The 56733-nt window shown below is 65.8% G+C and carries 48 protein-coding genes and 1 tRNA gene (1 of these 49 only partly in view); 28 read left to right on the forward strand and 21 right to left on the reverse strand.

The genetic code is table 11. From position 1 onward, the window contains the following. On the forward strand, positions 1-1105 hold a 1105-nt coding region (locus Q8J98_RS04185; RefSeq protein WP_305293272.1), incomplete at its 5' end, for a helicase HerA-like domain-containing protein. On the opposite strand, the gene Q8J98_RS04190 is transcribed toward Q8J98_RS04185, so the two are convergent. After that, positions 1092-1388, reverse strand: a complete 297-nt coding sequence (locus Q8J98_RS04190) for a DUF6477 family protein (RefSeq protein ID WP_305293273.1) — start codon at positions 1386-1388, stop codon at positions 1092-1094. The genes Q8J98_RS04185 and Q8J98_RS04190 overlap by 14 nt on opposite strands. Positions 1389-1605: 217 nt before the next feature. Here Q8J98_RS04190 and Q8J98_RS04195 point away from each other — a divergent pair, with 217 nt between their 5' ends. Beyond that, positions 1606-2733: a DUF6456 domain-containing protein gene (locus Q8J98_RS04195; protein WP_305293274.1), complete on the forward strand. Its 1128-nt coding sequence runs from the start codon at positions 1606-1608 to the stop codon at positions 2731-2733. Between the two features lie 84 nt (positions 2734-2817). Here Q8J98_RS04195 and Q8J98_RS04200 read toward each other — a convergent pair whose 3' ends face one another. Continuing rightward, positions 2818-6255, reverse strand: a complete 3438-nt coding sequence (locus tag Q8J98_RS04200; protein ID WP_305293275.1) for a pyruvate carboxylase — start codon at positions 6253-6255, stop codon at positions 2818-2820. A gap of 158 nt (positions 6256-6413) precedes the next feature. Between Q8J98_RS04200 and Q8J98_RS04205 the strand changes: the two genes are divergently transcribed. Continuing rightward, complete coding sequence (locus Q8J98_RS04205) at positions 6414-7862, forward strand: TrkH family potassium uptake protein (RefSeq protein ID WP_305293276.1); 1449 nt, start codon at positions 6414-6416, stop codon at positions 7860-7862. Between the two features lie 28 nt (positions 7863-7890). Here Q8J98_RS04205 and Q8J98_RS04210 read toward each other — a convergent pair whose 3' ends face one another. After that, complete coding sequence (locus Q8J98_RS04210) at positions 7891-9597, reverse strand: serine protease (RefSeq protein ID WP_305293277.1); 1707 nt, start codon at positions 9595-9597, stop codon at positions 7891-7893. 164 nt (positions 9598-9761) lie between these two features. On the opposite strand from Q8J98_RS04210, the gene Q8J98_RS04215 reads away from it, so the two are divergent. From Q8J98_RS04215 to Q8J98_RS04260, 10 genes are all read left to right on the forward strand, one after another. Further along, on the forward strand, positions 9762-10700 hold the full coding sequence (locus Q8J98_RS04215; protein ID WP_305293278.1) for a glycine--tRNA ligase subunit alpha: 939 nt from the start codon (positions 9762-9764) through the stop codon (positions 10698-10700). Then, positions 10693-11397: an FkbM family methyltransferase gene (locus Q8J98_RS04220; RefSeq protein WP_305293279.1), complete on the forward strand. Its 705-nt coding sequence runs from the start codon at positions 10693-10695 to the stop codon at positions 11395-11397. The genes Q8J98_RS04215 and Q8J98_RS04220 overlap by 8 nt, the downstream gene beginning before the upstream one ends. Positions 11398-11410: 13 nt before the next feature. Beyond that, positions 11411-11887 carry a DUF6446 family protein gene (locus Q8J98_RS04225; protein ID WP_305293280.1) on the forward strand — a complete coding sequence of 159 codons (477 nt, stop codon included), beginning with the start codon at positions 11411-11413 and terminating at the stop codon, positions 11885-11887. A gap of 49 nt (positions 11888-11936) precedes the next feature. Further along, on the forward strand, positions 11937-13982 hold the full coding sequence (glyS, locus tag Q8J98_RS04230) for a glycine--tRNA ligase subunit beta (protein ID WP_370868056.1): 2046 nt from the start codon (positions 11937-11939) through the stop codon (positions 13980-13982). A 197-nt stretch (positions 13983-14179) separates the two neighbouring features. Further along, entirely contained in the window at positions 14180-16729 is a 2550-nt protein-coding gene (locus Q8J98_RS04235) for a putative PEP-binding protein (protein WP_370868054.1), read from the forward strand. Positions 16730-16879: 150 nt separating this feature from the next. Continuing rightward, positions 16880-17569: a cell wall hydrolase gene (locus Q8J98_RS04240; protein WP_305293283.1), complete on the forward strand. Its 690-nt coding sequence runs from the start codon at positions 16880-16882 to the stop codon at positions 17567-17569. A 90-nt stretch (positions 17570-17659) separates the two neighbouring features. Beyond that, positions 17660-18574 carry a dihydroneopterin aldolase gene (locus tag Q8J98_RS04245; protein ID WP_305293284.1) on the forward strand — a complete coding sequence of 305 codons (915 nt, stop codon included), beginning with the start codon at positions 17660-17662 and terminating at the stop codon, positions 18572-18574. A 38-nt stretch (positions 18575-18612) separates the two neighbouring features. Continuing rightward, positions 18613-19626, forward strand: coding sequence for a dihydropteroate synthase (folP, locus tag Q8J98_RS04250; protein ID WP_305293330.1), 1014 nt, complete (start codon positions 18613-18615; stop codon positions 19624-19626). A gap of 8 nt (positions 19627-19634) precedes the next feature. Next, the gene (gene glmM / locus Q8J98_RS04255) at positions 19635-20987 is read left to right on the forward strand and encodes a phosphoglucosamine mutase (protein ID WP_305293285.1); all 1353 of its coding nucleotides are present in this window, start codon (positions 19635-19637) and stop codon (positions 20985-20987) included. 84 nt (positions 20988-21071) lie between these two features. Next, complete coding sequence (locus Q8J98_RS04260) at positions 21072-21848, forward strand: gamma-glutamyl-gamma-aminobutyrate hydrolase family protein (RefSeq protein WP_305293286.1); 777 nt, start codon at positions 21072-21074, stop codon at positions 21846-21848. Positions 21849-21918: 70 nt separating this feature from the next. On the opposite strand, the gene Q8J98_RS04265 is transcribed toward Q8J98_RS04260, so the two are convergent. The 3 genes from Q8J98_RS04265 to Q8J98_RS04275 all read right to left on the reverse strand — a co-directional run bounded on the left by Q8J98_RS04265 (position 21919) and on the right by Q8J98_RS04275 (position 23060). Beyond that, positions 21919-22239, reverse strand: coding sequence for a TfoX/Sxy family DNA transformation protein (locus tag Q8J98_RS04265; protein ID WP_370868055.1), 321 nt, complete (start codon positions 22237-22239; stop codon positions 21919-21921). 78 nt (positions 22240-22317) lie between these two features. Next, the gene (locus Q8J98_RS04270; RefSeq protein ID WP_305293287.1) at positions 22318-22470 is read right to left on the reverse strand and encodes a hypothetical protein; all 153 of its coding nucleotides are present in this window, start codon (positions 22468-22470) and stop codon (positions 22318-22320) included. A 128-nt stretch (positions 22471-22598) separates the two neighbouring features. Then, positions 22599-23060 (reverse strand): Rrf2 family transcriptional regulator, encoded by a 462-nt coding sequence (locus tag Q8J98_RS04275; RefSeq protein WP_305293288.1) that lies wholly within the window; start codon positions 23058-23060, stop codon positions 22599-22601. A 250-nt stretch (positions 23061-23310) separates the two neighbouring features. Here Q8J98_RS04275 and Q8J98_RS04280 point away from each other — a divergent pair, with 250 nt between their 5' ends. From Q8J98_RS04280 to der, 5 genes are all read left to right on the forward strand, one after another. Then, on the forward strand, positions 23311-24291 hold the full coding sequence (locus Q8J98_RS04280; protein WP_305293289.1) for an SLAC1 anion channel family protein: 981 nt from the start codon (positions 23311-23313) through the stop codon (positions 24289-24291). Positions 24292-24397: 106 nt separating this feature from the next. Continuing rightward, positions 24398-26263 (forward strand): ABC transporter ATP-binding protein/permease, encoded by a 1866-nt coding sequence (locus tag Q8J98_RS04285; RefSeq protein ID WP_305293290.1) that lies wholly within the window; start codon positions 24398-24400, stop codon positions 26261-26263. Between the two features lie 100 nt (positions 26264-26363). Next, complete coding sequence (locus Q8J98_RS04290) at positions 26364-26999, forward strand: hypothetical protein (protein WP_305185026.1); 636 nt, start codon at positions 26364-26366, stop codon at positions 26997-26999. A 42-nt stretch (positions 27000-27041) separates the two neighbouring features. Continuing rightward, positions 27042-28367 (forward strand): PQQ-like beta-propeller repeat protein, encoded by a 1326-nt coding sequence (locus Q8J98_RS04295; protein WP_305293291.1) that lies wholly within the window; start codon positions 27042-27044, stop codon positions 28365-28367. 48 nt (positions 28368-28415) lie between these two features. Then, positions 28416-29873 carry a ribosome biogenesis GTPase Der gene (der, locus tag Q8J98_RS04300; RefSeq protein WP_305293292.1) on the forward strand — a complete coding sequence of 486 codons (1458 nt, stop codon included), beginning with the start codon at positions 28416-28418 and terminating at the stop codon, positions 29871-29873. 8 nt (positions 29874-29881) lie between these two features. Here der and Q8J98_RS04305 read toward each other — a convergent pair whose 3' ends face one another. Together Q8J98_RS04305 and Q8J98_RS04310 are read right to left on the reverse strand one after the other, a co-directional pair. Further along, positions 29882-30820 (reverse strand): alpha/beta hydrolase, encoded by a 939-nt coding sequence (locus Q8J98_RS04305; protein ID WP_305293293.1) that lies wholly within the window; start codon positions 30818-30820, stop codon positions 29882-29884. Continuing rightward, positions 30820-31107, reverse strand: coding sequence for an SCP2 sterol-binding domain-containing protein (locus Q8J98_RS04310; RefSeq protein ID WP_305185022.1), 288 nt, complete (start codon positions 31105-31107; stop codon positions 30820-30822). The genes Q8J98_RS04305 and Q8J98_RS04310 overlap by 1 nt, the downstream gene beginning before the upstream one ends. Positions 31108-31179: 72 nt before the next feature. On the opposite strand from Q8J98_RS04310, the gene Q8J98_RS04315 reads away from it, so the two are divergent. The 6 genes from Q8J98_RS04315 (at position 31180) to Q8J98_RS04340 (ending at position 36966) form a co-directional block, all read left to right on the forward strand. Then, positions 31180-31761: a tetratricopeptide repeat protein gene (locus Q8J98_RS04315; RefSeq protein ID WP_370868057.1), complete on the forward strand. Its 582-nt coding sequence runs from the start codon at positions 31180-31182 to the stop codon at positions 31759-31761. A gap of 16 nt (positions 31762-31777) precedes the next feature. Further along, complete coding sequence (locus tag Q8J98_RS04320) at positions 31778-34867, forward strand: helicase-related protein (protein ID WP_305293295.1); 3090 nt, start codon at positions 31778-31780, stop codon at positions 34865-34867. Further along, positions 34864-35172 carry an RNA-binding S4 domain-containing protein gene (locus Q8J98_RS04325; protein WP_305293296.1) on the forward strand — a complete coding sequence of 103 codons (309 nt, stop codon included), beginning with the start codon at positions 34864-34866 and terminating at the stop codon, positions 35170-35172. The genes Q8J98_RS04320 and Q8J98_RS04325 overlap by 4 nt, the downstream gene beginning before the upstream one ends. Positions 35173-35224: 52 nt before the next feature. Then, on the forward strand, positions 35225-35563 hold the full coding sequence (fdxA, locus tag Q8J98_RS04330) for a ferredoxin FdxA (protein ID WP_305293297.1): 339 nt from the start codon (positions 35225-35227) through the stop codon (positions 35561-35563). A 283-nt stretch (positions 35564-35846) separates the two neighbouring features. Then, positions 35847-36356, forward strand: a complete 510-nt coding sequence (locus Q8J98_RS04335) for a CarD family transcriptional regulator (RefSeq protein WP_305293298.1) — start codon at positions 35847-35849, stop codon at positions 36354-36356. A gap of 85 nt (positions 36357-36441) precedes the next feature. Then, complete coding sequence (locus Q8J98_RS04340; protein WP_305293299.1) at positions 36442-36966, forward strand: Crp/Fnr family transcriptional regulator; 525 nt, start codon at positions 36442-36444, stop codon at positions 36964-36966. A 4-nt stretch (positions 36967-36970) separates the two neighbouring features. Here Q8J98_RS04340 and Q8J98_RS04345 read toward each other — a convergent pair whose 3' ends face one another. The 3 genes from Q8J98_RS04345 to Q8J98_RS04355 all read right to left on the reverse strand — a co-directional run bounded on the left by Q8J98_RS04345 (position 36971) and on the right by Q8J98_RS04355 (position 43744). Beyond that, positions 36971-37729, reverse strand: a complete 759-nt coding sequence (locus Q8J98_RS04345; RefSeq protein WP_305293300.1) for a DUF4395 domain-containing protein — start codon at positions 37727-37729, stop codon at positions 36971-36973. 86 nt (positions 37730-37815) lie between these two features. Next, complete coding sequence (locus Q8J98_RS04350; RefSeq protein ID WP_305293301.1) at positions 37816-39684, reverse strand: cation:proton antiporter; 1869 nt, start codon at positions 39682-39684, stop codon at positions 37816-37818. A gap of 127 nt (positions 39685-39811) precedes the next feature. After that, positions 39812-43744, reverse strand: coding sequence for a hypothetical protein (locus tag Q8J98_RS04355; protein WP_305293302.1), 3933 nt, complete (start codon positions 43742-43744; stop codon positions 39812-39814). 163 nt (positions 43745-43907) lie between these two features. Between Q8J98_RS04355 and Q8J98_RS04360 the strand changes: the two genes are divergently transcribed. After that, positions 43908-44600: an SIMPL domain-containing protein gene (locus tag Q8J98_RS04360; RefSeq protein ID WP_305293303.1), complete on the forward strand. Its 693-nt coding sequence runs from the start codon at positions 43908-43910 to the stop codon at positions 44598-44600. Between the two features lie 41 nt (positions 44601-44641). On the opposite strand, the gene Q8J98_RS04365 is transcribed toward Q8J98_RS04360, so the two are convergent. Then, positions 44642-45925 (reverse strand): O-acetylhomoserine aminocarboxypropyltransferase/cysteine synthase family protein, encoded by a 1284-nt coding sequence (locus tag Q8J98_RS04365; RefSeq protein ID WP_305293304.1) that lies wholly within the window; start codon positions 45923-45925, stop codon positions 44642-44644. 268 nt (positions 45926-46193) lie between these two features. Then, positions 46194-47168, reverse strand: coding sequence for a hypothetical protein (locus Q8J98_RS04370; RefSeq protein ID WP_305293305.1), 975 nt, complete (start codon positions 47166-47168; stop codon positions 46194-46196). A 191-nt stretch (positions 47169-47359) separates the two neighbouring features. Between Q8J98_RS04370 and Q8J98_RS04375 the strand changes: the two genes are divergently transcribed. Next, complete coding sequence (locus tag Q8J98_RS04375; protein ID WP_305185006.1) at positions 47360-47680, forward strand: HPF/RaiA family ribosome-associated protein; 321 nt, start codon at positions 47360-47362, stop codon at positions 47678-47680. Positions 47681-47746: 66 nt separating this feature from the next. Here the strand turns inward: Q8J98_RS04375 and Q8J98_RS04380 are convergent. Beyond that, positions 47747-47830: transfer RNA gene (locus Q8J98_RS04380), tRNA-Tyr, on the reverse strand. A 122-nt stretch (positions 47831-47952) separates the two neighbouring features. On the opposite strand from Q8J98_RS04380, the gene rlmB reads away from it, so the two are divergent. Continuing rightward, positions 47953-48729, forward strand: a complete 777-nt coding sequence (gene rlmB / locus Q8J98_RS04385) for a 23S rRNA (guanosine(2251)-2'-O)-methyltransferase RlmB (protein ID WP_305293306.1) — start codon at positions 47953-47955, stop codon at positions 48727-48729. A gap of 172 nt (positions 48730-48901) precedes the next feature. Next, complete coding sequence (locus Q8J98_RS04390; protein ID WP_305185004.1) at positions 48902-49333, forward strand: CoA-binding protein; 432 nt, start codon at positions 48902-48904, stop codon at positions 49331-49333. 86 nt (positions 49334-49419) lie between these two features. On the opposite strand, the gene Q8J98_RS04395 is transcribed toward Q8J98_RS04390, so the two are convergent. The 7 genes from Q8J98_RS04395 to Q8J98_RS04425 form a co-directional block, all read right to left on the reverse strand. Beyond that, positions 49420-50721, reverse strand: a complete 1302-nt coding sequence (locus Q8J98_RS04395; RefSeq protein WP_305293307.1) for an FAD-binding oxidoreductase — start codon at positions 50719-50721, stop codon at positions 49420-49422. Beyond that, a complete protein-coding gene (locus tag Q8J98_RS04400) occupies positions 50718-52073 on the reverse strand; it encodes a glutamine synthetase family protein (protein WP_305293308.1) in 1356 nt (451 codons plus the stop codon). The genes Q8J98_RS04395 and Q8J98_RS04400 overlap by 4 nt, the downstream gene beginning before the upstream one ends. Positions 52074-52092: 19 nt before the next feature. After that, positions 52093-52776 carry a type 1 glutamine amidotransferase gene (locus tag Q8J98_RS04405; protein ID WP_305293309.1) on the reverse strand — a complete coding sequence of 228 codons (684 nt, stop codon included), beginning with the start codon at positions 52774-52776 and terminating at the stop codon, positions 52093-52095. A gap of 192 nt (positions 52777-52968) precedes the next feature. After that, the gene (locus Q8J98_RS04410; RefSeq protein ID WP_305184999.1) at positions 52969-54300 is read right to left on the reverse strand and encodes a glutamine synthetase family protein; all 1332 of its coding nucleotides are present in this window, start codon (positions 54298-54300) and stop codon (positions 52969-52971) included. 4 nt (positions 54301-54304) lie between these two features. Continuing rightward, a complete protein-coding gene (locus tag Q8J98_RS04415; protein ID WP_305293310.1) occupies positions 54305-55129 on the reverse strand; it encodes an ABC transporter permease in 825 nt (274 codons plus the stop codon). Continuing rightward, entirely contained in the window at positions 55126-56007 is an 882-nt protein-coding gene (locus Q8J98_RS04420; RefSeq protein ID WP_305293311.1) for an ABC transporter permease, read from the reverse strand. Before Q8J98_RS04420 ends, Q8J98_RS04415 begins: the two co-directional genes overlap by 4 nt. A 50-nt stretch (positions 56008-56057) precedes the next feature. Beyond that, a protein-coding gene (locus Q8J98_RS04425; protein ID WP_305184995.1) for a transporter substrate-binding domain-containing protein crosses the window boundary here: on the reverse strand, positions 56058-56733 show its 3' portion. It continues 44 nt past the right edge of the window; the window shows 676 of its 720 coding nt (coding positions 45-720); the start codon falls outside the window, past its right edge — the gene reads right to left on this strand; it ends in the stop codon at positions 56058-56060.

A 56733-nucleotide genomic window follows, 5' to 3' on the forward strand; every position in this document is an offset into this window, starting at 1 on the left:
CTTCCGGCTTGCGGACGAAGAGGCATTGCCGCTGCTGGACCTGAAGGATTTGCAGGCGATGCTGGTGTTCATCGGCCAGAACGCCGCCGACATCGGGCTGCGCTATGGCAATGTCGCGCCCGCCACGATCGGCGCGATTCAGCGCCAGTTGCTGGTTCTGGAGAATCAGGGCGGGGCGAAGCTGTTCGGCGAACCGGCGCTTGATCTGGCCGATATCATGACAACCGCCGCCGATGGTCGCGGCCGGATCAACATTCTTGCCGCCGACAAGCTGATGGCCTCGCCGCGGCTTTACGCGACATTCCTTTTGTGGCTGCTGTCGGAACTGTTCGAAGAACTGCCCGAAGTCGGCGACCCCGACAAGCCCCGGCTCGTCTTCTTCTTTGACGAGGCGCATCTGCTGTTCGACGACGCGCCAAAGGCGCTGGTCTCGAAGGTCGAGCAGGTGGCGCGGCTGATCCGTTCCAAGGGGGTCGGGGTCTATTTTGTCACCCAGAACCCGACCGACGTGCCGGATGCGGTGCTGGGCCAACTTGGCAACCGTGTGCAGCACGCGCTGCGGGCCTTTACCGCGCGCGACCAGAAAGATCTTCGCCGCGCCGCCGAGAATTACCGCGCCAACCCGCGCTTTGATACGGAAACGGCAATCAAGGAAGTCGGCACGGGCGAGGCGGTGACCTCGTTCCTGCAGGCCAAAGGCGCGCCGGGCATGGTCGAGCGCACGCTGGTGCGGCCTCCGGCAAGCCGCCTTGGCTCGATCACCCCTGTCGAGCGCGCCGAAATATTGCACGCCTCAGCGCTCGGGCAGAAATACGATGCCCCCATCGACCGGGATTCCGCGCATGAAAGGCTTGCGGCGCGCGCGGCCCGCGCGGCAAGCGATGCTGCCGCCGGTGCGGCACCCGAGGAAGCCTCGCGCGAATTCGCCAATGCGCGCCGCTATGGCGGTGCGGCGGGGGCCAAGACCGCGAAACCGGCGGCCCGCAGTTCGCGTTCCGATTCCATCGCGGAAACCTTTGGCAAAAGCTTCGCGCGCCAGCTTGGCACCAAGTCGGGGCAGGCGCTGGTGCGCGGGGTTCTGGGCGGGCTGTTCAAGTCGCGCTGAGCCGCAGCCCGGCAAGCAGGCGCGATTCTGCCAAGAGCGCGATCAGCACTTCGACGTGCCGCGCGAGGCTGTAATGCGCGGCCCCGGCGCAGCGGATTTCTTCCAACTCGGCCTCGGCCAGCATCAGCGCTTTCAGCGCCCGCTCTGGTGTCGGCGTATCCTGCGCATGCACAAGTCGCCTCAGGTCGCGGGTGCGGTTATAGGCACCGAGCCCCAGCCGCGCCGCGCGGATCAGAAGCCGCGGACGGCGCAGGTCGGCGAGTTGGCGAGTGAAATCGTTCATGGCGAATGGACCCCTCAAGGTGTGAGGGCGCAGAATACACAACCTATACGGGTGTTGCGCATATTCGCATTCAACCGCGCGGCGAATTGCCGATTGTTTATCATTTAGCAACAATTATCGAAATCCGGGCGTTTTGTTAACGAATGGGTAACGAATACAACCCACGGTTGAGTAATAACATTGGCTTCGGCCTGTAAACCGAGGATTTCAGGGAAAAATGTCGGATCTTGTCGTGCCTTCCGCAGGGCTTCCAGCCTGGCTTCCCGAGTTCACGCGGGCTTATTTGCGGCACACCAAGGATGGCGTGCCGATCCGGCAACTCGCGCGGGACGAGGGGCTGCATGCCTCGACCGTGCTGCGCCGTCTGCGCCGGATCGAATCTCGCCGCGATGACCCCCTGATTGACGAGGCGCTGCTCAGCTATGCCCATTCCGCCGGATGCCCCCCCCACAATGCCTGCAAACCGAAGGAATCCATTGCCATGAGTGCCCCAATCCGCAATCGCATCACCACCGAAACCGAAGAGACGCTTCAGCGCGAGGGGCGCCGGATCCTGCGCAGGCTTGCAGAGCCGGGCGCGGTGCTGGCGGTCGCCGCCGACATGAAAAACGCGGTGGTGCTGAAAGGCACCGTGCGCACCGCGGTGCTTGAGCGCGGTGTCGCGCTCGCCTTCGCGCTTCGGGACTGGATTGCGGTGTCTCATGCAGGGCGCGTCACCAGCTACGAAATCACCCCGGCCGGGCGCGCCGCGCTGCGCCGGATGCTTGAGGCCGATGAAACGCGACGCGTGCCGGGCTTTGCCGACGCGCAAGCAGGCTTCACCACACCCTATGCCGACCAGCACCGCGATTGGGGCACGCGCGATCTTCCCGATCCGGGCTCGAACGGGCCACGGCGGATGCGCCTCAACCTTGCCGAAAGCCCGCTTGGGGTTTTGGCCCGGCGGCGCGACAAGGATGGCGAACCCTTCCTGACACCAGATCTGGTGGCGGCGGGCGAGCGGCTGCGCGAAGATTTCGAGCTCGCCCAGCTTGGCCCGCGCGTGGCGCAGAACTGGGAACGTTTCCTTGCGGGCGGCGATCGCGGCCAATACCGGCCCGAAGCGACGAATTCGGGTGGCTCCGACCGCGCCCGCACCCGCGTTGCCACCGCACTGCGCGACCTCGGGCCGGGGCTTGGCGACATGGCGTTGCGCTGCTGCTGCTTTCTCGAAGGGCTTGAGGCGGCGGAAAAACGGCTGGGGTGGTCAGCGCGGTCGGGCAAGATCGTGCTGCGCATCGCGCTGATGCGGCTCAAGCGGCATTACGAAGAAACCTATGGCTGCGCGAGCCCGCTGATCGGGTAACGGGCCGGGCCCCGGGGTGAAACCGCCTCCAAGGCCGAACCCAACCAAAACGCGGCCGGTCGGGCGGTGGCAGGGCCTGCCCCGCTAGCCCTCCAGCTCCAGCAGCAGATCCTTGGCGTCGATCTGCTGGCCAGCGGTGACGTGAACTGCCTTGACCAGCGCGGCGCGGTCGGCGTGGATGCCGGTTTCCATCTTCATCGCCTCGATTGTCAGCATCAGATCGCCCGCATTCACCCGCTGCCCGGCGTGGACCGCGACCATCGCCACCACCCCCGGCATCGGCGCGCCGATCTGCATCGGGTTACCCTCGGCGGCCTTCGGGCGGGCAGCGGTGGCGGATTTGACGGCGCGGTTCGGCACCCGGATCACCCGGGGCTGGCCGTTGAGTTCGAAGAACACCTTGGCTTCGCCCTCGTCATTGGTTTCGCCCACCACCTGCAAGCGGATTTCCAGCGTCTTGCCGGGGTCGATCTCGGCGGAAAACTCTTCGCCGGGCAGCATCCCGTAAAAGAAGATCGGCGTCGGCAGCGCACGCACCGGCCCGTAAAGGCGGTGGCGGCCCATGTAGTCCAGAAATACCTTGGGATACATCAGGTACCCCGCAAGGTCTTCATCATCGACCGGAAAGCCGTCAAGCTCGGCCGAAACCCTTGCCCGCACCGCTTCCAGATCGACCGGAGCCAGCGCCGCGCCGGGGCGCGCTGTGGCAGGGCTTTCACCCTTCAGCACCTTGGCGCTGATGCCCGCAGGCCAACCGCCGGGCGGCTGGCCAAGGTTGCCGCGCAGCATGTCCACCACCGAATCGGGAAAGGCCACGTCGATTGCGGGGTCTTCCACCTCGGCCCGTGTCAGATTTTGCGCCACCATCATCAGCGCCATATCGCCCACCACCTTCGATGAGGGCGTGACCTTGACGATATCACCGAAAATCGCGTTGGCATCGGCGTATGCCTGCGCCACCTCGTGCCAGCGTTCCTCCAGCCCGAGGCTGCGCGCCTGCGCCTTGAGGTTGGTGAACTGGCCACCCGGCATTTCGTGCAGGTACACCTCGGAAGCGGGCGCGGGCAGCCCGCTTTCGAAGGCCGCATACTGGCCACGCACCGCCTCCCAATAGTTCGACATGCTGCGGATTGCGGCGATGTTCAGTCCGGTATCGCGGGGGGTGTGGCGCAGCGCCTCGACGATCGAGCCAAGGCAGGGCTGCGAGGTGCCGCCCGAAAACGCATCCATCGCGGCATCGACCGCATCGACGCCCGCGTCGGCGGCGGCAAGCACCGTGGCACCGGCAATGCCCGAAGTGTCATGCGTGTGAAAGTGGATCGGCAGCCCCACCTCGTCCTTCAATGCCTTCACCAGCACCCGCGCCGCAGCGGGCTTCAATAGCCCCGCCATATCCTTCAGCCCCAGCACATGCGCGCCCGCCGCGCGCAGATCGCGGCCCATGCGGACGTAATAGCCGAGGTCGTATTTCGCGCGGTCCGGGTTCAGGATGTCGCCGGTATAGCAGATCGTGCCCTCGCAAAGCTTGTTCGCCTCAAGCACCGCATCCATTGCCACGCGCATGTTCTCGACCCAGTTCAGGCTGTCGAACACCCGAAACACGTCAATGCCGGTTTTCGCCGCCTGGCTGACGAAAAACCGCACGACGTTGTCGGGATAGTTGGTGTAGCCCACGCCGTTCGAGGCGCGCAGCAGCATTTGTGTCATCACATTGGGCAGCCCTGTGCGGATGTCGCGCAGCCGCTGCCACGGGCATTCCTGCAAGAATCGGTAGGCCACATCGAAGGTGGCACCGCCCCAGCACTCGACCGAGAAAAGCTCTGGCAGGTTCGCCGCATAGGCGGGCGCGGCGCGCACCATGTCGATTGACCGCATCCGCGTGGCCAAAAGGCTTTGGTGGCCATCGCGCATGGTGGTGTCGGTCACCAGCACGCGGGTTTGCGATGCCATCCAGTCGGCCACCGCCTGCGGGCCTTCTGCCTCCAGCAGTTGCCGGGTGCCGGGGGCGGGGGCGGCAATGGCGGCGGGCGGTTTTGGCGGGCGCGCCTGCGCCGGGGGCTTTGGCCGACCCGCGGTTTCCGGGTGGCCGTTTACCGAAATGTCGGCGATGTAGGTGAGAATCTTCGTGGCCCGGTCAAGCCGCTTCTTGAAATCAAACAGTTCGGGGGTCGTGTCGATGAATTTGGTGGTGTAGGTGTTGTCAAGAAAAGTCCTGTGTTTCAACAGGTTGATGACAAATTCGATGTTGGTTGAAACGCCCCGCACCCGAAACTCGCGCAGCGCCCGGTCCATCCGGGCAATCGCCTGCTCGGGGGTCTGCGCCCAGGCGGTGATCTTCACCAGCAAGCTGTCGTAATAGCGGGTGATTACCCCGCCCGCATAGGCAGTGCCGCCATCAAGCCTTACGCCCATGCCGGTTGCCGACCGGTAGGCGGTGATCCGGCCGTAATCGGGTATGAAGTTGTTTTGCGGGTCTTCGGTGGTCACCCGGCATTGCAGCGCATGGCCGGACAGGCGCACCCCGGACTGCGCGGGCACGCCGGTCGCTTCGGCCAATGTCGCGCCTTCGGCAATGCGGATCTGCGCCTGCACGATGTCGATGCCGGTGACCTGTTCGGTCACCGTATGCTCGACCTGCACCCGCGGGTTCACTTCGATGAAGTAGAAGCGCCCATCGTCCATATCCATCAGGAACTCGACCGTGCCGGCGTTGCGGTAGCCAACCGCGCGGCCGATCTTCAGCGCCAGGCCGCAAACCTCGTCGCGCTGCGCTTCGCTGAGATAGGGGGCGGGCGCGCGCTCCACCACCTTCTGGTTGCGCCTTTGCACGGTGCAGTCGCGCTCATAAAGGTGGTAAAGCCCGCCATGCGCGTCGCCCAAAAGCTGCACCTCGACATGGCGCGCGCGCAGGATCATCTTTTCCAGATAGCCTTCGCCATTGCCAAAGGCGGCCTCGGCCTCGCGTCGCCCCTCGCGGATCTTCTCTTCCAGTTCAAACGGCGAATGGATGGCGCGCATGCCGCGGCCACCGCCGCCCCAGCTGGCCTTCAGCATCAGCGGGTAGCCGAGTTCCTCTGCGGCATCGCGCGCCGCACGCATGTCGTCGGTGAGCAGTTCCGAAGCGGGCACCACCGGCACACCTGCCGCCATCGCCACCCGCCGCGCGCTTGCCTTGTCGCCGAGCGCGCGCATGGTGGCGGCGGTCGGGCCGATGAAAACGATACCTGCCGCATCGCAGGCGTCAACGAACTCGGGGTTCTCCGACAACAGCCCGTAACCGGGGTGAATCGCGTCGGCACCGCAGGCGCGCGCCACGCGCAGGATTTCGGCAATGCTCAGATAGGCCGCCACCGGCCCCATTCCCTCGCCGATCCGGTAGGCCTCATCAGCCTTGAAACGGTGCAGCGAAAGCTTGTCTTCCTCAGCATAGACCGCCACCGTCTTCTTGCCGAGCTCGGTTGCTGCGCGCATGACGCGAATGGCGATTTCGCCGCGGTTGGCGATCAGGATTTTGCGAAACATCGGGGCCTCTGGCAGAGCGAGGGGGGCGGGATCAGCAAGAGGTTAACGTTGCTGCGCTGCGGCGCAAGCACAATTCGCGAACCTGTCAGAAGTTCTTACCAATTTCAGCAGATGCGCGGCGCTTGACAGCGCATTGCGGCAGCGCCAAGCAGGGGCGCATGATCGATCTGCGCCCCGTTGCCCATATCATTGGCCTGCTCGTGACGGTGCTGGGGCTGTTGATGCTCATTCCGATGGCGCTTGACTGGCAGCGGGGCGATGCCAACTGGCTCGCATTTCTTGAGGCGGCGATCATCACCACCGGGGCGGGCGGGCTTGTGGCGCTGGCCACCCACAGCGCCATCGCGCGCGGGTTGAATTTGCATGACAGCTTCTTGCTGACCTCGGGGGCCTGGCTGGTGCTGCCCGCCTTCGGCACCTTGCCATTCCTGATCGGCGCGCCCGACGTTTCCTTTACCGACGCCTATTTCGAAGCGATGTCGGGGGTGACCACCACCGGAACAACGGCGTTTCCCGCGCTTGACCGGCTGCCCTGGGGCACCAATCTCTGGCGCGCCATACTGCAATGGCTGGGCGGTCTTGGTATCGTCATCGTCGCGCTGATCTTTCTGCCGGTGATGAAGATCGGCGGCATGCAGTATTTCCGTTCCGAAGGGTTCGACACCTTGGGCAAGATCCTGCCCCGCGCGATCGATATCTCTACCGCCATGCTGCGCATCTACATCGGGCTGACCGTGCTTTGCGCCATGGTTTATGCGGCGGCGGGGATGACCGCCTTCGATGCCATCATTCACGCGCTGACCACGCTTTCGACCGGCGGCTTTTCCAATTATGACGCGAGTTTCGGTGCCTACAAGGGCGCGCCCGAGGTGGTGGCCACGGTGTTCATGATCCTCGCCTCGCTGCCCTTCATCCGCTTCGTGCAGTTGTCACAGGGCCAGATGCGGCCGTTTTGGCGCGATGTGCAGGTGCGCGCCTATCTGCGCTGGATCGGCTATGCGGTCGTGGTGATCGTGGTCTACAGGATGGTTCGGCATGAGGCGGCATTCTGGCCGACGCTGCGGGAAGTAACCTTCAACGTGGCGGCGACTTTTTCTGGCACCGGATACCTTTCGGAAGACGTGACGAAATGGGGGCATCTCGCCTTCGTGGTGTTGCTGGTCATCGGCTTGATCGGTGGCTGCACCTCGTCCACCGCCTGCTCGGTCAAGGTGTTCCGCTATCTGATCCTGTTCGAGGCGATCAAGACCCAGATCAAGCGGCTGCACAGCCCGCACCGGGTGCTTGCGGTGCACTATGACGGGCGGCCGGTCGAGGCCGAAGTGGTCAGCTCGGTGATCGCGTTCTTTTCGCTGTTCATCCTGAGCTACGGTGTGCTGATCGTCGGCTTGTCACTGACCGGACTTACCGCCGAAACCGCAATGACCGCCGCCTGGACAGCGATTGCCAATGTCGGCCCTGCCTGGGGCCCCGAGGTTTCGGGAAACGGTGCCATCGACCAGTTTCCCACCGCATCAAAATGGCTGATGATTGCCGGCATGTATGTGGGGCGGCTCGAACTCATGGCGGTGTATGTGCTGTTGCTGCCGCGCTTCTGGCGCGGTTAGGGGTGCCCTCCGAGGGCACCCCTGACCCTCATTTCCAGCAGGAAACCTGCACCGCTAACCCGCGTGCAAGCCGCGCAAGGTCTTCGGGGGCCATCGCGCCGGTGCTGCTGGCGGAAACCGGGGCAAAGCCGCGCTCGGTCAGCAAGGCGACAAGCGCGCTGGTTTGCCGCGCGAGTGCCAGATCGTCAGGCAGAATGCGCGTGCCACTGGTATCGGCGGGCAAAAGCACGCCCAGCACCGCGCCCGAAGGATCGAGCACCGGCCCGCCAGCATCGCCCGGCAGCGCCACCAGCCGCAGCCGCGCCAGATCGGCCTCGCCGCCGAGCCCGCTCATTGCCGCCAGCCGCCCGAAGGTCAGCACCGGTGCCGATATTGCATCGGCATAGGGGAACCCCGCCACCGCAACCTCGGTTTCCAGCCGTGGCGAAAGCGTCAGGAACGCCGCGACCGCCTGCGGCGCAAGCGCCACCCGCGGGGTCAGCACCGCAATGCCGGTTGCGGCATCGACAAATGCGGTATCGAAGGCCGCGCCATCAACCGTGACCCGGCCGCAGCCCGCCGCGGCATCGGCGGTGGTCAGTACCGCGCCCGCCGCGGTGAGATAAAAGCCGGTGCGCGAATGCGACGGTTTGCGCAGGTCGATACCGCTCAGCAAATCGGCGGTGGCGATCGACAGCGGCTCCCCGAGCGAGGCATCCATCGCGCGGTTGCCAAGCGGGGTGAAGCTGCCCTGCATTGCCGCCAGAACGCGCGCCATCCGCACCGCGTCGGCCGCGGGCCAGACCAGAGTGAAGCCCTTGATCAGGCCGCCGCGCAGGCTGACCTCGGTATGCGAGTATATCTCGGCGTTCTGCCCGGACAGCACGAACCGGTTGGCTTCGCGGCTGCGCGCGCCCTCCAGAGGCACGATCTCGAAATTCTGCATGATGTCGTAAAGCGTGAACAGCGCCGTCTGGTCGCCCTGCTGCGAAATCAAGAGCACCTGCACACCCGAGCCATCGCGCGCGCCATAAACCGCGAACGGCGGTTCGTAACGCTCGAATTTCACCAGCCCGGTAGGCATGATCACCGAAATAGCGGCCTCTTCATCGCGCACATCGGCAAGCCCAAGGGCGGCGCGCTCCGCAGCGCTGCGCGTCAGCAGATCGTCACGCTGCGCGCTGGTCAACACACCGGTCTGTTCGGCACCGATTGCGCCCTGCCATGCCGCCATGCTGGCGCGGGTACCGGGGCCGAAAGCGCCGTCGATGCCCGAGGTGTAGTAGCCCTGCCATTGCAGCGCCTCTTGCAAGGCCATCCGCTCGCCCGCGCTCAGGCGGCCTTCGGTGGCTCGCGCCTCGGCAAGTGTTTCGCCGGGAAGCCCCGGCTCGTTTGGTGCCGCTGCGGGTGCGGTTGTGGTGGTTGCTGCCGCCGAGGCGGGCCAGAAGCGCTGCCGAAAGCGCGCCTCATCGGCTACGAAAGCGTCGGAGGGGATCATCCCCTCGCGCCGCAAAAGCTCCGCCTGCGCCACGGCCTCGGCTTGCGAGAAGGGCCCGAGTGCTACCGCATACCACCCCGACCCGAGCACGAAACCCCCGACATTGGGAAAGGTCGCTGCCCATGCCGCCGCCCGCGCCATGGCCTCTGCCTCGGCCGGCTTGGCCTCGATCTGCACCCAACTCGGCTCGGCCCAGGCCGAACCGGAAAAACCCGAAATGAACAACGCTACCAACAGCGCCAAACGCCTTGCAAACATCCGCCTCAAACCCCTGATCCCTTCGCGCGCCTTCGCGCGTTCCGCCAAGTTAGCAGGAAGTTCGGCGGCGTCACCCCAAAATCCTCTGTTGCGGTGCCGCTGCCGATTGACCCTGTGGCAGCGCATGCCTAAGGAGAGGGCGCTTTTGCCCCGCGAGGTTCCCGATGACCCGATCCACGCCGCGCTCGTTTCAGGAAATCATCCTGCGGCTGATGAGCTACTGGTCAGCGCAGGGCTGCGCCGTGCTGCAACCCTATGACATGGAAGTGGGGGCGGGCACCTTTCACCCGGCGACCACCTTGCGCGCGCTCGGCAGCCGCCCCTGGGCTGCCGCCTATGTGCAGCCCTCGCGCCGCCCGACCGATGGGCGCTATGGCGAAAACCCGAACCGCTTGCAGCATTACTACCAGTATCAGGTGCTGATAAAGCCAAGCCCGCCCGATCTTCAGGCGCTTTACCTCGGCAGCCTCGCCGCCATCGGCATCGACCTTGGCCTGCACGACATCCGCTTTGTCGAGGATGACTGGGAAAGCCCCACGCTCGGGGCCTGGGGTTTGGGCTGGGAGGTCTGGTGCGATGGCATGGAAGTAAGCCAGTTCACCTATTTCCAGCAGGTCGGCGGGCACGATTGCCGCCCGGTCGCGGGCGAATTGACCTATGGGTTGGAGCGTCTGGCAATGTATGTGCTGGGCATCGACCATGTGATGGACATGCCCTTCAACGATCCCTCAGCACCGATTCCGCTGAAATACGGCGACGTCTTCCGCCAGACCGAGCAGGAATACAGCCGCTGGAACTTCGATCAGGCCGATACCGACATGCTCTTGCAGCACTTCAGGGATGCCGAGGCGGAATGCGCGCGCATCCTTGCCGCCCCGGCGGAGGACAAGGCGGGCCGCCGCATCGTCATGGCGCACCCGGCCTATGACCAGTGCATCAAGGCCAGCCACCTGTTCAACCTGCTGGATGCGCGCGGGGTGATCTCGGTGACCGAAAGGCAGGCCTATATCGGCCGGGTGCGTGCGCTCGCCAAGGCCTGCGCCGATGCGTTCGTCACCACCGAAGCGGGCGGGGCGGCAGAAGCGGAAGCCGCCCATGGCTGACTACAAGCCCCGGACCCTTGCCGAAAAGGCGCTCGACCGGCTGCAACACCTGGACAACCGGATTGGCCATTCGGCGGCGCGCAAGCTGGGGCGACGCTACCGCAAACGCGCGGCGCATGATTTTGCCGAGCGTCTTCGGACTATCGGGCCGGGCGATATCGTGTTCGATCTGGGTGCCAATGTCGGCGAGGTGACCCGGCAGCTTGCAAAGACCGGTGCCACGGTCCATGCCTACGAGCCCGACCCCGTCACTTTTGTGCATCTCGAAACGAACCTGCGTGGGTTGCCAAATGTGGTCTTGCACCCGCGGGCGGTGGGGGCCGAGAGGGGCACGGTAAAACTGATGCGGTCCAAAGGGTTCCTGTCGGACTTCGGGCGGCTCTCGCTTGCGTCCACGATTGTGTTCGACACGGCGCGCGTTGACCCCGCGCTGGCCGTCGAGGTGGAGATGGTCAGCTTCCGCGACGTTCTTGCGCAGGCAGATGGCCGCGTTGCGCTCGTCAAGATGGATATAGAAGGGGCTGAGTTGCAAATTCTCGATATGCTGTCCGGCGCGCCCGATCTGCTCGCGCGGTTCGACACGATGTTTGTCGAGACGCACCAGTATCTGCGCCCGTCGGATACGCGGCATGTCCTGAGGTTGCGCGAATGGGTTGCGTCCTTGGCGCAACCCGACATCAACCTTCATTGGCATTGACAGGGGCGGCAGCATGAATGGCAAGGCGGTAGGGCTCATCTTGGTGTTTTCGGCGCTCATGACCGGGGCAGCGGTCTGGTATCTGCAAGTCTATGGCTATTACGACCCGATCCCCGCCTCGGCACCCGCAGCCGAAGTCCGGCTGACCTCGCTGGTGACCGGGCAGCCGGAGAAAATCATTGCCGCAGGCTTTCAGGGCATTGACGCCGATAGCTCGCCGCTGCGCTTTCGCGCCTGTTTTACCACGCCGCTCGGGCTTGCCGTGGCGACCGAAAGCTTCAAGGTCTATGATGCCGCCACCCCGTTGAATGCGCCGGGCTGGTTTGACTGTTTCAACGCCGCCCGCATCGGTGGTGATCTGGAGGCGGGCAGGGCGGTGGCCTTTCTTTCGGTTGCCGACATCACCCCCGGCATCGACCGGGTAGTGGCGATCTACCCCGACGGCCGCGCCTATGCCTGGCATCAGTTGAACGAGACCGCGGAGAAGTGACATGCCCGACCTCTTGATCGAACTCTTTTCCGAAGAAATCCCCGCCCGCATGCAGGCCCGCGCCCGCGAAGACCTGAAGAAACTGGTGACCGATGGCCTGGTCGAGGCGGGCCTCACCTACCGCTCGGCGGGTGCCTTTTCCACGCCACGCCGCCTGACACTCACCATCGAGGGCCTCACCCCCGAAAGCCCGACGCTCCGCGAGGAACGCAAGGGCCCCGCCGCCACGGCACCCGCCGCAGCGCTTGTGGGTTTCCTGCGCTCGACCGGCCTCATGCGCGAGCAGCTTGAACTGCGCGACGACAAGAAGGGGCAGGTCTGGTTTGCCAGCATCGAGCGCCCCGGCCGCCCCGCGAGCGCCATCGTCGCCGAGGTGCTGGAAGCCACCATCCGCAATTTTCCCTGGCCGAAGGCGATGCGCTGGGGGTCGGGGTCCTTGCGCTGGGTGCGGCCCTTGCACGCGATCCTCTGCCTGATGACCACCGAGGCGGGGGCCGAGGTGGTGCCGCTGACCATCGAGGGCATCACCGCAGGTGACACCACCGAAGGCCACCGCTTCATGGTGCCGGGGCGCTTCGCGGTGTCCGGGTTCGACGACTACCGCGCCAAACTGCGCCGCGCTTTCGTGATGCTCGACGCCGCCGAGCGCGAGGCGGTGATCTGGGCTCAGGCGGGCAACCTTGCCTTTGCGCAGGGGCTTGAGGTGGTGCCCGATGCGGGCCTGCTGGCCGAGGTGGCGGGGCTGGTCGAGTGGCCCGTGGTGCTGATCGGGGCAATCGGCGAGGCCTTTCTCGGCCTGCCGCCCGAGGTGCTGCAAACCTCGATGCGCGCGCATCAGAAATTCTTTTCGGTGAAAAACCCGGCGACCGGGCGGATCGAAGGCTTTGTCACTGTTGCCAATCGCGAAACAATCGACCACGGGCAAACGATCCTGCAGGGCAACCAGAAGGTGCTGTCGGCGCGGCTTTCCGATGCGCGGTTCTTCTGGGAAAACGATCTGCGGCGGGTGAAGGCCGAGGGGCTGGAGGGCATGGCGGCGGGCCTCGCCCATGTCACCTTCCACAACAAACTCGGCAGCCAGCTTGACCGGGTGAAGCGGATCGAGGCGCTGGCGCGCGAGATCGCGCCCTTGGTCGGCGCCGCCCCTGACCTTGCCGCCGAGGCCGCGCGGGTGGCCAAGGCCGATCTGCAAAGCGCGATGGTCGGCGAGTTCCCCGAACTGCAAGGCATCATGGGCCGCTACTATGCCGAGGCGGCGGGCCACAACGACGGCGTGCCCGAGGCATGCCGCGAACATTATCAACCCCTTGGGCCGGGGGATGCGGTGCCGACCGCCCCGGTATCCGTCGCCGTGGCGCTGGCCGACAAGATCGACACATTGTGCGGGTTCTGGGCGATTGATGAGAAGCCGACGGGGAGCAAAGACCCGTTTGCGCTCAGAAGGGCGGCGTTGGGGGTGATCCGGTTGGTGTTGGGGAATGGGGTGCGCTTCAATTTGTTGGACCGTATTGTTTTACCGTTCAGCCGATTTAACCTCATCGAGTGGAATGGCGAGGGAAAATCCGTTGCCTCCGACCTCCTCGCCTTCTTCCACGACCGCCTCAAGGTGTTCCTGCGTGACCAAGGCATCCGCCATGACGTGATCGACGCCTGCCTCGCGATGCCCGGCAACGACGACCTGACGCTTCTGGTCAAACGCGCCGAGGCGCTCGCCGCCTTCCTCAAAACCGACGATGGCGAGAACCTGCTGCAGGGCTTCAAGCGCGCCAACAACATCCTCACGCAAGCGGAAACCAAGGACGGGGTCGAATACTCCTACGGTGCCGACCCGAAGTTCGCCGAAACCGAGGCCGAACGCGCCCTGTTCGCCGCCCTCGATGCCGCCGAAGGGGCGATCTCTCCGGCCATAGAGGCCGAAGATTTCGCCGCCGCCATGACCGCCATGGCTGCCCTGCGCGCGCCCATTGATGCGTTTTTCGAGGCGGTGCAGGTGAATGCGGAAAACCCGGTGATCCGGCGCAACCGCCTCAACCTGCTCAACCGCATCCGCGCGATCTGCCTTGGCGTCGCCGACCTCGGCCGCATCGAAGGCTGAGGCGTCTTCTTTGCCTGAAATACCCCCCCGCCGGAGGTGCCGCCAGCGCGCCGCGGCGGTGGCGGTGCCTTCGGCGCGCGCGGCATGGGTATTTGGGCAAAGAAGAATGCGCCCGCGCCCGACCCGCCGCGCCGCAAACCCCGCTTGCCCCGCTCGGCGTATCGCCTATGCTGCCAGCGAAACGGGAGAATGCCGCAGTGCAGAAACAGGCCGATTTCGCCGAATTCGTCGAACTGACGCCGACCGCGCCGATAACCACGGCGCGCCACGGCTGGCGCGCCAAATGCCTGCAACGGCTGATCCGCCTCGATCTGCCAGTGCCGCGCACGGTGGCGCTTTCCTGTGAAGGCGTGCGCGCCATCGCGGCAGGCCAGCTTCCCGACACCGCGAAACTGGTGGCGATGTTCGGCGGCGATTTTCTGGTTTCGGTGCGCGGCAGCCCGGAAAATCCCGAATGGGGCGGGCCGGGAACGGTGCTCAACGTCGGCATGAACGATGCGCGGCGCGATATTCTGGCGGCGCGGCTTGGGCGCGAGGCGGCCGAGGCGCTTTATCTGCGCTTCGTGCAGGCTTTCGCCACCCATGTCGCGCGCCTCGACCCCGACATGTTTTCCGCCGCCGCGTCGCCCACAGCGCTTGCCGCGGCGCTTGCGGCTTATGAGGCGGAAACCGACGAGCCGTTTCCGCAAGACCCGGCGCGCCAGCTTGCCGATGTGCTGCGTTCGATGGCGCGCGCCTGGGAGGGCACCACGGCGCGGCTTTTGCGGCAGGCCAAGGGCGCGCCCGCCGAGGCGGCGCTGGGGCTGGTGGTGCAGGAAATGGCGCTGGGCATCGGCCCCGGCCTGTCCGGTTCGGGCACAATGCAATGCGTCGACAGCATCACCGGAGCCGCAAAAATAACCGGGCGCTTCCGCGGCCAGAGCCAGGGCCGCAGGGCCTCGCCCGAGGAAACGCTCTACCTCACGCGCGATCCGCGCGGTGCCTCGCTCGAAGAGGCCTCGCCCGAGCTTTTCGCCCAGCTTTTCAGTCATGCGCAAGCCTGCCGCGCCCGGCTGCGCGAGGAAATGCAGATCGAGTTCACCGTCGAGAACGGCCGTCTTGCGGTGATCGACGCGGTGCGGGTGGCGCGCAGCTCGCGCGCGGCGGTGAAAATCGCGGTGACGCTGGCACAGGATGGGGTGATCAGCCGCGAAGAGGCGCTGTTGCGGGTGGAACCGCGGGCCCTGTCGGAGCTGCTGCATTATCAGGTTGATCCGCTCAGCCCGCGCGACGGGCTCGGGCGCGGCATTGCGGCAAGCCCCGGTGCCGCTACCGGGCGCATCGTCTTTACAGCTGCCGCCGCGCAGGCGAGTGCGGCGCGCGACGAGCCCTGCGTGCTGGTGCGCCGCGAGACCGCGCCCGAAGATATTCGCGGCATGCACGCGGCGGTTGCCGTGCTGACCGAGCGCGGCGGCATTACCAGCCACGCGGCGGTGATTGCGCGCGGGCTGGGGCTGCCCTGCATTGTCGGCGCTTCGGAAATTTCGCTCAACCCGAAGGAACGCACGCTGCGCGGGGCCGATGGCCGCATCCTGCGCGAAGGCGACACCATTACCATCGATGGCACCAATGGCGAAGTGCTGGTGGGGGCAGCGGCGATGCTGGAACCGGCGCTTGATGATGGCTTTCGCACCCTGCTGCACTGGGCCGACAATGTGCGCGACATCGGCATTCGCGCCAACGCCGACACCCCCGATGACGCCCGCACCGCGCGCATGTTCGAAGCAGAAGGCATTGGCCTTTGCCGCACCGAGCACATGTTTTTCGATGAAGACCGCCTGACGGTGATGCGCGAGATGATTTTCGCCGACACCGCCTATGACCGTCGGATCGCGCTGGAGCGTCTGCTGCCGATGCAACGGGCCGATTTTACCGCGCTTTTCGACATCATGGCGGGGCTGCCGGTCTGCATCCGGCTGTTTGATCCGCCGCTGCACGAATTCCTGCCACAAGACCGCGAGGGCATTCGCGAGTTGGCCGAGGCGCTCGACAAGCCCTTGTCGGATGTGACGCGGCGGGTCGAGGCGCTCAGCGAGTTCAACCCGATGCTCGGCATGCGCGGGGTGCGGCTCGGCATCACCGTGCCCGAGATCTACGACATGCAGGCGCGGGCGATCTTCGAGGCGACGATCGAGGCAAGCCGTCGCGGCGCGCAGGTGGTGCCGGAAATCATGATCCCGCTGGTTTCCGCGGCGCGCGAGGTGGAAATCGTCAAAACCCGCATCGACGCGGTGGCGGCAGCGGTGAAGAACGAGTTGAAGGCAGAGTTCACCTATCGGCTTGGGGTGATGGTCGAGACCCCGCGCGCGGCGCTGCGGGCGGGCGAAATTGCCGAACATGCCGCGTTCCTTTCGTTTGGCACCAATGACCTGACACAGATGACCTACGGCCTGTCGCGCGATGACGCGGGGCGTTTCATGGGGGTCTATGTCAGCCAGCGCGTTTACGCCGAAGACCCTTTCCATGTGCTTGATGTGGAAGGCGTGGGCGAGTTGCTGCTGATTGGCGCGCAGCGCGGGCGCGAACGTCGCCCGGGCATCACGATTTCGGTCTGCGGCGAACATGGCGGCAACCCGGAATCGATCGCTTTCTGCCGCGCGGCTGGCTTCGATTATGTCTCCTGTTCGCCGTTCCGGGTGCCGGTGGCACGCCTTGCCGCAGCGCATTTCGCCCTGCTCGCCCCGCGCGAGGGCGGCAGGGAGAAATAGGCCCAAGGGCCGCATTGGTGACCGCAGCACCGCGCGAATTGCCCTTTGTTGCAATTTAGCAACAGTATCTGGACTTGTGGCTTTTTTTCGGCTAAGGCATTCGCGTCGCCACTGTCTGCTCGGCGGCCATGGGATGGGTTGGGGCGGAATATGTCGGTCATGGTTCAATGGGCAGAGCGCCTTGCGCTGCTGCTTTTTCTTGCGGTGCCTGCCGCTGCCGAAACAGCTGTCAGTACCTCGAATGACCCCGCCGGGGTTGGCCCGGCGCTCGCGGCCGTGCTCGGGCAGGAACGCACGGCACTTGCAGCCCTTCCAGAGCAACATTTTGCCGCGTTGACCGAGGAACCGCAGCAACCGTTCAGCCTGTTCGGTCGGCGCGAGGCACCGGGCGTGATTATTGACGGACAATGGCTGGCGGCACAGCCCGAGGCCACTGGCGACGCGCAATTCGAATGTCTTCGGCAAGCGCTGTATTTCGAGGCGCGTGGCGAGCCGGTTTCGGGCCAGGTTGCGGTGGCCGAGGTGATATTGAACCGGGTGGCTGACCCGGCGTTTCCCAACACGATTTGCGGTGTGGTCAAGCAATCGAACGGGCGCGGCTGCCAGTTTTCCTACTATTGCGATGGCCTCACCGATACCATGCGCGATCTCGCGGCGGTCTCGCGCGTGGGCAAGGTTGCACGCGCGCTGATCGATGGCGCGCCGCGCGCGCTGACCGGAGGGGCGACCTTCTTTCATGCCTTCTGGGTGCGCCCGTCGTGGCGGCTTGATTTTGAGCGCACGACCCAGATCGGCGTGCACACCTTCTATCGCAAGCCGGTGCGAACCGCCGTCAACTGAGGTCGCGCCGAGGCAGCACAATGCCGTTTCGGGGCTGCGCGCGCGCCGCCGCCGCACTATGATCGTGCGACCAAACCCGAGGCCGTGGCGATGAGCAGCGATATCAGTCAGGCATTTGCCCACCCCGAGGAACGCGCCGAGGCCTCGGCCGGTGCCGACCCGCGCGACCGCATCAGCCTGCGCGATCACATCGTCGAGGCCGATATCGGGGCCTTTCAGCTTGAACGCGGGCATCGCCAGCGGCTGTGCTTCAACATCGTGGTCGAGGTGCGCCGGGCCCCTGCGCCGCTGGAAGACGATGTTGACCGGATCCTTTCCTATGACCGCCTGACCGAAGCGATTGCCGCAGAGCTTGCCGCCGAGCGGGTAAACCTGCTTGAAACCCTGGCCGCGCGGGTCGCCGAGCGGATACTGGCGGCACCGCAGGCGATGCGGGTTTTTCTGCGGATTGAAAAGCTCGACCGCGGCCCGGGCGCGCTGGGGGTAGAGATCGTGCGGGCCCGTGCCGCAATGCCGCTGCGCGCGCCGCCCGATGGCGACGAGGCGGCGGCGCTGCATCCGGTGGTGGCGTTCCTGTCCAACGCCGCGATTTCCGCGCCCGACCTCGCGGCGCGGCTTGATGCCCTGCTGGCCTGCGGGATGCCGGTAATCCTAGCTGTCGGCGCGCCGGAAATGCCCGCGCCGCAAAGCGACCAGCGCCCGACCCAGCGGCGCATCGAATTGCTGGCGATCGAGCAGAACGCCTGGGTTCTGGCGGCGCGCGATCGGCGCTGTGTCGTGGTGGCAAGCCGCACCGAGATTGATTGGGCCATGCGGCACCGGCAAATGGTGGTCTGGGCACCTTCGAAGCTGGTGCTTGACGCGGTCGACGGGCCAAAGGTGCAGGACGGCGTCGCATTGGCGCTCTGGCTGGCGGAAACGCTTTCGGCGGCGCGGCTGGAACTTCACGGTGCTGTTTCAGCCCCGGCGGGAAGCCGCGTGCCGCTGCGGCTGGTGGCGCTCTGATGCTTGCCAAAGGCGGCGGGATGCGCTGAATGGCGGGCATGCGCAGCTATTATCGCCCGATAGCCCAGACCGACCCGCTGCGCCCGCAGGCCGCGCGGCGGCTGGCGGGCGGCTGGTGCTGGTTCGACCGTGTCGAAGTGCTGACGCGGGCTGGCAGCGCCGGGGTCATTGCCGCCGCCGACCTGCCGCCCGATGTTGCGGCGCGGCTCTGCGCCCAGCGCCCTGCTATCGTCGGGCTTTCATGGCAGGTGCCGAAATTGATGGGCATCGTCAACACCACGCCTGACAGCTTTTCCGATGGCGGGCGCTTTGGCAGCTCTGCCGAAGCGGTCGCCGCGGCGCAGGCGCTGGCGGCCGAGGGTGCCGACCTGCTCGACATTGGCGGCGAATCGACCCGCCCCGGGGCCGCGCCGGTGCCCGAGGCCGAGGAAATCGCCCGCACCATACCCGTCATCGCGGCACTTTGCGGCGCAGGCGGGGTCGGGGTGCCAGTTTCGGTCGATACCCGCAAGGCGGTGGTGGCACGCGCCGCACTTGCCGCCGGGGCAGTGCTGGTCAATGACGTTTCGGCGATGGAACATGATCCGCAGATGGCGGCGGCGGTGGCCGCATCGACCGCCGGGCTTTGCCTCATGCACGCGCAGGGCAGCCCCGAAACGATGCAGGCAGCGCCGCGTTACGACAATGTCGTGCTTGATGTGTATGACTATCTCGAAGCGCGGATCGCTGCGGCAGAGGCGGCGGGTATTGCACGGGCGCGGATTCTGGTCGATCCCGGTATTGGCTTTGGCAAGTCGCAGGAGCACAATCTGGCGTTGCTGCGAAACCTCTCGCTCTTGCACGGCCTTGGCTGCCCGATATTGCTCGGTGCCTCGCGCAAGCGCTTCATCGGCAGCATCGGCGGTGCTGCGCTGGCGCAAGCGCGCGGGCCGGGAACGCTCGCGGTGACGCTGGCGGCGGTGGCGCAGGGGGTGCAGGTGCACCGGGTGCATGATGTGGCCGAGGTGGCACAGGGCCTTCGGCTCTGGCGGGCGCTCGGCGGGGAAGGGTAGGGGGTAGGATGACGCGAAAGCTATTTGGCACCGACGGGGTGCGCGGGCAGGCCAACAGCTACCCGATGACGGCCGAGGTTGCGCTGCGGCTGGGTGCCGCTGCCGGGCGGTATTTTCGCCGCCACGGGCAAAACGACCACCGCGTGGTTATCGGCAAGGATACAAGGCTTTCGGGCTACATGATCGAAAACGCGCTGACCGCTGGGCTTACCTCGACCGGCATGAACGTGCTCTTGCTCGGGCCGGTGCCGACGCCTGCGGTCGGGTTTCTGACCCGTTCGATGCGGGCCGACCTCGGCATCATGATTTCCGCTTCGCACAACCCCGCCGCCGACAATGGCATCAAGTTTTTCGGCCCCGACGGTTTCAAGCTGTCGGATGAGGCCGAGGCGATGATCGAAGCGATCATGGCGGGCGAAATTGCGCCGGCGCAGCCCGCCAACATCGGCCGCGCCAAGCGGATCGAGGACGGGCGCGGGCGCTATGTCGAATATGCCAAGACCACCTTTCCCGGCCGTGACCGGCTGGCGGGGATGAAAGTGGTGGTCGATTGTGCCAATGGTGCGGCCTACCGCGCCGCCCCCGAAGTGCTGTGGGAGCTTGGTGCCACGGTGATTCCCGTCGGCGTTTCGCCCAATGGCTACAATATCAACGAGAACTGCGGCTCGACCCATACCCAAACCGCCGCCGAGGAGGTGGTAGCACATGGGGCCGATCTCGGTATCTGCCTCGATGGCGATGCCGACCGGGTGATGATCCTTGACCAGAATGGCAGGGTGGCCGATGGCGACCAGATCATGGCGCTTTTTGCCGCGCGCTGGGCCGATGAGGGGCGGCTTCGGGGCGGCGCGCTGGTGGCCACGGTGATGTCGAACCTCGGGCTGGAGCGGTTCTTGCAGGCGCGCGGGCTCAGGCTTGAACGCACCAGGGTGGGCGACCGCTATGTGGTCGAGAGGATGCGCGAGGGTGGCTATAACCTCGGGGGCGAGCAGTCGGGGCATATCGTGATGACCGATCATGTCACCACCGGCGACGGGCTGATTGCGGGCTTGCAGTTTCTGGCGGCGATGGCCGAGACCGGGCAACCGGCAAGCGCGTTGGTGAACCAGTTCGAGCCGCTGCCGCAGCAATTGCGCAACCTGCGCTATGCCCGCGGACGCGAGCCGCTGGAAACAGCCCCGGTTCGGGCGGTGATCGCCGAGGCCGAGGCGCGGCTTTTGGGCTGTGGCAGGCTGGTCATCCGCAAATCGGGCACCGAGCCCTTGATCCGGGTGATGGGCGAGGCTGAAGATGGCGCGCTTCTGACCGAGGTGCTTGACGGTATCGTTGCCGCAATCGCGGCAGACCTGCCCGCAAACTGAGCGCGCGAAAGTGGCAGGCGTGCAGGGCTTTCGCATCGCTGCCCGGCGGCCTATCCTGCGGCCCGAGGGCAAGGGGAGAAACGCATGAGACCCGTGATCGGCATCATCGGCAATGCCTATGAGATGAACGACCGCTATCCGGTGCACGCCGGGGGCACGATGAATTCCCAGGCGGTGGCCGAGGTAGCGGGGGCAATGCCGCTCTTGATCCCCGCCGATCCGCGCTTCGTTTCGGTGCCCGAGTTGATGGCGGTCTGCGACGGATTTCTGCTGACCGGCGGGCAGCCGAATGTCCACCCTTCGGAATATGGCGAGGCCGAGACCCCGGCGCATGGCCGCTTTGACCGCGCCCGCGATGCGATCACGCTGCCGCTGGTGCGCGAGTGCGTTGCTGCGGGGCAGCCGATTTTCGGCATTTGCCGTGGGTTTCAGGAATTGAACGTGGCCTTGGGCGGCACTTTGCACCCCGAGATCCGCGAGCTTCCGGGGCGGATGAACCACCGCATGCCGCCCGATGCGCCACTTGCCGAACAGTTTGCGCTCCGCCACGCGGTGCATCTGGTCGAAGGTGGGGTGTTCCACCGCCTGTTGAGGGCTACCGAAGTGATGACCAACACGCTGCACGGGCAGGGCATCTGCAAGCCGGCCCCGCGGGTGATCGTGGAAGGCCGCACCGACGATGGCACCCCGGAAGCTGTGCGGGTGGAAGGGGCGGTGGGTTTTGCGCTCGCCGTGCAGTGGCACCCGGAATGGAACGCCGCAGAGGACCCGGTGTCGCGGGCGCTCTTTGGCGCTTTTGGGGCCGCGGCGGCAGGCTGGGCCGCAGCGAAGCGCGCGCCCGGCGGTGCGAAATCGGGCTGAGCCCGAGGCGTCGCGCGCGATCAAGGGGCGAAATCGGCACCGCGTCGCGGCGAGGTGCCAGGCAACCGCTTCAGTCCGCGCGCGGCGCGCGCAGGCCGATTTCGTCGAGCCTGCGCTCGAACAGGGCGCGCGGGCTGGCGGCGTTTTCTTTCAGCGCGTCAAATCGGGCGCGAAGTGCCACCTTTTCGGCACCCCGGCAATCGTTCCAGGGGCGGCCTTGCAGACCCATGACCAGCGCGTAATAGCCGATGAAATGCGGCGCGTTCCCGGCCGCGAGCCAAAGCGCATAGGCCGCATCGGCACCGATCGCCGCGAGCCTGTCGGCATCATCGATGCCGGCACGCGCGAAGGCCGCGGCAGTTGCCGGGCCAATGTTCGGGATCTCGGTCAACGGGCGGGGCAGCGCGTGTCTCCGGTGCTCTGGCGGCTGAACCGTCAGAGTGCCGCCCGCGCCTGCCGCTGGCAAGTGTCAGATTGCCGCCCAGTCGCGAAAGCGCGGTGCGGCGGGGCTTGTGGTTTGCTGCGCACCGGCCTCTGTGTTGCCCTGCTGGCTCTGCGCCGGGGTGCTTCCCTGCTGGCTGCCTGCTGCGGGTGTCGTGCCGATAGGTTCGATCGTCTGCATCTTTGCCTCGGTTGTTTCGCCGTTGGTTCCCTGATGGAACCTTGCAATTGCGGCGAACGCGCGGCGCAGATAGGCGCAGCGCGCGACAAGGTCAAGCGGAATGACAAAAAGGTCGCGCGGCTTTCCGCTTATTGGCAGGCCGAGGACAGCCGCTGTTCGCTGAGCGCGAGGATATGCGCCAGTGGCACATTGCCATCGACCAGATCGGCGAGCGTGATTTCGTCCATCGATCCGTAAAATGCTTCAAGCGCGCGGTCGAGCACATTGCGGAACCGGCAGATGCCGATCAGCGGGCAGGTGTTGGTGGCGGGGTCGTGGCATTCGGCAAAAGGCATGCCGGTTTCGAAGGCCCGCAGCACCGCGCCAACCCCGATCTGGTTGGTCGGCCGGTTAAGCCGCATGCCGCCCGCGCGGCCACGCTGGGTGTCGATGAAACCCTTTTGCGAAAGCGTGTTGACCACCTGTGCGAGGTGGTTTTCGGACGAGTTGCAGATTGCCGCGACTTCGTGCTTGCGCACGATGCGGTCTGAATTGACGGCGCAGAACATCAGCGTGCGCATTGCAAGATTGGTTCGGGTGGTCAGACGCATGGCGGGACCCTTTGCTTTGCCGATCAATAGCCCGGTTTTGCGAGCGGCGATTTGATGCAGATCAGATGCATGAAGGGGAATGTTTTGCGCTGGATTTGCCCGTGCGGGCATGACATATGCGCAAATGCGAATGTATTGTGCCCATGAACCCGTTGTGGTCTTCTCGCTCAGGTAAAATGCGGGTTCTGGTCTTGCCCTCGCGGGCGCAACCGCCACGCCATGCAGGCGTGGCAGAACCAATGGAGCCGAAATGCCGCCAACCGCCGCCGACAGTGCCGCCGCGCCGAGCGGACTAGAACATTATCCGATTACCCTTTTTGCCACCACGATGGGCCTTGGCGGGTTCACGCTGGCACTGCGCGCGGGTGCCGAATCGCTCGGTCTTGGTGGCTGGCCATGGCAGGCGGCACTGGCGCTGACGGTGGCGGTGTTCGTGCTGGTGGCGGCGGGCTACGCGCTGAAGGCGCTGCGCCACCCCGCTGCGGTCGTCGCAGAGTGGCGGCACCCGGTGCGGCTGGCTTTCTTCCCCACGGTGTCGATTTCCTTGCTGATCATCGCTACTGCGGCGCTGCCGCTTTACCCGGCGGCGGCCGAGGCCGCGTGGCTTTTCGGCACCGGATTGCAGGCGGTGCTCGCGCTGGCGGTGATAACCGGATGGATCAGCGCCCGCGCCTTTCAGCAAGGTCACCTGAACCCGGCATGGTTCATTCCGGCCGTGGGCAACGTGATCGTGCCGGTGGCGGGCGCGCAGATGGGCTATGTCGAGACATCGTTCCTGTTCTTTTCGGCGGGGATGATCTTCTGGATGGTGCTGCTGACGCTGGTGTTCAACCGGCTGGTGTTTCACGATCCGATGCCGGCGCGGCTGCAACCGACGCTGGTCATCATGATCGCGCCGCCGGCTGTCGCCAGTATCGCTTGGCTGCGGATGACAGGCGAAATGGATGCATTCGGCCATATTCTGATGAGCCTGGGCTTTGTGTTCGCCGCGTTGGTCGCGGTGCAGGTGCCGCGCATCTTGCGGCTGCCATTCGCGCTTTCCTTCTGGGCGCTCAGTTTCCCCGTCGCGGCGCTGACAATTGCCAGCTTGCTGCACCACGAGGCAACGGGCACCGGCGGGTATCTGTGGCTGGGCGCGGCGCTGCTTGCGGTGCTGAGCTTGCTGATCGCCGGGTTGGTCGGGCGCACGCTTCTGGCGATGGTGCGGGGCGAGATCTGCAAGCCGGAATAATCGGGACTGCGTGGTGGAAATTGCGGGCGGGGGTGGCAACTCGCCCCGCCCGCGCTTAAGTCTGCGCTGAACTTTGCCCCTGAATCGGGGTGCCGCGAGGGATCCCATGCGCCGACCTTCTTCCTCAGCCACAACCGCGCCCACTGCGGCCCAGAAGGGGCGCAACCTGCGCACCCTGCGCGCGCTTCTGCCGTATCTCTGGCCCGCGGGTGAAACCTGGGTGAAACGCCGGGTGGTGCTGGCCATGCTGGCGCTCTTGCTCGGCAAGCTGATCTCGGTCACCACGCCCTATGTCTACAAGCGCGCCGTTGATGCCTTGGCCGGCCCCGCACCTGACGCGGCAGCGATGCTTGGCCTTGGTGCGGTCGGGTTGACAGTCGCCTATGGGCTGGCGCGGCTTGGCACCGTGGGTTTCAACGAATTGCGCGATGCGGTTTTCGTGCGGGTGGGCCAGCGCGCCTTGCGCAAGCTGGCGCTGGAAACTTTCACCCATATCCACCGCCTCTCGATGCGCTACCACATTACCCGCAAGACCGGCGGCCTCAGCCGGATCATCGAGCGCGGCGTGAAGGGCCTCGACTTTCTCCTGCGCTTCATGCTGTTTTCGGTCGGCCCGCTGATCCTTGAACTGACCATGGTCTCGATCCTGTTCGCGGTGCTGTTCAATGTCTGGTACATGCTGGCGGTGGTGGTCACCATCTGGGTCTATGTGACCTACACATTCCGCGTCACCGAATGGCGGGTGCAGATCCGGCGCGACATGAACACCCAGGATACCGACGCCAACCAGAAGGCGATCGACAGCCTGCTGAACTTTGAAACGGTGAAGTATTTCGGTGCCGAATCCCGCGAGGCGCAGCGCTACGATGGCGCGATGGCGCGTTACGAAGGGCTGGCGGTCAAGACCGGGCAAAGCCTTTCAATCCTGAACTTCGGGCAATCGTTCATCATCACCGCGGGTCTTATCGTCGTCATGGTGATGGCGGCGCAGGGGGTGCAGGTGGGCACGCTCACGGTCGGCGATTTTGTCATGGTCAATGCCTACATGATCCAGATCACCATGCCGCTGGGTTTTCTGGGCACGGTTTACCGCGAAATCCGGCAGGCGCTGGTGGATATGGGCGACATGTTCGACCTGTTGGGCCAGCCTGCCGAAATCATCGACGCGCCGGGCGCGCCCGCGCTGAAGGTGAGCAAGGGCGAAGTGGTGCTCGATCATGTGAGCTTTGGTTATGAGGCGGATCGCGCGATCCTCCGCGATGTTTCGATTACCGTGCCCGCGGGCCAGACCGTGGCGCTGGTCGGGCCCTCCGGATCGGGAAAATCGACCGTCGGGCGGCTGCTCTTTCGCTTTTACGACGTGACCGGCGGGGCCTTGCGGATCGACGGGCAGGATGTACGCGAAGTGACCCAGCAAAGCCTGCATGACGCGATCGGCGTGGTGCCGCAGGATACGGTCCTGTTCAACGACACGATCTATTACAACATCGCCTATGGCCGCCCCGAGGCGAGCCAGGCCGAGGTCGAGGCCGCCGCGCGCGCCGCGAAGATCCATGATTTCATCCTGAGCCTGCCCGAAGGCTATGCCTCACAGGTGGGTGAGCGCGGGCTGAAGCTTTCGGGCGGCGAAAAGCAGCGCGTCGGCATTGCCCGCACTCTGCTGAAGAACCCGCCGATTCTGTTGCTGGACGAGGCGACGAGCGCGCTTGACACCCAGACCGAGCGCGACATTCAGGACAGCCTGAAGGCGATGGGCCAGGGGCGCACCGTCATCACCATTGCGCATAGGCTTTCCACCATCGCCGATGCCGATTGCATCATCGTGCTGGAAGCGGGCCGGGTGGTGGAGCGCGGGCGGCACGAGGAACTGGTCGAGGCAGGCGGGCGCTACGCCTCGATGTGGGCGCGCCAGTCGAGCGAGGAAGAAGCCGAAAGCCAAGCAGCCCGAGAGAGCGGGCGCGCCGCCGGATGACACGGCTGCAACGGCTTGGCAACACCCGCGCCTTGCGTGTAAGACGTGGCGCAAGCGCAACGCGCCCCGATGCGGGGGCGAGACAAGGGGCACCCTCGCCGTGAGCGAAACCGACAGCTTCATCGACGAAGTCACCGAAGAGGTCCGCCGCGACCGCCTGTTTGCACTGATGCGCCGCTATGGCTGGATCGGCATTCTCGGGGTGGTGCTGATCGTGTCGGGTGCCGCCTATGTGGAGTGGCAAAAGGCCCGTGCTTCAGCGCGCGCCGAGGCCTTTGGCGATGCGGTGCTGGCGGCGATGGAAGCGCCCGACCGTGGCGCTGCATTGGCGGCGATTTCGGCCGATGGCGCGCAGGTCGCGGTGCTGCGGCTGCTGGTTGCCGCCGAGGCCACGCCGAACGCCGAGACGGTGGCGGGGTTGCAGGCGCTTGCCTCCGATACCACGCTGCCTGCCAGTCTGCGCGCGCTGGCGCAGATCAAGGCGGTGCTGATGGCGGGCGCGACAATGACACCCGCGCTGCGCGATGCAACCCTGGCCGAATTGGCAGCGCCCGGCGCGCCGTTCCGCGGCCTTGCAATGGAACAGCAGGCGTTGGCGCTGCTCGCCGACGGGCAAACCGAGGCCGCAATTGCGCTGCTGCGGCAGATTCTGCAGGAACCGGAGCTGACGGCGGGCTTGCAACAGCGCGTGACACAGGTGATTGTGGCGCTCGGGGCCGATCCGGTCGCGAACTAGCCGGAGCCGCGCCCAGTGCGGCGCGAAGAAGGGGGCAGGGCAGTGAAGCTTTCAGTCGGTCTCGGGCTTCTGGGCGTGCTCGCGCTGGTTCAGGGCTGCTCGCAGCGCGAAATCATTCTGCCGGGCGACCGGGTCGATCCGCGCTCGGTTCTGCAAGGCTCGATCAGCGAATTTGCCACCCCGCAGGGCGGCACCGTGTCGGTGCCGATCCGTCTGCCCGCGCAGGTTGCCAATGCCGAATGGACCCATCGCGGCGGCTCGCCGAGCCATGCCATCAGCCACCCGGCGCTGGGCGCGGGCACCACGCTCGCATGGTCCGCCGCGATTGGCCAGCCTGCCGGGCGCAGGCACCGGATCACCGCCGACCCGGTGGTGGGCGCAGGCCGCATCTTCACCCTCGACAGCCGCGCCACCGTTGCCGCCACCTCGACCGCGGGCGGCACGCTCTGGTCGGTTGACCTCACGCCTGCGGGCGACCGCGCCGATGACGCTTCGGGCGGCGGGCTGGCCTTTGCCGCGGGTCGGGTTTTTGTGACCACCGGCTTTGGCGAGCTGGTGGCGATCGACGCTGCCAGCGGCGCGGTGGCCTGGCGGCAAAAGTTTGATGCCGGCATCGGTGGAGCACCCACCGTGGTGAACGGTATTGTCTATGTGGTCGCGCGCGATGCCTCGGGCTGGGCGATCCGCGCCGAGGATGGCAAACTTGTCTGGCGTCTGCCGGGCACGCCGGCACCTTCGGGCGTTACCGGGGTTTCGGCACCTGCGGTGGCCGGGCAGATTGCGGTGTTCCCCTTCGCCTCGGGTGAAATGATCGCGGTGCTGCGCCAGCGCGGTTTCCAGCTTTGGCAGGCGACGGTTGCGGGGCAGCGGCTCGGGCGCGGCTATAGCGCGGTAAGCGACCTTACCGGCGACCCGGTTATTGTCGGCGACCGCATCTATGCAGGTTCCTCGGCAGGCCGGGCGGTGGCGGTGACCGCCGCCAAGGGTGAGCGGATCTGGACCGCCAACGAAGGTGCTACAGGGCCGATGCAGGTGGTCGGCGGGGCGGTGTTCCTGATCTCCGACGAGGCGCAACTGGTGCGGCTTGATGCGGGCACCGGGCGCGCGGTCTGGGCCGTGGACATGCCCTATTTCCTCAAGGACAAGCCCCGGCAGCAGCAGGAGATTCACGCCCATTTCGGCCCCGTGCTGGCGGGCGGGCGGCTGTTTGTTGCCTCTTCCGACGGGCTGATGCGGGTGTTCGACCCGGCCTCGGGTGCCTTGGTGGGCAGCGCCGCAATTCCCGGCGGCGCGGCAACAGCGCCGGTGGTGGCGGGTGGCACGCTTTATGTGGTGAGCGCGAGCGGGCAGCTTCACGCTTTCCGTTGACCCGAAAGCGGTGTAAGCGGGCTGCTTGATCCGCCCAAGGAGGGCAGCATGAGCTTTACCATGGCCATCGTCGGCCGCCCCAATGTTGGCAAATCGACACTGTTCAACCGCCTCGTCGGCAAGCGCCTCGCGCTGGTCGATGACCAGCCCGGCGTCACCCGCGACCTGCGCGAAGGGGCGGCGAGGCTGGGCGATCTGCGCTTTGTGGTGATCGATTCGGCGGGGCTGGAACTGGCCGACGACGACAGCCTGCAAGGCCGCATGCGCCGCCTGACCGAACGCGCCGTGGCCGAGGCCGACATCTGCCTGTTCGTGATTGACGCGCGTCAGGGCGTGACCCCCGCCGACGAGATTTTTGCCGATATCCTGCGCAAGAAGAATGCCCATGTCATCGTCGCCGCCAACAAGGCCGAGGGCAACGCGGGCGAGATTGGCGCAATGGAAGCCTGGAGCCTTGGCCTTGGCGAGCCCTTGCGCATTTCCGCCGAACATGGCGAGGGCATGGACGACCTTTACCGGGTGCTGGTGCCGCTGGCAGACGCCTTTGATGCCGAGGTGGCGACCACCGAGCCCGAGGTCAACGTTGATGTCGTCGAAGGAGAAGACGATACCTATCAGCCACCGTCAAAATCAAAGCCGCTGCAACTTGCGGTGATCGGTCGCCCGAATGCGGGCAAATCGACGCTGATCAACAAGATCCTCGGGCAAGAGCGCCTGCTGACCGGCCCCGAGGCGGGCATTACCCGCGACGCGGTTTCGGTGCAGACCGAATTCATGGGTACGCCGATGCGGATTTTCGACACCGCAGGCATGCGCAAGAAGGCGCGGATTTCCGACAAGCTGGAAAAGATGTCGGTCTCCGACGGCCTGCGCGCGGTGCGGTTTGCCGAAGTGGTGGTGGTGCTGCTCGACGTCGAAGTGCCGTTCGAGGCGCAAGATCTGCGGATTGCCGATTATGCCGAATCCGAGGGCCGGGCGGTGGTTATTGCCGCCAACAAATGGGACCTTGAAGACGACAAGCCGCACAAGCTCAACGAATTGCGCGAGGCGTTCGAGCGGCTTTTGCCGCAACTTCGCGGTGCGCCGCTGGTGACAGTCTCGGCCAAGACCGGCAAGGGGCTTGATCGGTTGCATGCGGCGGTGCTGAAGGCGCATCAGGTCTGGAACAAGCGCATCACCACCGCGCGGCTGAACCAATGGCTGGGTGCGATGACCGTTGCACACCCGCCACCGGCCCCGGGTGGCCGTCGGATCAAGCTGCGCTACATGACGCAGGTGAAAACCCGGCCGCCGGGTTTTGTGGTCATGGCAAGCCATGCCGACAAACTGGCCGAAAGCTATTCGCGGTATCTTGTCAATGGCTTGCGCGAAAGCTTCGAGATGCCGGGCACGCCCATTCGGCTGACTTTCCGCGATCAGGGTGGCGATAATCCGTTCAAGGATCGCAAGAAATCCATCCCGTCACGACTGCGCAAGCATGTCGTGGGCCGTGACAAGCCGTTCTGAAACCGCGCCTATCGGCTTGCGTCAAAAAGCTCCGCCGCCGCGTTGAAAAAGGCGGCGCGCCGGGGGGCGGTTTCCATCATCACCTCGTGCTCGCCGCCGGCAATCTCCAGAAGCGTTGCGCCCGGCCAGCGCGCGATGCGGGCACGAATCGCGGCGGCGTCGACGATACGCTCATGGCTGCCGAGCGAGGCGAGCGCGGGTAGCGCGGGCGCGGGCCGAGCCACCAGCGCGCGGCATTCGGCAAGCGCCAGTTTCAGCCAAAGCATGGTCGGCCCGGCAAGCGCCAATGCCGGAACCTCGGCAAGGTGCTGCTGCTGAAAGGCATACATTTCCGCTTCGCCGGTCAGCATGTTGTCGGCGAAAGGGGCATCCTGCACATAGGGCACCGGGCCGTTTTCGGGCGCATAGGCCGCGCTGCGGCCAAGCGCACAGGCAAGCGTGGTCACCACCCGCGCCACCGGGCGTTTCCACGCGGGAATAGCAATGCCCCACATCGGCGCGGAAAACGCGACAGAGGCCACCGGCAAGCCATTCAGAATCGCGCGAAGCCCGATCGCGCCGCCCATCGAATGCGCCAGAAGGTGCCAGGGTCGGGGCAGGGCCTGCGCCTCGGCAAGGTCAAGAAGCGCTGTGACATCTTTTTGATAATCCGCGAAATCAAGCACATGGCCGGGCAGCGGGTCGGCCAGCATCCGCTTGGCCAGGCCTTGCCCGCGCCAGTCGATGGTCAGCGTCGCATAGCCCCGCGCCGCAAGTTCCGCCGCCGCGGGCCCATACTTTTCAATGTATTCGGTACGGCCGGGGAACAACAGCACGGTGCCGCGTTCGCCCTCCCCCGCCCGCCATAGACCCGCGCGCAGCCGCAGCCCGTCAGCGGCGCGCAGCCAGAATGCCTGCCCGCCCGCGGGGCCGCGCGCGAGCCTGGCGTGCAGCGGGGCGGCCTCCATCAAGCCAGCGCCGAGGCAAGCTGCATCGCCATGCCCATCGAGCCGTCAACCTTCAGCTTGCCGGTCATGAAAGCCATGGTCGGGTTCACGTCGCCGCTCAGGATGCCTTCGAAGGTTTCGGCGCTTGCGGTCAGCGTCACTTCAGCTTCGTCATCGCCAGCGCGCACGCCGGATGCATCGGCGATGATCGCGCCTTCGCCCTCGATGACGAACTTTGCCACGCCGTCAAAACCCTTGCCCAATTTGGCACCCAGCATCTTCAGGGCCCCTTCGATGACGTCGCTCATTGCATCCTCCAAATGTGATCGCGTGACACTCGCTTTTCGGCGCGAATGCGGTAGGTTTCCCTTATGCGCGGAATGGTGGCAAAGCTCAAACATATCGTTGCGGCAGGTCTCGCGGTGCTGGCGCTGGCGCTGCCGCTTGCCGCGCAAGACCCTGCCGCGCAGCTTTCGGGCGGGCGCGCGGCGCAGCTCGATGCGCTTTTCGCCGAGCTGACAGACCCCGAGAATCGCACCTGGCGGCGCTCCGAGGCGGATATTCGCAGGCTCTGGTCGCAGTCTGGATCGGCGGCGATGGACCTGCTTTACAAGCGTGGCGAGGCGGCACTTGATGCCGATGATCCGGCGCTTGCGGTCGAGCATCTGACCGCGCTTACCGACCATGCGCCGGACTTTGCCGAGGGCTGGCACCTGCGCGCCGTGGCCTATTACAAGACCGGCGAGATCGGCCCGGCGCTTGCCGATCTCGCGCGGGCGCTGGCGCTGGAGCCGCGACACTGGACCGCGCTTTCAGGTCTTGGCACGATCCTTGAAAATGTCGGCATGAACGAAAGCGCGCTTGCCGCCTTTCGCGCCTCGCTGGCCTTGCATCCGCATCAGGATGACGTCAAAGACGAGATCGCGCGGCTGACGCGCGAAGTGACGGGCGTCAGCCTGTAGGCCAGGGAAAACGGCTATGGCTGCGGCGCGGATCACGGCGGTTCTGGGACCGACGAATACCGGCAAGACGCATTACGCGATCGACCGGATGCTGGCGCATCGCACCGGCGTCATCGGGTTGCCGCTCAGGCTGCTCGCGCGCGAGGTCTATGACCGGATCGTGAAGGCGCGCGGGCCATCGGTGGTGGCGCTCATTACCGGTGAAGAGCGCATCGTGCCCGAGCGGGTGGCTTATTGGGTCTGCACCGTCGAGGCGATGCCGACCGAGATTGGTGCCGATTTCGTCGCGGTGGACGAGATCCAGCTTTGCGGCGACCCAGACCGGGGCCATATCTTCACCGACCGGTTGCTCAATGCCCGGGGGCTGCTCGAAACCATGTTCCTCGGCTCCGATGTGATGCGCGGCGCAATCGCGGCGCTGGTTCCGGGTGTGCAGTTTTCCCGCCGCGAAAGGTTTTCGACACTGACCTGGGCGGGGTCGAAAAAGACCTCCCGGATGCCGCCGCGAAGCGCCATCGTCGGGTTTTCGGTTGAAAACGTTTATGCCGTGGCGGAACTGGTGCGCCGACAGAAGGGCGGCTGCGCGGTGGTCATGGGCGCGCTGAGCCCCCGCACGCGCAACGCGCAGGTGGCGATGTACCAGAATGGCGAGGTTGACTACCTCGTCGCCACCGATGCAATCGGCATGGGGCTGAACCTTGATATCGGCCACGTGGCGTTTTCCGCCACGTCAAAATTCGACGGCCGCCGCATGCGGCATTTGTTCCCGCATGAAATTGGCCAGATCGCCGGTCGCGCCGGGCGGCACACGCAGGCGGGCACCTTTGGCGTGACCGGCGAGGCGCGGCCCTTTGACGAGGGGCTGGTTGCGGCGGTGGAGAATCACCGCTTTGCACCGATCCAGCGCCTGCAATGGCGCAATCCGGCGCTTGAATTTGGCTCGATCGCGCGGCTGATCGGCTCGCTCGAGGTCGCGCCCAGCAACGAGTGGCTTCAGCGCGGGCGCGAGGCTGACGATGTTATTGCTTTGAAAACGTTGATTGAAGTGCCAGAAGTGCGCAGCCGCCTCGTGCACCCCAGCGACCTGCGCCTGCTTTGGGATGTCTGCCGCATTCCCGATTTCCGCTCGGTCTCGGGCACCGAACATGCCATGCTTCTGGCGCGCATCCACGGTTTCTTGCAAGACCCCGGTCATGTGCCTTCGGACTGGCTTGCCGGGCAGATTGCGCGGATCGACAAGACCGAGGGCGATATTGACGCGCTGTCCAAACGCCTCGCCTTCATCCGCACCTGGACTTATGTAGCGCAGCGCAGGGGTTGGGTGCATGATGAAAGCCATTGGCGGGGCGAGACGCGCGCTGTAGAAGACCGGTTGTCGGATGCGCTTCACACCGCGCTGACGCAACGCTTTGTGGACCGGCGCACATCGGTTTTGCTGCGCCGGCTCAATCAAAAGGAGACCCTCGTGGCCGAGGTGAATGAAAAGGGCGACGTCAGCGTGGAAGGCGAGTTCGCCGGGCGACTGGAGGGTTTCCGTTTCCGCCAGGACGCAACATCGTCAAGCGACGAAGCGCGGATGCTGGCGCGCGCGGCCTATGAATCGCTGCGACCCGAGTTCCACCTGCGCGCTGATCGTTTTTACAACGCCCCCGACACCGAGATGGATTTCACCGAACAGGGCGGCCTGATGTGGGGCGCGCTTGCGGTGGGCAAGCTTGTCAAGGGTGCCGATGTACTGCGCCCGGTCGTCGAGGCCTTTGTCGATGAGGAAGCGGGCGAAGAGGTGGCGGAAAAGGTGCGCCGCCGCCTGCAGCATTTCATCGACCGCAAGGTGGCAACCCTGTTCGAGCCGCTGCTGGCGATGGGCCGCGACGAGGCGCTTGCCGGGCTGGCGCGCGGTTTTGCCTTCCGCCTTTCCGAGGCGCTCGGGGTCTTGCCGCGCGAAGGCGTCGCGGCCGTGGTCAAGGAGCTTGACCAGGAGGCCCGCGGCGCGTTGCGCAAGCATGGCGTGCGGTTTGGCCAGTACACGATCTTTCAGCAAGCGCTGCTCAAGCCCGCCGTGACGCGGCTTCGGCTGGTGCTCGCGTCGCTCTGGGCCGGGCTCGAGACCTTTCCCGAAAGCCCGCCGCCGGGTCTGGTGACAATCCCGTTCCTGCCCGAACTGCCGCGGAGCGACTATACGCTGGCGGGCTACCACCCGGCTGGCGCAAGGGCGATCCGGATCGACATGCTGGAACGGCTGGCCGATATTCTGCGCGGGCAAGACAGCAAGGCAGGGTTCGAGGCGGCAGCCGAGATGCTCTCGATCACCGGCATGACGCTGGAACAGTTTGCGCATCTGATGGAAGGTCTGGGCTATCACGCCGAAAAGGGCGAGCGGGTCAAGACCAAGCCTGCCGCACCGGCGGTGGTGCTGCCCGAACCCGACCCCTCGGGCAACCCGATCCCCGAGGAGGTTTCGCTTCTGGCAGTGGCCGAAGCCGCGCCTGCCGATAGCGAGGCCGAGGCGAGCGCCGAGCCTGCCGCGCCCGAAATGGAGGTGTTCTACACCTTTGCCTGGGCCCCACGCCCGCGCCATCAGCGCCCCGAGCACCAGCCCCCCCGCGACGGCGGCCAGCCACGCGGCGAAGCCCGTGGCCGTAGCAATCGCCCGCAGGGCGCGCGCGCGCCCACCCTGCCGGGTGCAGAAGGCCAACCCGGAGCAGCGGCCCCAGCCCCCCCCCCCGCCGAGGGCGCCGCAGATGCCCGCCCGCCGCGATCACGGCGGCCGGAAGGTCAGCGCCGCAACCAGGGCGGGGCTCCGGGCGAAGCCGAGGCGGCACAAACCGGCAGACCGCCGCGCGAGCGCCCGCAAGGCGGCAAGCCGTCAGGCGATGGTCCGCGCGAACGCCGACCCGAGGGCGAGGCCCGCAACGAGCGCAAACCAGCGGGCGGGTCGCGCCAGGATGGCAAATCCGGCGGCAAGCCTTACGAGGGCCGTGGCGGCAAGCCCGCACCGCGCCGCGACGAGGGCCCGCGTGTCTATGAGGCGCACCCGCCGCGCGAAGGCAAATATGACCCCGACAGCCCCTTCGCGATTCTGGCAAAGCTGCGCGATCAGAAATGACCGAGGCACCGGGCGAAGCCGCCCGGATCCGGCTCGACAAATGGCTCTGGCAGGCGCGGCTGGCAAAAACCCGCGCGCTGGCGCAGGCATTGGTCAGCGCCGGGCATGTGCGCATCAACGGCCAGCGTGGTGACAAACCGGGGCGCGCCATCGGCCCGGGCGATGTGCTGACGCTGCGGCTTTCTGGCGGGGTGCGGGTGCTGCGGGTGGTCGGCTGCGGAACCCGACGCGGCCCGGCCCCTGAGGCGGAAATGCTGTATCAGGAAATCACGTTTAGTGCCACCCGGCAAGACCCGCTTGATTGATCTGACCGGCGCGGCTAGGTAACGGCCTAACGATCATCCGCGGGGGTGCCAAATGACCTATATCGTCACCGACAACTGCATCTTGTGCAAATACACGGATTGCGTTGAGGTCTGTCCGGTGGACTGCTTTTACGAGGGCGAGAATACGCTGGTGATCCACCCCGACGAATGCATCGATTGCGGCGTGTGCGAACCCGAATGCCCCGCCGATGCGATCCGCCCCGACACCGAACCGCAGATGGAAAAATGGGTCGAGTTCAACCGCAAATATGCCGATCTCTGGCCGGTCATCACCAAGCGCAAGGACCCGATGCCTGACGCCGAGGCGCATGACGGCGAGACTGGCAAACTTGAAAAATTCTTCAGCCCGAAGCCGGGCAGCGGCGACTGAGCCACCGATTCGCGCAGATTGCCCTTTGCCGAATCGCGCGCCGACCTACAAGCAATTGCTAACGTTCGATTCTGCGCCTTGCCGCAGCGCGGCGCTTTGATTCGTGTGAATTTTGTGCTACATTCCTGTTACAAGGAAACATGGACCGACAACCCCCCGCAGAACTGCTCGTCTGTGGGCAAACCCCGTCGCAATCAGGCCGTGCCCGGAAGGCGTTTGCCGCCGTGCGGTTTTGTTGTGCAAAGGCCAGGGATTGCGCCGCCCGCTGCAAGGAAGTGCCTGAATGACAAAAAACAAACGGAACGATTTTCACCCGGATGAGTTCGTTGTGTACCCCGCCCACGGTGTCGGCAAGATCATCTCGATCGAAGAGCAGGAGATTGCGGGGTTGCGGCTGGAACTGTTCGTGATCTCGTTCGAAAAAGACAAGATGACGCTGCGGGTGCCCACGCACAAGGCGCTCGATATCGGCATGCGCTCGCTTTCCTCGCCCGACGTGGTGACAAAGGCGCTTGAAACGCTGAAGGGCAAGGCCAAGGTCAAGCGCGCCATGTGGTCGCGCCGCGCGCAGGAATATGAGCAGAAGATCAATTCCGGCGATCTGCTTTCAATTGCCGAAGTGGTGCGCGATCTGCACCGCAACGACGATCAACGCGAACAGAGCTATTCCGAGCGCCAGCTTTACGAAGCGGCGCTGGAACGGCTTACCCGCGAAGTGGCGGCGGTATCCGGCACCGATGAACGCGGTGCCGCCAAGCGCGTCGGCGATGTTCTGGTTACCCGCGCCGCCTGAGATTTCGGCATGACGCGATCAGGGCCGCGGCTGCAGGGTCGCGGCCTTTGCCATGCGGCGGTATGGCCGACGGAGGGCAGTTTCGGTGCAAACGGGTTTTCAACGGATTTTTGGTGGCGCGCCCGAACGCGTCGTGGCACCGGGTGAGGCGCTGTTTCGCACCGCCGATGCCGTGCGCCAGATGCATCTGGTGCGCGCAGGCTCGGTGCTCCTCGAACGGGTGACCCACGCGGGCACCCGCATTCTGTTGCAGCAGGCACATGCCGGGGTGGTGGTTTCCGAAGCCTCGGCCTATTCACCCGCCTATCACTGTGATGCCGCGGCGGGGGCGCAAGGCGCGCGTTGCGCCATACTGCCGGTGACCGAGTTTCATGCCAGGCTGGCCGCCGACCCCGGGGCCGCGACTGCCTGGGCGGCGGGGCTGGCGCAGGCGGTGCAGGCCGCGCGCCTGCGCGCCGAACTGCGCAGTTTGCGCACCGTCGCCGAACGGCTCGACGCGTGGCTGGGTGAACATCGCAAACTGCCCGAACGTGGCTGCTGGCAAGACATCGCGGCCGAACTGGGGGTCAGCCGCGAAGCGCTTTACCGCGAACTGGCGCGGCGGCGATAAGCTGTCAGCAGCCGTTGTGCAGTTTCCATTCCTCCGCATGGCCGAGCGCCTTGGCGAAGGCGGGCACCTCGCAATCGCCCGCTGCCACCACCACGCCCTCAGCAGTGACCAAGGCTTGCGTCGCAGCGCCCGGCCCCATGTAGCGCGGGCCTTGCATACCCGCCACCACCGGCGACACCACGATGATCGCCGCCAGAGTGGCCAGCACCACCGCGCCCTGCGCCCAACCGAGGCGGGTAATCGAGGGCCGTTCGGCGGGCACCTCACAAACCCCACCGGGGCAAAGCTGTGCCTGACCAGGCCAGATCCAGTTGTAGATGGCGCAGCCGACGCAGATGCCGAACGAGGTTTCGAAGAAAAGCAAGAGGATGCAAGTGACGCAGCCCAGCATCGCCACCGGTCCGGCTTGGTTCAACACCAGGTTCCAGACGATCATGAACAGCGCAATCGCCAGCCCCAGCCCCCAGGCAAAGCGTTTCTGCGCCGCCCCCACATAGTCGGGCGCCTGCTTGCGCACCATGTAGCGCCCGAGGATCAGGCTGGGCGCAAAGCGCGGGTTGACCAGCACCCGCAGCGCGAAATCGACGGCGAATACCAAAATCACCATGCGCGTCATGGCAAAAGAGCCGTTGAGGAATGCCTGCGAAAAGGCAATGAGACCAAAGAGCAGCAAAATGCCCGCCCCGGCGCGCGCCTCGCGTTCGTTCACCACCCGGATCGGGTAACCCTCGACCACTTCGCCGAAATCGAAAACGCGCGCCATATGCAACTCTCCTGCCAAGATGTTACCTGCCATAGCCCAAGCGACCTGGCGGTCATATGATTGTGATCATGCGCACGCAAGCGTGATCATGTCGGTTCGTGAGGGCTGCCTGACGTGGTCGTTTGCGCCGATTTCTCGCGCGTCATCAAAGCATTTTCCAGATCCCGGTTTTGCGCGCGGCTCAGTTCCATGTATTCGGAATTGTTTTCGACCGGCACCCCCGGTTTCCAAACCCGCGCCAGATCGCGCAGGCCTTCGCGGTCGAGTTTATAGAAAATGCGCTGCGCCTCGGCGGCTTCAAACTCTGAAAGACCCACGTTTTCAAGCACATACCGCGCGGCCCGCAATGAGCTGTCGAACAATTCGCGCACCACGTCATTCGCCCCCGCCCGGACCAGCTCGAACACATGCACCCGGTCCCGGGCGCGCGCGACAATGTGCAGATCGGGCCGCACCCTGCGTGCATAGGCCACAAGCCGGGTGCTGGCGGCGTAATCGTCAAGGCAGATCACCAGCACGCTGGCGTTTTGCAGCCCGGCCGAGCTTAAAAGGTCAGGCCGGGTCGGATCGCCGAAATAGGCCTTGAAACCGAATTTGCGCATGAGCTGGATCGTTTTCAGGTCGTTGTCGAGAACCGTGGTCTTGAAGCCCGACATCGTGACCATGCGGTTGACGCCCTGACCAAAGCGACCGACCCCGGCGATGATGATCTGGCGCGGGTCGTCGATCGCGTCGGGGGCGGTTTCCAGGCCGGGCTTTTGCCCCGGCCCAAGCCGGTCAAGCAGGATGAACAGCACCGGCGTTATCAGCATCGACAGCGCCACGATCAGCAACACCTTTTGCGCCAGCGCCTCGGGCAGAATGCGCTGCCCAAGCGCGAAGGAGACCAGCACAAAACCAAACTCGCCTGCCTGCGCCAGACCCAGCGTGAACAGCCAGCGGTCGCGCCCGAAAAGGCCGTAAGCCCGCCCGAGCGCATAGAGCAGCCCCGCCTTCAGGCCCACCAGTGCCAGCACCAGCCCGATGATATTCGGCGGGTTGGTAATCAGCGGAGCAAAGTTCATGCCGGCACCAACGGTGATGAAGAACATGCCAAGAAGCAGGCCCTTGAACGGCTCGATGCTGCTTTCCAATTCGTGCTTGAACTCGCTGTTAGCCAGCACCACACCCGCCAGAAAGGTGCCAAGTGCCGGTGAAAGCCCCACCAGAGTCATCATCGAGGCGATGACCATGACGATCATCAGCGCCATCGCCGTGTTGATCTCGCGCAGTTTGGCGGCGTGCACATAGCGAAACAATGGCCGAATCAGATAGTGACCGCCCAGTATGACCGCAGCCACAGCGCCAAAGGTGGTCAGCGCCGCGCCCCAGGCGGGCAAGCTTTGCAGGAAATCACCGACCGCGCCGCTGCCGTTATCTGCCTGCGCCACCGCCCGCGCGCCGGGCAGCGCCAAAAGCGGCATCAGCGCCAGCATCGGAATGACGGCAATATCCTGCGTGAGCAGCACCGCAAAACTGGCCCGCCCGCCCGCGGTCTGCATCAGCCGCTTTTCCGTCATGGTTTGCAGCACGATTGCGGTAGAGGAGAGCGAGAAGATCATTCCCAGTGCCAGCGACACGCGCCATTCCTGCCCGGTAGCAACAAGCAGCGCCGTGATCAGCGCCATTGTCCCCAGCACCTGCAACCCGCCAAGCCCGATCAACTTTCCCCGCATCGCCCAAAGTGCGCGCGGATCAAGCTCCAGCCCGATCAGAAACAGCATCATCACCACGCCGAACTCGGCAATGTGCTGAAGGTCGCGCATTTCACTGCCGACAAGCCCGGTGACCGGGCCGATCAAAAGCCCGATCAGCAGGTAGCCCAGCACCGAACCAAGCCCGAGACGTGCCGCAACCGGCACCGCCACGACCATGGCAATCAGATAAAGGCTGGCTTGAAACAAGAAGGCGTCCATGGTCCCCTGCATTGGCCGGGCGGGCAACGCGCCCTGTATCGCGTGCACCCTTCAAAGCTAGCGCAAGCAGCGTGGCACGCAAGCCGCAAGGTCCTCAAAAAAACCTTTGCAGCGCAGAGATTTGCTCTCAGTTGCTTTGCAGAAGCTTAAGCGTGATGGTGTTGCTGCCCTTGACGTAGCTCATCTGCGTTTCCGAGATTGCCACGACCTGCCCGCCATCGACCCGGTCGCCGACCTCGACAGTCTGGAAGCGCCCTGAAGGCAGGCGCAGCAATGCCCGCCGTGCCCCTGCCGCCCCAAAAAGCCCGACCAGGGTCAGTTCGCTCAGATTGATCGCCCCGGTTTGCGTTGCCTGCTGTGCGACCGACGTGGGGGTGGCCCCGGTGGATACCACGGCAGGTGCTTCGGGCTCACCGGTCTCGATATGCTGGCCGTTCGCGACCGGAGCGGGCTGCGCCGCCATCGCTTCAGCTAGTGCCTGATCGAGCGCGCGCGTCGCCGCCGCCGAAATGCTGCGCGGGCGCACAATCGGGCGGGGTGCCGCCGCCACCGCCTGCGGCGTCGCCGTGGCGAGGCCCGCAGCAACACGCTCCGCCTCGGCGACGCGGGCGGCAGAGGCGGCCGCAGCGGTGGCGGAAATCGCCTGCGGGCGCAGCGCGGGCTTGCGCGCGGCCAGTGCTGCAAGCTCGGCCCGTTCCGCGTCGGTCAGGCCGCGATCCTGCGCCGCGGGCGCGGCGGGGGCGGTCTGCGGTGCCGCCGGAAGCGCGGCCGGATTTGGCGTGGCGGGGGCGGTCTGCGGTGCTTCGGGGGTGCCTGCGGGGGCTGTTGCGGGGGCTGTGGCAGGGTTGAGGCCCAGCGGACGCGGTTGCGGCCGGGCAGCGGCAAGCGCCGCCGCCTCGGCAGCAATGGCGGCGTCCGCAGCCGCGCGCGCAACCCGTGCCGCAGCTTCGATCGCAGTCGGGCGCGGGCCGGGTGCCGCCTCGGGGTGCCCGGCGTAAAGCGTGAAGCCACCCGGCATGGCCGTGCCTTCAACCGTCGGTACTCCGGCCCCCGGCACCTCGCCAGCGGCAGGCGGCACGGTGGCGGCCGGATCGGTGACCGCGACCGGCGCAGGTGCGAGGCTCGGCGGTGCTACGGTATCGGCCACGTCATTTGGCGGCAGCGACACGATCGGAAGCGGCGGGGCTGAAACCGGTGCTGGCGCGGCGGGCGTGGTTGGCAAAGGTGCCTGCGCCGCAGCCGCGCTGGCCTCACGCGCCATCGCCGCGAGCTGCGCCGAACTGAAGGCAGGCAGCGGCGCAAGCGCGGGAAGCGCAGCGGTGACGCCGCTGTCAGCGGTCAATGCGCTGACTTCCGGCGCACCCGGATCGACAGTCGCAAGCAATTGCGCGTCGCTTGCAATGCTCGGGGGCACCGCCGCTTCGGGCTCGGCGGGCGCTCCGGGCGTGGTGGGCAGCGGCGGCAGCGGTTCAGCGGTGGCGAGGTTTGTCGGCTCGGCTACCGGCTCGGCGGCGGGTGCAGGCGGGTCTGCTGCGGCAGGCGGCGCAGCCGTTGCGATTTCCACCACGTCGGGTGCCGCCGCTACATCCGGGGTCGGGGCATCGGCGGGCACGGGATCTATCGCGACCGCTTCGGTGGCCGGGGGGCGGATTGCCACCGCGAAGGGTGCTTCGGCGGTGGCAGCGACGGCGGCAGGTGCCAATGCAACTGACTCGACAAGCGGCGGCGAAATTCCTGTGACTGGCTCGGCATCGGGAAGCTGAGGCGCGCCAGATGCCGCCAGCGAAGTAGCGGGCGGTGCCGCAAGCGTGGTCACGGGCGCTTCGGGGGCAGCGGATGGCACATCGGGTACCGGTGTGCCAAGAAATACCGACCAGAGCACCACGATAGCCATGAACACCACAAGCGCCGCGGTAAGCGCCAGACCGAGGTGTTTGGGCCGCCCGCGCGCCGCTGCCGCAATCGGGCCGCCGAAAACGCTGGTACGCGCCGGGGCGCGGGGCGGCGTTTCGGTTGGAGCGGCCGCTTGCGGCGGCGCATCGGCTACCGCCAGGTCCGGCTCGGTCGCGGCGGTCTTGCCGGCAAGCTTGCGGGCGAGTGTCAGCCCGGCGGTGCTACCCGAAGCTGCGGCGCGCCCGGCCAAGGCCTGCAATCGCGCCGCGGAACCGGGGCTGCGCGTGGGTGTCGAAGCCGCGGGCGGTGGCACGATGTCGGCACCTGTGGCCCCGAAATTCAGCCGCCGCGCCGCGCCAAGTTGCGGCGCTTCGGTTTGGAACAGGGGCTTGATCTCGACTTTCGGGCGCAAACTGGCAGCCCCCGCCACAGCCAAAGCCGCGCCGCGCGGCGCGGTGCCCGCCGCCTTTGCCAGGCGCGGGTCGGGCACCTTCTCCCCCGCCGCGCGCCGCCCGAGCAAGCCGGTGCCGTTGGTGGCAGGTCGCTGGCCAGCCCCTTGCGGGGTGTCGGCGCGTGCAAGCGCCAAGGCACGGGGAAAGGAAATCGCGCCCGCCTGTGCCGCTGGCGCATCGCGCCGCGCCGACAAGCCCTTTGGCATTGTTGGCGTTTCTCTGACGTCATTGCGGGTTGCGGTGAAAGGTTCAATCATGGCGCTGGCGGCGACAGCCTGGGAAGCCGCCTCATCTGGCGCGGGCATGAGCGGATCCGGCGCTGCGGATGCAGCCGCGACGGCCTCGGCCCCGGCTTCGGATGCGATTTCCGGCTCGGGCTCGGGGCTTGCGGCGCTTTCTGTATCGGTCGAGGCATCGGCGGGCAGCGAACCCGTTTCGGCGGGTGTGCCCGCATCTGCGGCCAACGGTTGGGGTTCGGTTGGGTCGGCGGCGCGCAGGTCCGCGGTCGCAGAGGCCGCAACCTCGGCCAGGGGTTCCGCTGCAGCGGACGCCGCCGCATCGACATCGGAAGCGGCTGCGGTCTGGGTTTCTTGCAGGACCAGAGTGGGGAGCTGCCCCGTGCCCTCGGCGTTGGCGGCGGTTTGGGCCGCCTCGCGTTTTTTCCCGGAGCCGGGCTTGCGGGCACGACCCGCGCTGGCCACCGCAGGGCGGGCTTTCGCTGCCGACTTGCCCCGGCCCTTGCGCCCCGGCTTGGGTTCGGGTCCGGCGGGTTCCGCTGCTACCGGTTCCGTTGTTGCCGCATCGTTGGCCAGCTGCGTGACGGCGGGTTGCGCCTGCTCGGGCCCCGCCCCACCCGGAGTGTCTGAAGCCGCCGCGTCGGGCAGCAGCCCGGCGGCCCGCGCGAGGCCCTGCCCGGCGGGAACGGTCGCCGCTTCGGGTGTCGGCAACGCCGCCGCGATCTCGGGCACCGCCGCCGCCTCTGGCACCATCGCCACCAGAGCCCCGGCCTCGGCTGGCTCCGCCGACGCCGCAGCAGTTTCCGGGCCCTCGGCCTGCCGGGCTTCCGCCCCGCTGCCGCTGGCGGGTGCTGCCACCTCCGCTTCGGTCTCGGGCACCGCTTCGCTTGCGAAAGCCACCTCGGCCTCCTGGCTCTGCGGCCGCGGCGCGGCGAGGCCCAGAATCCGGATCGGATCCTGGTCACGGTCAAGCCGCGCACCTTCGGGCAAATATTGCGCCGCGCTGCGGGTGAGACCGAAGAACGGCTCGCCCGCAAAATCGCCGGGGCCGGGAATGGTCACAAAGCTCACCGGGTTGAAACGATGCAACTCGGCAAACGCTGCCGCCTCGGAAAGCGTGTCGCGTGCCACCACCGCCACACGGACTGTCTTTCCGGTGCCCGACCAGTCGAACACCAGATCGGCGACCGGGTAGGGGGTGCGCCCCTCGAGCGCTTTTGCAATCTGTGCGCGCCGCCGCGCCGCATCGGGGCCGGATGCCTCGATCGAAAGGTAAAGCACCTGCGTGGCCGGAATTACCACTTTGCTGATGATGCCCTGCGGCACCAGCCCCAGCGCGGTGCGCCGGAGCGTCGCCAGCGCCTGCGCCAGATCCGGCGCGTCAAGCGGCACCTCGCCCACGCTCAGCCAGCCCGAACCGGTGCGATGCAACAGGCCGATGCCGCCATGCGTGAGATTGAGCGCGAAAGAGGGTTTCATGCCAAGCCCCTAGCACAAATCAACCGGGGGCCGAAACCGCAGAAACGGGCCCCGCCTCAGGTTAAGGCAGAAACCCGCGCAAGAAAAGCCGCCAAGACGGCATGCCTTGTGCGCACACGCGTTTCGGGCGAAACTTGCGCCTCGGTTGTTGATGGAGAGGTTCATGCGTTTACTGCCGCTTGCCGTGCTCATTGTCGGCCTCGTTCTGCCCGTTGCCGCCGCTTCCGAGACCGCCCCGGCGCTGATGACCGTTACCGGCGAAGGTCAGGCGGTAGCGGTGCCTGACATGGCCAGCCTGTCGCTCGGCGTTGCCACCCGCGGCACCACCGCCGCGAAGGCGCTTGGGGCCAACTCGACCGCGCTTGCGGCGGTGCTGGCGCAGCTCGCGGCCGACGGCATCGCGCCGCGCGACATTCAGACCTCGGGGCTTTCGGTAAGCCCGCGCTATGATTATTCCGATCAGGGCGAGGGGCGGCTGCTCGGCTATGACGCGCATAACATGGTGACCGTGCGGGTCCGCGATCTCGCCCGCCTCGGCGTGGTGATCGATGCCGCATTTGCTGCCGGTGCCAATGAGTTCAACGGGTTGAGCTTCGGCCTTGCGGATGACCGCAGCGCGGTTGATGCCGCGCGCCGGGCGGCGGTGGCCGACGCCCGCGCCCGCGCCGAGCTTTACGCCGAGGCTGCCGGGGTAAGCCTCGGGCGGATCGTCACGATCACCGAAGCGGCGGCGGGCAATGCGCCGCAGCCGATGGCGCTTCGCGCGGCACCAATGGCGGCCCCGCCGGTGCCGATCGCTGCGGGCGAATTGAGCCTTGGGGCGCAGATCACCGTGGTTTACGAGATCATCCAATAGGCGCGGTTGCGGGCGCGCGCAGGCCCCCGCGTCGCTCCGGTTCAGGCGGTGGCCGCCGCCAGCGCCTGATCGAGATCGGCGATCAGATCGGCCGCGTCCTCGATGCCGATCGAAAGGCGCACCACATTCGGTGCCGCGCCCGCTGCCACCTGCTGCGCTTCGGTCAACTGCCGGTGCGTGGTCGAAGCCGAGTGGATGACCAGGCTGCGGGTGTCGCCAAGATTGGCGACATGGCTGAACAGCTTGAGGTTGTCGACCAGCTTCACGCAAGCGTCATAGCCACCCCTGACCGAAAAGGTGAAGATCGCGCCAGCCCCCTTTGGCGTCACCTTTGCCACCCGGCCATACCACGGAGACGAGGGCAGGCCCGCATAGGTCACGAATTCCACCCTTGGGTCTTGCTCCAGCCATGCGGCGACCTTTTGCGCATTTTCCACATGGCGTTGCATCCGCAGGCTCAGCGTCTCGATGCCCAGGAGCGTGTAATGCGCACCCTGCGGGTTCATCGTCATGCCGAGGTCGCGCAGGCCCACCGCGATCGAATGGAAGGTGAAGGCCATGGCACCAAGGGCTGCATGGAAATTGAGCCCGTGATAGGCAGGTTCGGGCGCAGCAAGGCTTGGGAACTTGCCCGAAGCCGACCAGTCGAATGTGCCGCTGTCGACGATCACGCCGCCGGTGACGGTGCCGTTGCCGGTAAGGTATTTGGTTGCCGAATGCACCACCAGCGTCGCGCCCTGCTCGATCGGGCGGCACAGATAGGGGGTGGCCAGCGTGTTATCGACGATGAGCGGCAAGCCCGCCTTGTCGGCCACCGCAGCCACGGCTGGCAGGTCGGTGATGTAGCCGCCGGGGTTCGAGATCGATTCGCAGAAGATCGCGCGAGTGTTGCCATCCACCGCCGCTTCGAGCGCCTTGAGGTCATCGAAATCGACGAATTTCGCCGACCAGCCGAACTTGCGGATGGTGTTGGAAAACTGCTGAATGGTGCCGCCATAAAGCCGGGTCGAGGCAACCACGTTGCAGCCCGGCCCCATCAGTGGAAAGAGCGCCATGATCTGTGCCGCGTGACCGGAGGAACAGCAGACAGCACCGGCCCCCCCCTCCAGCGCCGCCACCCGGCTTGCCAGCGCGGAAACGGTCGGGTTGGTCAGCCGCGAGTAGATATAGCCAACCTCCTGCAGGTTGAAGAGCTTGGCGGCGTGGTCCGCATCGCGGAACACATAGGCCGTGGTCTGGTAGATCGGCACCTGCCGCGCCCCGGTGGCGGGATCGGGGGCAGCGCCGGCATGGATCTGCAATGTGTCGAAGGCATAATCGGTCATTGTCGGTGGCTCCCTGAAGTTTGGCAGAGCCTAGCGCGCCGCCTGCCGCCACACAACGCCGCAGGCAAGTCCAAACGGCTCAAATACTTGCGGCGAACCGGAACATTCGTCTGCGGCGCGCGCCGGTTCCGCCCTGCGTCGCCTGACGCGGCGCTTGCGGCGAAACGGCTTTCCTGATTTTACCCGGCGGCGCCATCTCCGCCGAAGGCTCCCCTTGCCCGCGCAGCGCGCTCCGCAGGGGATATTTTGGCAAAAGCAGGCGGCAGGGTCAGCGCAACCACAGCCCTTCGCGCTTGATCGCGTTGCGCAGCATCTGTTCGCGCCGTGGCAGTGCTTCGCGGTCAAAGAGAGCGCGCAGTTTTTGCCCCTTGCCCTGATAGACGAGCTTGCGGATCGGGTCGTAGTCGCGCAGCAGCCGTTTGACCGGGTTCGGCGCGCTCACCGCTTCGAGCACCTCCACCACGCGGTCGCTTTCGCGCGCGTAAAGCAGCGGCAGGGCGCGGTAATGGCAACTGATCGCGCCGTCGAGCCCGGCAAGGCCGGGGCCGGGGCGGCCGCCGCCGAGGCCATGGATCACCAGCGGCAGCGCCGCCTGATCGAGCCAGGGGTCGAGGCTTTGGCTGGCCAGCGCTTCGGGCGGGTCGGAGCGGATCGAGACGGCGTAGTCGAGAAAGCGCTTGCCGAAGGCCTGCGGGTCGGAATGAAAAAACCAGCCGGCGTTGAAGTAAAGGTAACGCTCCCAGTATTCGTCGGGCTGGGTGAGGTCGAGCGAGCTGGCAAAGTCGAGGCCGAAGCGGTCGTAAAGCGATTTCCAGATTTCGGTGTAGCCGGGGCCATAAAGCGGCGGCTCGGGCCAGGTGCCTTCGCGCCGCATCGAGGCGGAGGGGCGCGCGAAATCGAAGCTCGCACCCGCGAGCGGCGCGGTGAAAAGCGTGTCGGTATCGAAGAACACGAACGGGCCGGGGGGCAGCGCAGCCAGCATTTCTATCTTGTTGCCATAGGGGTAGCCTTGCCCGAAGGCGTGGTTTTCAAAAGCCAGGACTTCAGCACCAAAACCCTCAAGCGCCGCGCGGATCGGGGCCGAAATCCGCGGATCGATGGACCAGCGCGGTCCGGGCTGCGGCTCGGCCACCAGCAGTTTTCCGCTGAAACCGGGATTGGCCGCGGCGAAGGAGGCCGCAAACAGCACCGCTTCATATTCAAGCCGCCCGGCCTGCGCAACGCAGACCACATTGGGGACCACTTTCGTCTTCTTTACCGCCACTTGCCACACTCGCACCCAGCCTCGTGCGGCGAGTATAGAGGCACTGAGGCGGCAAGGACAGGGGCGGCGGTTTGTCGCGCGGGCACGATGCCGCCTTGTTCTCGTGGCCGGGCAGGCCCAGATCAGATTCGAGGGGCCCGCTACCCGGGGCCTGGCAGAGCGAGGTTGCCATGCACATCCAGATCAATACCGACAAGGCGATACAGGGCCGCGAAGATGTCGCCCGTTTCGTGCAGGACGCGGTGATCGCCCGCGTCGGTCACTTTGCAGCGCGCATTACCCGCATCGAGGCACATCTGGGCGATGAAAACGCCGACAAGGGCGGCAGCAAGGACAAGCGCTGCATGCTCGAAGCGCGCCCGGAGGGGCTGCGGCCGATTGCAGTGACCCATCACGATGCGACCTTGAAGCTTGCCGTCAGCGGCGCGGCGACAAAGTTGCGCACGGCGCTCGAACGTGAGTTCGGCAGCCTGGATGCGCGCAAGGTGTGACCGGACGCGGGGTTGCCTGAAGGTTTCGGCGGCGTTGGCCCACCACGCGGCCGTTGCGGCCAGGCATGGTGGGCGACCCTGGAATCGAACCAGGCGTGGGTCTCCCCGGCGGAGTTACAGTCCGCTGCCGCACCTTGCAGCTCGTCGCCCAACGCGGCGGTGGATAGCTTGGGGGGGCAGGGGCGTCAAGCTGGAAATAAGCCGGAGCCGGGCTTGCCAAGGGGCCACCCGGCAGCGCAGGAAGAAGCGCGAGGCCGGGCGGAGAGCGGGCGATGAAAAAACCTGATTGGGTAATCGAGAAAGAGCGTGGCAAGCGCGCGGCGGCGGCTGAAACGGTATGGCTTTTCGGCCTCCACGCGGTGCGCGACGCGCTTTTGAACCCGGCGCGGGTGAAGTTGCGGCTGGTGCTGACCAAGAATGCCGCCGACCGTCTGGGCGAGGCGGTCGCCGCCGGGGGGGTGGAGCCTGAAGTCGTCGATCCGCGGCGTTTCGACGTGCCGATCGACGAAGGCTCGGTGCATCAGGGGGCAGCGCTCGAGGTCAAACCGCTCAACTGGGGTTCGCTGGAAGACGTCTGCCTTGACGGACGCGGCGCGCCGCTTGTGGTGCTGCTCGACCGGGTGACGGACCCGCACAACGTTGGCGCGGTGCTGCGTTCTGCCGAGGTCTTCGGTGCCCGGGCGGTGATCGCCCCGCTACGCAATTCGGCACCCGAAACCGGCGCGCTGGCGAAAACCGCAAGCGGCGCGCTGGAACGGCAGCCCTATTTGCGTGTCACCAACCTTGCCGAGACGATGGAAACGCTGAAGGGCATGGGCTTTGTGCTTCTGGGTCTCGACGGCGAGGCCGAGGCAGAGCTTGGTGCCGCGCTCGCGGGATTGGGGTCAAGACCGATCGGGCTGGTGCTTGGGGCCGAAGGTCCGGGGCTGCGCGACAAGACCAAGGCCACTTGCGATGCACTGGTTCGAATACCCTTTGCCGCAGGCTTCGGCTCGCTCAACGTATCGAACGCCGCCGCCGTGGCGCTTTATGCCGCGACCACGCATTAGCGATCACAACTGCGCGAATTGTCGCACCGGGCCTTCAAAGTGGCCCCCTGCATCCATATATTGGGGTGAGGAGGCGTGGCACCGGAACTGCCGTGCCTCGCGTTACTGTCCCTCGTTCCGTCACTTGCGCCCGGGCTTTGGCTCGGGCGCTTTTTCATCTGGATGCTGACCGATGCAGAACCCTTCCGACGCCGCTATCCGAACAATCCTTGGCAGCACCCGCGTGATCGCCGTGGTGGGTATTTCCGCCAATCCCGATCGCCCCTCGCATGGCGTCGCCCGGTTTCTGCAATCGCGCGGCTACCGGATCGTGCCGGTGAATCCGGGACTTGCCGGGCAGGAATTGCTGGGTGAAAAGGTCTGGGCCGATCTGGCCTCGATACCTTCCGATGCGGAAGTTGACATGGTCGATGTCTTCCGCAGGTCCGAAACGGTGCCCGAGGTCGTGGCCGAGGCGCTGGCGCATCTGCCGAAGCTGCGCACGGTCTGGATGCAACTTGGCGTAACCAGTGCCGAGGCGGCGGCGATGGCCGAGGCGCGCGGCATTGCCGTGGTGCAGAACCGCTGCCCGGCAATCGAATACCCGCGGCTGATGCCACGCTGACCGGGCAGGGGGGCCTGCTGCCCCTCGCCGGTCGCAAGCCGCCAATTCGCCCTTTGAGGGCGGTTTTCAAGGAAGCTGCCGGGGTGTCAGATGCCCAGCCTGTCGCGCATCGAAAACCAGGTCATTGCCGCGACGAGGATGGGCCAGCGCAGCGCCGCGCCGCCGGGAAAGCGGGGCTGCGGCAGGCTTGCCATCAGATCGAACCCCGCCGCATCGCCCGCCACCGCCTCGGCCAGCATCCTTCCCGCAAGTGTGGCCAGCGCCACGCCGTGGCCGGAATAACCGGAAGCCGAAAGCACGCCCGGCGCGGGGCGCGCAAAATGCGGCAGCCGGTTCATGGTGATCGCCAGCGTGCCGCCCCAGGCGTGCGTGATCGCCACATCGGCAAGCCCGGGATAGACCTCAAGCATCGGTTTGCGCACCGTTTTCACCAGATCGGGAAAGCGGTAGCCGTAGCTTTCGCCACCGCCAAAAAGCAGCCGCTGGTCTGGCGAGAGGTGCCAGTAGTTGACCACGAATCTGGTATCAGCCACCGCGACGTTGCGCCGCAACACCTCTGCCACGCGGTGCCCAAGCGGTTCGGTTGCGACAATGAAATTGTTGATCGGCATCACATGGGCTGCGACACGCGGGGCGAGATTGCCCAGATAGCCGTTGCAGGCAAGGATCAGATGATCTGCCACAACCTCGCCCGCGCTGGTCCGCGCGCCGGGGCGGGTGCCAGGGGTGATCTCGACGACCTCGCTTTGCTCGAATATCTGCGCCCCTGCGGCGCTGGCGGCGCGGGCAAGCCCGAGCGCGAAATTGAGCGGATGCAGATGCCCCGCTCCGAGGTCGAGATCGCCACCGCAATAGGCAGGTGACGGCAATATTTCGGCGAGTGCCGTGCGGTCGAGCGGGGTGATCTTGTCATAGCCATAGGCTTGCGCGAGTTTCTCGGCATTGGCGCGGGCATGCGCCACTTCACCGGGGCGGCGGCAGGCATGCACAATGCCGGGGGCATAGTCGCATGCAATGGCGTGGCGCGCGATCAACTCTTGGACCAGCGCCTTGGCGTCTTGCCCGACATCCCAGAGCCTGCGGGCCATCTCGCGGCCAAGCATGCGCTCCAGCTCGCCCTGTTCAAGCCGCTGGCCAGAGCCGACCTGCCCGCCGTTGCGCCCGGAGGCACCAAAGCCCGCGCGGTGGGCTTCAAGCACCACCACCCTGAGCCCGCGCTCGGCCAGATGCAGCGCCGCCGAAAGCCCGGTGTAGCCCGCGCCGATGATGCAGACATCGGCCGCGACCGGCCCCGCCAGCGCCGGAAACTCCGGCAGCGGGGTGGCGGTTTCGGCATACCAGCTTGGCGGATGCCTGCCGGGCCGGTCATTGACGGTCAGAAGGTTCATACGTTCAACAGCAGGTGCTCGCGCTCCCACGGGCTGATGACCTGAAGGAACTCTTTGTATTCGTTTCGCTTCACCGATTCATAGACGGCAAGGAATTCGGCCCCGAGCACCTCGCGCATGGCCGCGCTTTCGGCCATCAGGTCAAGCGCATCGCCAAGGTTGAAGGGAAACTCGTCCTGCGCGATATAGGCATCGCCCACCCATTCCGCGCGGGGCGGCTGCTTTTCCATCAACCCGAGATAACCGCAGGCAAGGCTTGCGGCGAGCGCGAGGTAGGGGTTGCAATCCATGCCCGCCAGCCGGTTTTCCACCCGCCGCGATTCCGCCCCCGAGATTGGCACCCGAAGCCCGGTGGTGCGGTTGTCGCGGCCCCATTCGAGGTTGATCGGGGCGGCAAAGTCGGGAACGTAGCGGCGATAGCTGTTCACATAGGGGGCCAGAAGCGCGATGACGGCGGGCAGGTGGCGCTGCATGCCTGCAATGAAATGCAGGAAGGCAGGGGTTTCGCGCCCGCGCGCATCGGAAAAGATGTTCTTGCCGGTCTTGATGCTGATCACTGACTGGTGAATGTGCATGGCGCTGCCGGGTTCGCCCTCGATCGGCTTGGCCATGAAGGTGGCGAAGCAATCATGCCGCAGCGCCGCTTCGCGGATCAGCCGCTTGAAGTAGAAAATCTGGTCGGCAAGGTTGATCGGATCGCCATGCGCGAGGTTGATCTCCACCTGCGCCGCGCCGCCCTCTTGCAAGATGCCGTCGATTTCAAAGCCCTGTGCCTCGGCAAAATCATAGATGTCATCAATGACCTTGCCGTATTCATCAACCGCGCTCAGCGAATAGGCCTGCTTGGCAGCCGCCCGGCGGCCCGAGCGGCCCATCGGCGGGATCACCGGCATGTTCGGGTCAATGTTGCGCGCGACCAGAAAGAACTCCATCTCGGGTGCCACGACTGGTTGCCAGCCCTCGGCTTCGTAAAGCGCCATGACCCGTTTGAGCACGTTGCGCGGCGCGACCGGCACCGGCACGCCGTTCTGGTCGAGCACGTCATGGATGACCTGCAAGGTCACGTCGGCGGTCCAGGGTGCCGCGGTGGCGGTGGTATAGTCGGGCACCAGCACCATGTCGGGTTCGGTGAACGAGCCGCCGGGGTTGTCGGCCCATTCGCCGGTGATGGTCTGCAGGAAAATCGAATTCGGCAGGTAAAAGTGCTTCTGATGCGCGAATTTCGAGGCGGGCATTGCCTTGCCGCGGGCCACCCCGGCAATATCGGGCACCACGCATTCCACCTCGTCGGGGCGGCGTCCGCCGATATAGTCACGGGCTGCTTGCGGAAGCTTGTCCATCCAGTCGGACATCGGGGCTGCCTTTCGGGGGTCAGAGGGGGCGGGGCTGCAAGAAGAACGCGGCGATACGATCGGCCATTGCGGTTGAGGAATTGGCTTGGCCCATCCGCGCGCGGGCGGCGGCCATCAGCGGCTCGGGCACGACGCCGGGGCCACGGGTGCGCATCAGCCCGTCGATGAAACTGTCGGGGTATTCGGGATGGGCCTGAACCGAAAACGCCCGGTTATCATAGGCAAGGCCGGCGAATTCGCAAAATTCGTTGCGCGCGGTCACCTTGGCACCGGGCGGTACTTTTGTAACCTGATCGCGGTGCCAGGCGTTCAGCGTCAGTTTTTCGCCGCCGAAATCATAGTCTTGCGGGCCGACCGCCCAGCCCTTTTCAAAGCGCTCGACCTTGCCGCCCAGTGCCTGCGCCAGAATCTGATGGCCAAAGCAGATGCCGACAATCGGCACACCCGCGCCGTAAGCCTCGCGCAGGAACGCTTCAAGTTTCGGGATGAAGGGCAAATCCTCATAGACGCCGTGCCGGGATCCGGTGATCAACCAGCCTTCGCAGTCGCGCACCGATGCGGGAAACGCGCCGTCTTCGACATGATAGCGGCAAAACTCGAGGCCGCGCCCGGCCAGCGCGGCTTCGAACATGTCGGGGTAGTCGCCCGCCTCGGCCCGAAGCGCGTCGGGGGATTGGCCGGTTTGCAGAATGCCGATCAGCATGAAACGCCTGAGATTGATTGCCCCGAACCTAGCCGTGGGTGTGGGGGCAGCGCAAGGGGGAAGGGCGGGGCACCGCCCCCGAGCCCGGGAAGTATCTTGCGCAACGAAGACGCGGTGCCGGATCGACCGCCCGGCTGCTTCTCCTTCGTTCAAATACCCCGCGGGGGTCCGGGGGCGCGAAGCCCCCGGCCTTCAGACGGTTTCGAGGTAAAGCTCGGATTGCTCCTGATCGGAAAGCTCGGCCATGTAGTGGATTTCCTGGCGCTTGGTCATCAGGTAATTCTCGATCAGTTCCGGGTCGAAGATCCGCTTGATCTGCGCGCAACTGGCAAAGGCCTCGATCGCCGCCTCCCAGGTGCCGGGCAGTTGCGGCAGGCTTTTTTCATAGGCGTTGCCGATGATCGGGGCGGGCGGCGTCAACCGATCCTCGATCCCGTTGAGCGCCGCACCCAGAACCGCCGCGATCATCAGGTAGGGGTTCACATCGCCACCGGCGACGCGGTGCTCGATGCGCCGCGCGGCGGGGCGCGAGGCGGGAATGCGCAGCGCGGCGGTACGGTTTTCGAAGGCCCAGCCGATGCCGGTGGGGGCGTGCTCGTTTGGTACCAGACGGTCGTAGCTGTTTTCGTGCGGCGCAAGGATCAGCGTCGAGCCGGGCATGGCCTGCAAAAGCCCGGCAACCGCGCCGCGCATCTGCTCCGATCCTTCGGAAGTGCCATCGTTGAAGATGTTGCGGCCCTGCGCGTCGAGCACGGAAAAATGCATGTGCATGCCGTTGCCGGACCACATGTCATAGGGCTTGGCCATGAACGAAGCGGCAAACCCGTGGTGCCGCGCCAGCCCCTTGACCAGCATCTTGAAAAGCCAGGTATCGTCGGCGGCCTTCAGCGCGTCGCCCTGATGCACGAGGTTGATTTCGAACTGTCCCGGACCCGCCTCCGAAATCGCGGTATCGGCGGGAATGTCCATTTCCTCGCAGGCGTCGTAAAGCGCGGTGAAGAATGCATCGAACGCATCCAGCGCGCGCAGGCTGAGGATTTCGCCGCCGGTGCGTCGCTTGCCGGAGCGGGGCGAGGGCGGCACCCGGAGCTTGGTGCCGCTGTCATCGATCAGGAAAAACTCGAGCTCGGTTGCCACCACCGCCGTCAGCCCCGCGTCGGAATAGCGGTGCACCACCTTCGCCAGCGCCTGCCGCGGGTCGCCGGCATAGGGGCGGCCGTCCATATGAAACATCCAGATCGGCAGAAGCGCGGTGGGGGCTTCAAGCCATGGCATCGGCACGAAACCGCGCTCGGTCGGCATCAGCACGCCGTCAACATCGCCGGTTTCAAACACCAGCGGGCTGTCTTCGATGTCCTCGCCCCAGATGTCGAGGTTCATCACCGAATAGGGAAAGCGCGTGCCGTCGGTGAACACCTTGCTTGCGAAACGGGCGGGGATGCGCTTTCCCCGCGCCACCCCGTTCAGGTCTGCCGCCGCAACGCGGATCGTGCGCACCTCGGGGTGCTCTCTTAGCCAGTCCATATCCTCACCTGATGATCTGCGGCCTGATCCTCAGGCGGGGGCGAGCCCCCGGCAGATGACGGTTCAGGCGGCGGTTGACCCATCCAAAGAGCCCGATCAACGACAGCGTCAGCAACACGAAATAGAACGCCGCAATCGGGTAGGGCACGAACGGGTTGAAGGTCTTGTCTGCGAAAAACTTCGCATAGTAAAGCGCGTCGCCCTTTTGCTGGAACGACGGAAAGCCGGAAAAGAACACCAGCGTGGTGGCGTGAAACAGAAAAATGGCCTCGTTGGTGTAACTCGGCCAGGCCAGCCGCAGCATGGTCGGCCAGATCACCCAGCGAAACTTCTTCCAGCCTGTCATGCCATAGGCATCGGCGGCTTCGATATCGCCCTTGGGCACCGCCATCAGCGCGCCATAGAAGATTTCGGCGGAATAGGCGGCGGTGTTGAGGAAGAGCACGATCAGCGCCCCGGCCCAGGCCTTGGTCAGCCACGAGGTTGCCACGGTCATTCCGAAGATATCGAAGCCGCCACGCGGCAGCAGCACCAGCATTTCATAGGCAAGAAAGAACTGGATGAACAAGGGCGAGCCGCGGAACAGGAAGATGAACCATTCAGCCGGTTTGCGCAGCCAGCGCGCGCGCGCGGACTTGGCCAGCGCCAGCCCGGTGGCGGCGAAAAACCCGGTCGCCAGCGCGAGCACCGCGAAATAGATATTCCAGATCAACCCCGAGCCGATCAGCGTGAACTGGTGGCAAAGCGAGAATTCGCCGCGCGGCAATAGCTGCGCGCCGATGCCGATCGAGCGCAACCCGTAATCGAGGATGATCTGCCCGCAGCTCATGCGCCCGCCTTCCGCATCGCTTCGCCCGCCATCGTCGCCTGCCCGCGCGTCAGCCGCCGGGTGACGCGGCGCAGCACCACTTCGGAAACCCTGGTCATCGCAAGGTAGAAGACCAGCAGCACGAGGAAATACCAGAGCCGCCAGTCGGGGTGCGGGAAATCGTAGATCTGCGATTTGCGCGCGCCAAGCTCGCGCGCCCAGTAAACGATGTCTGACACGCCAAGCAGGAACAAGAGCGGCGTCGCCTTGATCAGGATCATCCAGAGGTTGGAAAGACCGGGCAGGGCATAGACCCACATCTGCGGTATCAGGATGCGTCTGCTGACCTGACGGCGGCTCATGCCGTAAGCTTCGGCGGTTTCAAGCTGGGCATGCGGCACCGCCTGCATGGCACCCGCCAGCACATTTGCGGCGAATGCGCCGAACACTATCGAAAAAGCAACCACCGCCAGCACGAAGCCATAGACCTGATGCACCGATTGCGGGCTGGAAGACAAGGGCAGCTTGGCGGCAGCGCAGACCACGAAATCGGCACCCTGCCGCACCGGCTCGGTCCAGTCGGGGCAGAGCGTCTTGTGCCGGATCCATTCCAGCCCCTGATCAAGCGCCACCGGCACAAAGAGAAAAAACACGATATCGGGCACGCCGCGCACCATCGAGGTGTAGCCCATGCCAAGCCAGCGCAGCGGCGCGATATGCGAGCGGGTGGCAAGCGCGCCGCCAAACCCGAAGCCAAGCGCGATCGGCGCGGTGATCGCCATCAGCGTCAGCACGGTCAGGAACGACCAATAGAACAGCACCTGCTTGCCTGTGGTCAGGTAGCACAGGAACCAGACAAGGCCCTCGAGTGATTTTGGGTCTGCGCAATCTGCAAACATGATGGGTGCGCGGCGGGCCCGGGCGGAAACCCGGACCCGCCGCAACCAGATCAGAATACGACGGCTTCGTCGCCGAACCACTTCTTGATCATGGCGTTGATCGTGCCATCGGCCTTCAGCGTCGAGATTGCCGCATCGAACTTGGCGCGCAGCTCGGTGTCGGTCTTGCGCAGCGCCATGCCGACGCCGCCACCGAGCTGCACCTCGTCACCTGCCCAGACGAACTCGCCCTTGCTTTCCTCGACGAACGGCAGAAGCGCGTCGCGGTCGGCAAATACGGCATCTGCCTCGCCGTTTTTCACCGCCGCGACGGTATCGTCGAGCGTGGCGAATTCAAGCAGCGTCGCGCCGCTTGAGGCGATGTAATCGGCCTGAATCGTGCCGACCTGCACCGAAATGCGCCCCATCGTGTTGGCATCAGCTTTCAGCGCCATGTAGGACGAACCGGCCGGCGGAATGTAGTTCTGCGTGAAGTCCACAACTTCGCCGCGCTCGGGGGTAATGCTCATGCCGGCAATGATGGTGTCGTAGTTGCCTGACAAGAGGTTGGGAATGATGCTGTCCCAATCGGTGGTGACCCATTCGCAGGTCACGCCCGCCATTGCGCAGAGCTTGTCGCCGAGCTCGCGCTCGTATCCATCGACCTCGCCCTTGTCGTTGATGAAGTTGTAGGGCGGATAGGCACCCTCGGTGCCCATGCGCACGGTCTGTGCGGTGGCCATGCCT

Source organism: Phaeovulum sp. (assembly GCF_030684035.1).
Lineage (GTDB): Bacteria > Pseudomonadota > Alphaproteobacteria > Rhodobacterales > Rhodobacteraceae > UBA6213.

Bases quoted from the DNA above. Each gene is read 5' to 3' on its own strand.
- Q8J98_RS04190 (WP_305293273.1), bottom strand. From the start codon at position 1,388: ATGAACGATTTCACTCGCCAACTCGCCGACCTGCGCCGTCCGCGGCTT.
- Q8J98_RS04195 (WP_305293274.1), top strand. From the start codon at position 1,606: ATGTCGGATCTTGTCGTGCCTTCCGCAGGGCTTCCAGCCTGGCTTCCC.
- Q8J98_RS04200 (WP_305293275.1), bottom strand. From the start codon at position 6,255: ATGTTTCGCAAAATCCTGATCGCCAACCGCGGCGAAATCGCCATTCGC.
- Q8J98_RS04205 (WP_305293276.1), top strand. From the start codon at position 6,414: ATGATCGATCTGCGCCCCGTTGCCCATATCATTGGCCTGCTCGTGACG.
- Q8J98_RS04210 (WP_305293277.1), bottom strand. From the start codon at position 9,597: ATGTTTGCAAGGCGTTTGGCGCTGTTGGTAGCGTTGTTCATTTCGGGT.
- Q8J98_RS04215 (WP_305293278.1), top strand. From the start codon at position 9,762: ATGACCCGATCCACGCCGCGCTCGTTTCAGGAAATCATCCTGCGGCTG.
- Q8J98_RS04220 (WP_305293279.1), top strand. From the start codon at position 10,693: ATGGCTGACTACAAGCCCCGGACCCTTGCCGAAAAGGCGCTCGACCGG.
- Q8J98_RS04225 (WP_305293280.1), top strand. From the start codon at position 11,411: ATGAATGGCAAGGCGGTAGGGCTCATCTTGGTGTTTTCGGCGCTCATG.
- glyS (WP_370868056.1), top strand. From the start codon at position 11,937: ATGCAGGCCCGCGCCCGCGAAGACCTGAAGAAACTGGTGACCGATGGC.
- Q8J98_RS04240 (WP_305293283.1), top strand. From the start codon at position 16,880: ATGTCGGTCATGGTTCAATGGGCAGAGCGCCTTGCGCTGCTGCTTTTT.
- Q8J98_RS04245 (WP_305293284.1), top strand. From the start codon at position 17,660: ATGAGCAGCGATATCAGTCAGGCATTTGCCCACCCCGAGGAACGCGCC.
- folP (WP_305293330.1), top strand. From the start codon at position 18,613: ATGCGCAGCTATTATCGCCCGATAGCCCAGACCGACCCGCTGCGCCCG.
- glmM (WP_305293285.1), top strand. From the start codon at position 19,635: ATGACGCGAAAGCTATTTGGCACCGACGGGGTGCGCGGGCAGGCCAAC.
- Q8J98_RS04260 (WP_305293286.1), top strand. From the start codon at position 21,072: ATGAGACCCGTGATCGGCATCATCGGCAATGCCTATGAGATGAACGAC.
- Q8J98_RS04270 (WP_305293287.1), bottom strand. From the start codon at position 22,470: ATGCAGACGATCGAACCTATCGGCACGACACCCGCAGCAGGCAGCCAG.
- Q8J98_RS04275 (WP_305293288.1), bottom strand. From the start codon at position 23,060: ATGCGTCTGACCACCCGAACCAATCTTGCAATGCGCACGCTGATGTTC.
- Q8J98_RS04280 (WP_305293289.1), top strand. From the start codon at position 23,311: ATGCCGCCAACCGCCGCCGACAGTGCCGCCGCGCCGAGCGGACTAGAA.
- Q8J98_RS04285 (WP_305293290.1), top strand. From the start codon at position 24,398: ATGCGCCGACCTTCTTCCTCAGCCACAACCGCGCCCACTGCGGCCCAG.
- der (WP_305293292.1), top strand. From the start codon at position 28,416: ATGAGCTTTACCATGGCCATCGTCGGCCGCCCCAATGTTGGCAAATCG.
- Q8J98_RS04305 (WP_305293293.1), bottom strand. From the start codon at position 30,820: ATGGAGGCCGCCCCGCTGCACGCCAGGCTCGCGCGCGGCCCCGCGGGC.
- Q8J98_RS04310 (WP_305185022.1), bottom strand. From the start codon at position 31,107: ATGAGCGACGTCATCGAAGGGGCCCTGAAGATGCTGGGTGCCAAATTG.
- Q8J98_RS04315 (WP_370868057.1), top strand. From the start codon at position 31,180: ATGGTGGCAAAGCTCAAACATATCGTTGCGGCAGGTCTCGCGGTGCTG.
- Q8J98_RS04320 (WP_305293295.1), top strand. From the start codon at position 31,778: ATGGCTGCGGCGCGGATCACGGCGGTTCTGGGACCGACGAATACCGGC.
- Q8J98_RS04325 (WP_305293296.1), top strand. From the start codon at position 34,864: ATGACCGAGGCACCGGGCGAAGCCGCCCGGATCCGGCTCGACAAATGG.
- fdxA (WP_305293297.1), top strand. From the start codon at position 35,225: ATGACCTATATCGTCACCGACAACTGCATCTTGTGCAAATACACGGAT.
- Q8J98_RS04335 (WP_305293298.1), top strand. From the start codon at position 35,847: ATGACAAAAAACAAACGGAACGATTTTCACCCGGATGAGTTCGTTGTG.
- Q8J98_RS04345 (WP_305293300.1), bottom strand. From the start codon at position 37,729: ATGGCGCGCGTTTTCGATTTCGGCGAAGTGGTCGAGGGTTACCCGATC.
- Q8J98_RS04350 (WP_305293301.1), bottom strand. From the start codon at position 39,684: ATGGACGCCTTCTTGTTTCAAGCCAGCCTTTATCTGATTGCCATGGTC.
- Q8J98_RS04355 (WP_305293302.1), bottom strand. From the start codon at position 43,744: ATGAAACCCTCTTTCGCGCTCAATCTCACGCATGGCGGCATCGGCCTG.
- Q8J98_RS04360 (WP_305293303.1), top strand. From the start codon at position 43,908: ATGCGTTTACTGCCGCTTGCCGTGCTCATTGTCGGCCTCGTTCTGCCC.
- Q8J98_RS04365 (WP_305293304.1), bottom strand. From the start codon at position 45,925: ATGACCGATTATGCCTTCGACACATTGCAGATCCATGCCGGCGCTGCC.
- Q8J98_RS04375 (WP_305185006.1), top strand. From the start codon at position 47,360: ATGCACATCCAGATCAATACCGACAAGGCGATACAGGGCCGCGAAGAT.
- rlmB (WP_305293306.1), top strand. From the start codon at position 47,953: ATGAAAAAACCTGATTGGGTAATCGAGAAAGAGCGTGGCAAGCGCGCG.
- Q8J98_RS04390 (WP_305185004.1), top strand. From the start codon at position 48,902: ATGCAGAACCCTTCCGACGCCGCTATCCGAACAATCCTTGGCAGCACC.
- Q8J98_RS04395 (WP_305293307.1), bottom strand. From the start codon at position 50,721: ATGAACCTTCTGACCGTCAATGACCGGCCCGGCAGGCATCCGCCAAGC.
- Q8J98_RS04400 (WP_305293308.1), bottom strand. From the start codon at position 52,073: ATGTCCGACTGGATGGACAAGCTTCCGCAAGCAGCCCGTGACTATATC.
- Q8J98_RS04405 (WP_305293309.1), bottom strand. From the start codon at position 52,776: ATGCTGATCGGCATTCTGCAAACCGGCCAATCCCCCGACGCGCTTCGG.
- Q8J98_RS04410 (WP_305184999.1), bottom strand. From the start codon at position 54,300: ATGGACTGGCTAAGAGAGCACCCCGAGGTGCGCACGATCCGCGTTGCG.
- Q8J98_RS04415 (WP_305293310.1), bottom strand. From the start codon at position 55,129: ATGAGCTGCGGGCAGATCATCCTCGATTACGGGTTGCGCTCGATCGGC.
- Q8J98_RS04420 (WP_305293311.1), bottom strand. From the start codon at position 56,007: ATGTTTGCAGATTGCGCAGACCCAAAATCACTCGAGGGCCTTGTCTGG.